The sequence below is a fragment of the Bacillus sp. CGMCC 1.16541 genome (assembly GCF_003184905.1).
Taxonomy (GTDB): Bacteria; Bacillota; Bacilli; order Bacillales; family Bacillaceae_H; genus Priestia.
The window spans coordinates 1-57,671 of sequence record NZ_KZ821206.1 but is presented as its reverse complement, the minus strand read 5'-3'; the positions used below and the strand labels follow the sequence as shown (position 1 = coordinate 57,671).

Below are 57,671 nucleotides of genomic sequence, written 5' to 3'. Positions count from 1 at the left end.
CATATGAGGGCATTTTTTTGAAACCGCTTTACTCGCTAGAAGATATTCAATCTTTGGTACATGTTGAAGAATTGCCAGGAGCCCCATCTTATGTGCGAGGAACAAAAGCTTCAGGCTATTTACAAAAGGGATGGGAAATAGCTCAAGAGATGAATCTTCCAGACACAAAGCGCTGTAATGAATTGTTACGCTCTTCTTTAGATAGAGGACAAACGATGGTTGCTCTGCAGCTAGACACAGCAACTGCTAACTATATAGATGCAGACGTTGCGGATCATCAAGATATTGGGGATGGTGTTTCGATTAGTCACTTGCAAGATATCGAAGAATTATTTCAAGGGATATCACTAGAGGAGTATCCGCTATTTATCAATACACATTTTACTTCTCTTCCTTTTCTTTCTCTCTTAACAAGTTACTGTGAAAAGCATGACATTCAGGTAAGCTCCCTAACTGGAACAATCGGTATGGATCCATTAGGCTCTATGATTCAAGTTGGAACATCACCTATTAAACGTGAGAAGATGTATGACCACATGACAGATATGACGAAATGGGCATCCTCTGAAGAGAATAAATTAAGAACGATTTTAGTCAATAGTCATCCATACCATAATGGTGGAGCTAATGCTGTACAAGAGTTAGCTTATGTACTAGCTACCGTGGTGGAATATACGGATGAGTGTTTAAAGAGAGGACTACCTTTACAAACTGTATTAAATCATATGACAATTTCATTTTCGATTTCTTCCAATCTCTTTATGGAAGTCGCAAAGTTACGTGCGTTTAAAGTACTTTGGACCAATGCAGTGCGTGCGTTTCAAAAAGATGAGTGTGTCATACCTCCGTTTATTCATGCAAAGACAGCACTGACAACAAAAACAAAATATGATGCACACACAAATATTCTACGTGGAACCGTTGAAGCTTTTGCAGCTGTAGTAGGTGGAGTAGATGCTTTACATGTCTCACCTTATGATACATTATTACAACCTTGTTCAGAATTTTCAAATCGAATTGCTCGAAACACACAACTCATTTTACAAAAGGAAGTACATTTAACAAAGGTAATCGATCCGGTTGGAGGTTCTTGGTATGTAGAGTCTTTAACGCAAGAACTAGCAGAAAAGGCATGGGAGTTATTTTTGGATATTGAAAAACAAGGTGGTATGTATGCTAGCTTGAAAGAAGGATTTATTCAATCAAGTATTCAACAAACAGTAGAAAAGCGAAAGAAAAAAGTTTCAACGAGAACCGACCGAGTAGTAGGTGTGACTCATTACGCAAATCTTCAAGAAAAGCAAATGGACTATGAACAAGGCTTTTCTAGTCAACGAGCTGCAACATTAAGACAATACCACCAAGATCATGTTGTTCACATAAATGAAACGGATACGGCTACGTTAACGGCTTATAAAGAGCTCTTCCTCAAGGGTGCGACATTAGGGGATGTTATGAGTCATATTAAGCTTCATTCAGAACGAGAAGAAATTACTTCAATTGTGCCGTGGCGTAAGTCGGAATCATTTGAACAGTTAAGACATCGAGTTGAACAAGCAAACAATCACGTTGATACTCCATTAACAGTGGGCGTGGTTCTGTTATCAACTGAACGGTTAGCCAAACAAAGAGTAGAGTTTGTTCAGTCTTTCTTTCAATCTGGTAGCATTCAGACACAAGTCAGTCCACTCTTATATTCGGCACACGAAATTGTCAATTGGATAAAGCAGTGTAAATACGATGCTTATGTATTATGTGGAACCGCTGAGAACTATGAAGAAGTTGTATTAGATGCTTTACACTTTTTAAATCACAAAGAAGAGCTGGTGTATATAAGTGGAAATGTAACAGAAGGTGAAAAGCAACTCTATGTTCAAGCAGGTCTAAAGGATACAATGACTGAACAAGATGACGCAGTGCTGTTTATGCATACTTTATTAAATCAGTTGGGGGTGCAATAAATGTACCAAAAACCAGTATTCACTTCACTTTCTTTTGCTTCACAGAAAGAATCAAAAAAAGATGAATGGACGAAACAAGTACAAGTTGAAACAAACCGTTCTATTGAATCTCACTTCTTTCACACGAACGAACAAATTGCTGTAAAACCGATGTATACAAGTGAAGACATAAAAGATTTTGATTTTCTTAACTTCTTTCCAGGACTGCCACCATTTTTAAGAGGCCCGTACTCAACAATGTATGTAAACCGGCCGTGGACGATACGACAATATGCAGGCTATTCAACTGCTGAAGAAAGTAATGCGTTTTATCGTCGTAACCTTGCTGCTGGGCAAAAAGGATTGTCTGTTGCATTTGATTTAGCGACACATCGCGGGTATGACTCTGATCATCCTCGAGTTGTTGGGGATGTAGGGAAAGCGGGAGTAGCAATCGACTCAGTAGTCGATACCAATATCTTATTTGATGGTATTCCTCTTGATCAAATGTCTGTTTCGATGACAATGAATGGTGCAGTATTGCCTATTATGGCGTTTTACATTGTTAGTGCGGAAGAACAAGGGGTAAAGCAAGAACAACTTTCAGGAACAATTCAAAATGATATTTTAAAAGAATACATGGTTCGTAATACTTACATTTATCCACCTGAAATGTCAATGAAAATTATTGCTGACATCTTTGAATACACGTCAAAACACATGCCAAAGTTTAATAGTATTAGTATTTCAGGCTATCATATGCAAGAAGCTGGTGCTCCAGCAGACTTAGAACTCGCATATACGTTAGCAGATGGCCTTGAGTATGTTCGAACAGGCTTGCAAGCAGGAATCGACATTGATTCATTTGCTCCACGTTTATCTTTCTTTTGGGCAATTGGGATGAATTATTTTATGGAAGTCGCAAAGATGAGAGCAGCCCGTCTTTTGTGGGCAAAACTAATGAAGTCGTTTTACCCTAAAAATCCTAAATCATTGGCATTACGTACTCACTCTCAAACATCTGGATGGAGCTTAACAGAACAAGATCCTTACAACAATGTTGTTCGCACATGTGTAGAGGCCTTAGCTGCCACTCTTGGACATACCCAATCGCTCCATACAAATGCATTGGACGAAGCAATTGCGTTACCTACCGACTTCTCAGCTCGTATTGCTCGTAATACACAGTTATATTTGCAAGATGAAACTGAAATTTGTTCGGTCATCGATCCGTGGGGTGGGTCTTATTATGTAGAATCGCTGACAAACGACCTTGTCAATCGAGCGTGGGAACATCTTGAAGAAATTGAAGAACTAGGTGGTATGGCAAAAGCAATTGAAACCGGTATTCCTAAAATGAGAATTGAAGAAGCAGCTGCAAGAAGGCAAGCAAAAATTGATTCAGGGTCCGAAGTAATTATTGGTGTAAATCAATATCATGTACATGAAGAAGATCCCTTAGAGATATTAGCGATCGACAATACGGCTGTTCGTTTTAAACAAGTAGAGAGACTAGAGCAACTAAGAAAAACACGAGATAATCATAAAGTGCAAAGAGCGCTAGAGGCACTTACAGAATGTGCTCAAACAGGAAGGGGTAACTTACTTGCATTAGCTGTCGATGCAGCGCGTGTACGAGCGACATTAGGAGAAATCTCAGAAGCTATAGAGAAGGTGGCAAGTCGTCATAAAGCGGTTATTCGTTCCATAAGCGGTGTTTATAGTGCTGAATTTGCTAATCGTGAGCAAATTGACAAAGTAAGAGTACTAACAGATGAATTTCTTGAAGAAGAAGGAAGACGTCCACGTATCTTAATTGCGAAGATGGGGCAGGATGGCCATGATCGAGGAGCGAAAGTGATTTCGACGGCTTTTGCTGACTTAGGGTTTGACGTTGACATCGGACCACTGTTTCAAACACCTGAGGAAACAGCTTTACAAGCAGTAGAGAATGATGTACATGCGATTGGGATGAGCTCGTTAGCAGCAGGACATAAAACGTTATTACCACAATTAATAGCAGAACTCAAAAAGCACGGGCGTGAGGATATTGTTGTTGTGGTAGGTGGCGTTATTCCACAGCAAGATTATGAATTTTTATTAGCTAACGGTGCCTCTGCTATCTTTGGTCCAGGAACCGTCATACCACAAGCTGCTACTCAGGTTATTCAAGAAATTCGACAGCGCTTAAATAATGAAGAAGTGGAGTCTGCGGATGCGGAAATCGAAAACAACTGAACAATTTGTGGAAGCCATTTTACGACAAGATCGTGCCGCTTTAGCGCAAGGAATTACACTCATTGAAAGCAACGCAAAAAAACACTTTATGCAAGCGCAACAACTGGTAAAAGCGATTTATCCTTATTCGGGGAAATCAATTCGTATTGGTATTACGGGTGTGCCTGGAGCAGGGAAAAGTACATTTATTGAATCGTTAGGTATGTATTTATGTCGAAAGGGTCATAAGGTGGCCGTTTTGGCTATTGATCCTAGCAGCACACTATCAGGTGGAAGTATATTAGGTGACAAAACAAGAATGGATGAATTATCAAAAGAAAAGAATGCCTTTATTCGTCCATCACCATCTCAAGGGAAGCTCGGAGGTGTTCATCGTAAAACGCGAGAAACCATCTTTCTTTGCGAAGCTGCTGGTTTTGATATTATTATTGTTGAAACAGTTGGTGTAGGACAAGGTGAAACAATTGTAAAAGATATGGTCGATGTCTTTTTACTTCTTGCTTTAACAGGTGCTGGAGATGACTTGCAAGGTATAAAAAAAGGAATTATTGAATTAGCTGATATTATTTGTATCAATAAAGCGGATGGCGAAAATCGAAAAAAAGCCGAAATGACGAAAGTAGAATATGAAGGATTTCTTCATTTTTTACAGCCGAATACAATAGGATGGAATCCTCGAGTCATAACTTGTTCAGCTCTCTACAATGAAAAGATTGATGAGTTGTGGCAATGTGTTAAGCAATACGAATTATTCTTTAAAAGCAATGGGGTATTTGGTACAAACCGCCAAAAACAAATGACAAAATGGTTAGAAGCGATGATTGCAGATTATTTACACGCATCCTTTTACGGAAATGAACAGATAAAAGAGTTAATGAATACGATAGAACTCGAAATAATTGAAGGTAATCAAACCGTTTCAGAAGCGGTGGAGCGTTTAATTAGCAGTTATGAAAAGAGTTTTATTAAAAATGGCTGACTCATTCATTGAGTCAGCCATCTTAGCTAGGGAGTTTAGGGGTATAGATCTAGATGTATCTATAGTATTACCGATATTATTTTTGTTAAACGTGATGAATCGGTCTTTTTTAGTTGAAATAAATCGTTTACAATTGCTATGATAAGAAAGAGTAACCAACAAGGAGGTTTTTACATGAATATCGATTTTAACTTATTTATGAATGATGTAGTACGACAAGCGCGTCAAGAAATTGTTGCCGCTGGATATACAGAATTAACGACACCAGAAGAAGTAGACGAAGCATTTAAAAAGCCAGGCACTACTCTTGTGATGGTGAATTCAGTTTGTGGATGTGCAGGAGGAATTGCAAGACCAGCAGCAGCTCACTCTGTACACTATGATAAGCGTCCTACACAATTAGTAACTGTATTTGCAGGTCAAGATAAAGAAGCAACTGCAAGAGCGCGTGACTATTTTGAAGGGTATCCACCATCTTCACCGTCGTTTGCATTATTGAAAGATGGGAAAATCATTACAATGGTAGAACGCCATGAAATCGAGGGACATGATCCAATGTCTGTTGTAGCAAAGCTACAAGAAAACTTTGAAAAGCATTGTGAAGAAATTTAAAAGAGGCTGACTCAAAAGGTTGAATAAATTCGATCTGAGAGTCGCCTCTTTTACTTTTCATCCAGTTTCTGGGTTTTGATTTGATGGATTGATAAGGGAAAGAGGGATATTCCTTCCCTTCATTACCCTAATTTTTGTTCGCTTTCTTTGTTGGCTGCCCGCTTCAGTAAATTGTGTGCAGCGCAAATAAGACCCCAATCCGTGGTATTTTGGATAGGCCTCTTAACCCAAATCTCTTAAACGCTCGATTGTGCTTAATCTGTCCAAACACAGGCTCTACATCTATTTTTCGCTGCCTGTATCTTTTGCTTTCTTCTTCCGTGGCCAAGCGTTCACGAACTTCTTTTCGTTGTTGGTGGTTTCTCACTGAGACCTGTACGATTTTTGTATCTTTGTCTTTGGCACAGGTTGTTTGGAACGGAAATCAACGGACTAATTTTAGAAGCTAACCTAAAAAGAGNTTTTTTCCTTTTTTGGACCCCCTTTTTTTTTTTTTTTTTTTTTTTTTATGCAATCATTCTGTATATGAATAAAAATAATAGTAAAAGAGAAACGAATTTTTATAACAATTTAGCAGGAAGGACGTGAGTGCATAAGTTGTTACACTCCTTTTTCAAATGTTATTCTACAAACATAATTTTTATATTTAAAAAAAATATTGCATAAATATAAAAACATGCTAAAATACATTTAGACGTATAAAAATTTATTTTTCGTAACTACTTGAAATAACACGAAACTTATTTCATAATATTATTAATTTTTAGAAAATAATAGATATATAGGGGGAGATTGTATGAAAAAGTTATTTTCGATCGGAATGGTGGCTGTTTTATCCACAAGTTTACTAGCAGCATGTGGAGCGGGCGGTAGCGAAGAAGCGGGTGGAGATGGAAAGAAAGTAATAAAAATGGGTACATCAGCTGATTATGCGCCGTTTGAGTATATTGATACAGCGGTGAGTGACGAGATTATTGGGTTTGATGTTGATTTAGCAAAAGCAATCGCTGATGAGCTTGGATATGAAGTGAAAATTGAGGACATGGACTTTAATGGTCTCATCCCAGCATTAGAATCAAAGAAAGTAGACTTTGTCTTAGCAGGTATGACTCCAACAGAAGAGCGTAAGAAAAATGTAGACTTTTCAGATGTGTATTACACAGCTAAACATATGATTGTAACGAAAAAAGGTAGCGACATTAAATCAGTTGAAGATTTAAAAGATAAAACAGTAGGTGTACAAGTTGCGTCAATTCAAGAAGGTAAAGCAGAAGAATTATCAGAAGAGTTAGGTTTTAAAGTAGAGAACCGTAACCGTATTCCAGAGTTAGTTCAAGAAATTAACTCAAATCGCTTTGATGCCATTATCATTGAAGATACCGTAGCAAAAGGATATTTGAAAAATAATGAGATTGAAGGCTTTGTTTTAGAAGAAGGTGAAGATGCAGATGCAGGATCGGCAATTGCGTTTCCAAAAGATAGCGAACTAACAGAAGACTTTAATCGTGAATTAAACGAAATGAAAGAAAACGGTGAATTAGAAGAGCTAATCGTTAAGTGGTTTGGTGGAGAGGAATAATAAAGTTGAAAAGACTCAATTAGGTGGCAAAACATCTGATTGAGTCAATTGCGTTCACTGAACAGTTAAAAAAACTAGATTGAGAGAGGACGGGCAACGGGCATGAATTTGGACTTCACGCAAATTGTGCCCTCAATCCCTTATATATTAAAAGGGATATGGGTAACATTACAAATTGTGCTAGCAGCGGCCGCTGTTGGTTTTACATTAGGGATTGTTTTAGCTTTATTTAAGATTGGAAGAGTAAAAGTATTAAGATGGTTTGCTGATGCGTATACCTCTGTATTTCGAGGTACGCCACTCATTTTGCAATTGTTAATTATTTATTATGGAGCGCCTCAAATTGTTGGGTTTGACATTGATGCCTATCCAGCGGCTGTATTAGCGTTTGGGTTAAACTCTGCTGCATACATCTCTGAAATTATTCGTGCAGGGATTTTGGCAGTAGATAAAGGGCAGAGAGAAGCTGCTATGGCTTTAGGAGTTCCTTATAAGAAAATGATGAGACACATTATTTTACCTCAAGGGTTAAAGAATATCTTACCTGCACTAATGAATGAGTTTATCACACTAACGAAAGAGTCAGCTGTTGTTACGGTTATCGGTGTGGCAGATATTATGCGTCGTTCGTATATTGTTGGTGGACAAACATACAAATACTTTGAGCCACTTATATTTGCAGGGTTTATTTATTACATTATGGTGATGGGCTTAACGCTCCTTGGAAAAGCGGTCGAGAGGAGAATGAGAAAAAGTGATTAAAATTGAGAAATTGCATAAATCATTTGGAAAAGTTGAAGTGTTAAAAGGAATCTCGACCACAATTAAAGAGGGAGAGGTTGTGGCGATTGTTGGTCCTTCAGGATCCGGAAAGTCTACATTCTTACGATGCATTAATATGCTTGAAGAACCCACTAGTGGGCAAATCGTTGTAAAAAACCAAGAGATAACAAATCCTAAAACGAACATCATGAAAGTTCGAGAAGATGTTGGAATGGTGTTTCAACACTTTCATCTTTTTCCTCATATGACGGTACTTGAGAATTTAATGTATGCACCTATTACTGTTAAAAAGGTTTCAAAAGCAGAGGCAGAAACAAAAGCACATGAATTATTAAAAAAAGTGGGCCTTGCAGAGAAAGTGGATCAATATCCAAATCGACTATCGGGTGGACAAAAACAACGTGTAGCCATTGCGCGTGCACTGGCGATGTCACCAGAGGTAATGTTGTTTGATGAGCCAACATCAGCTTTAGATCCAGAGATGGTTAAGGAAGTATTAGATGTTATGAAGTCACTTGCGCATACAGGGATGACAATGGCGATTGTGACACATGAAATGGGCTTTGCGAGAGAAGTAGCCGACCGAGTGTTGTTTCTTGACGACGGCTGTTTAGTCGAGGACACAAGTCCAGAAGCATTCTTTACTTCTCCAAAAAGTGAGCGTGCAAAAGCATTTTTACAAAAAGTTTTATAATGAAAAATAAGAGAGTGAGTAAGCCGGTTTCATTGGTTTGCTTGCTTTTTTTTATGGTTTTGTTTACATCTTGAATAGTGTACAGCCTTTACACATGAGATAATAAATATTATTATGTCTATTTATAATAAACATGTATTTGATTATGAATGTAGGGGTTTTGTAAATGATGAAGTTTAAGATTGGTTATCGAACATTAAAGACGGCAATTGGTACGTCCGTTGCTATTATCATTGCTCAATTTTTTGAGTTTAGTTATTTCTCTTCAGCAGGTATTATTACCATCCTTTGCATACAAAACTCCAAAAAGAAATCACTTCAAAGTGCCTCTCAGCGTTTTATTGCTTGTTCACTAGCTATTTTGTTTTCTTTTGTGTTTTTTGAAGGAATTACGTATCACCCAATTGTGATTGGTTTAATGCTTTTGTTTTTTATTCCAACCACGGTTATTACCAAAGCGAAAGAAGGAATTGTAACAAGTTCCGTTATTATTCTTCATATTTACTCTGAAGAAAACATGACATGGAATGTTGTATTCAATGAGTTTGGCTTAATTATTATTGGGATTGGTGTCGCGTTAATTGTGAACCTTTATATGCCTAGTCTCGATGATGAATTAAAGCAATATCAAAAGAAATTAGAGAATAATTTCCGAAGCATTTTAAAAGAAATTGCTGCTTACTTGCGTACAAATGAAACGAATTGGACTGGAAAAGAAATTACAGAAACAGCAAAATTATTAGAGGAAGCCAAGAGTTTAGCCTTTCGAGATGTTGAAAATCATTTTATGCGCTCGGATAATTATTACTATCACTACTTTAAGATTCGAGAAAAACAATTTGAAATTATTGAGCGAGCATTACCACTCGTTACTTCAATTGATCCCCTATTCGATCAGCGCTATATGATTGCGGATTTTCTTGAAGAGTTGAGTTTATCGGTGCATCCAGGGAATACAGCGAAGTTATTTTTAATTAAATTACGACATTTACGAGAAGAGTTTAGAGAAATGCCTCTGCCGCACACAAGAGAAGAGTTTGAAGCACGAGCCGACTTATTGCATTTTGTAAAAGAAATTGAGCAATATTTAGTGATAAAAACCTCTTTAAAATTAGATTAAGTTGTGGTGCATGGTCAATTGCCTTTTTACGAATGATAGAAATAAGAGATAAAAATAGAGAGCATAAACAAATGTTCTCTATTTTTATGACTAGTATCTCATTCATAAGGCGGGTGGACGCATGCAAATCTTTATGATTGTCTTTCTTACAATGATGTCACCAATCTGGCCTTTAGGAGACAATCCCCTCTCAGGAGACCCTTTTGTAGTTGTAAATAAACAAACAAACGAATTGGCGTATATCCAAGATGGAGAAGTTCAGTCTGTTTTGAAAGTGGCAACAGGAAAAACGGATGATTTAACACCAGAAGGAGAATTTACGATTGTAGTCAAAGCTAAAAATCCTTACTACCGACGAGGGAAAATAGAAGGTGGATCACCAGAGAATCCTTTGGGAACAAGGTGGATTGGCTTTGATGCCAGAGAGACGGATGGTCGAATCTATGGAATTCACGGCACCAATCAACCAGATTCAATTGGTAAGTTTATCTCAAATGGATGTATTCGAATGCAAAAAGAGCACGTGGAAGTTCTTTATGAAAAAGTCCCAATTGGAACAAGAGTTTTAATTGTAAATTCTCATTTATCATTCCAAGAAATTGTCAAAGAGAGAGGACTATAATGGGTAAGAGAAAAGGTGAAGGAAGTCACATTGTGATTATTCCTTCACCTTTTTTGTACACATATTGAAAATAAGTTGTTGTGTGAAGCAACAACTTATTTATTGATTATATTACATCCACATTGTTAGTCCTGCTAAAAGGGTTGTTAGCACCATGGTACCAAGCATCATAAAAACAATGATTTTTTGCACTTTTTTATTTGACATAAAAGCCTCCTTCAGCCTTTGTTTATTACATATTTTACACATATTTAGTGATTCGGACAAGTCGAGCATTAAGGAGAATTTTTAAGGGATACATCATGATTTTGAAGGATATTGTCGATTTGTCAAGAAGATATATAGTAGTTCTGTTGAGAAGGCAACAAGGGGGAGAAAAGATGGTAAATAAAGTTGATCACATAGGAGTGGCTGTTCAATCTATTCGTGAAGCACTGCCTTTTTATGAAAAAACATTAGGCCTTTCGTTTATTGGGGAGGAAGTTGTTGAAACGCAGCAAGTGAAAGTAGCTTTTTTACAGGCAGGAGAAACAAAAATTGAATTGTTAGAGCCGTTATCATCAGACAGCCCTATTCAAAAGTTTTTGGATAAAAAAGGAGAAGGTATCCATCACGTAGCTTTTGGTGTTACGAGTATCAAAGAGCGAATTGCTCAACTTAAAACGGAAGGAATTCGTATGATTGATGAACAACCTCGCAAAGGGGCAGCAGGAGCGAATATTGCGTTCATGCACCCTGCTTCTACAAAAGGGGTTTTATATGAGTTGTGTGAAAAGCAAACAAAGGGGGGACTAGCACGTGATTGATATTTATGAAAAGTTAAATGAATTATATGATTATCGTCGCCAAGTCGAATTAGGTGGTGGAGATGATAAAATCAATAAGCAACATGATAAAGGAAAGTTAACAGCTCGAGAGCGGATTGATTTATTGGTAGACTATGATAGCTTTGTAGAGCTAAATCCATTTATCGAGCATCGTTGTAATGACTTTGGCCTAAGTGATAAAAAGGGTCCAGGAGATGGAGTTGTGACTGGGTATGGAAAAGTTCATGGCCGTCCAATCTACTTATTTTCACAAGACTTTACTGTGTTTGGTGGAGCGCTTGGAGAGATGCATGCAAAAAAAATTGCGTATGTCATGGATTTAGCAGCAAAGACTGGCGTGCCATTCATCGGATTAAACGATTCAGGTGGAGCACGTATTCAAGAAGGAGTCATGTCTTTAGATGGATACGGTCAAATCTTTTATCGCAATTCCATCTATTCAGGTGTCATCCCACAAATCTCCGTCATCATGGGGCCTTGTGCAGGTGGGGCGGTTTATTCACCAGCGATTACTGATTTTGTCTTTATGGTTGAAAAAACGAGTCAGATGTTTATTACAGGACCGAAAGTTATTGAAACAGTAACTGGAGAAAAAATTACAGCAGAAGATCTAGGCGGAGCCAAAGTTCATAATGAAATTAGTGGCAATGCACACTTTTCTGCTGAAACAGAAGAAGAAGTATTAGCTGGTGTACGTTTATTATTAAGTTATTTGCCACAAAATAACGAAGAAAAGCCACCTGTACAACCTTGTGATATGGACTCAAACTATCGTCCTGATTTAATTGATGTTGTACCTTTTGATGCCATTCGTCCTTACGATGTAAGAAAAGTAATTGAACAAGTAGTAGATGAGCATTCATTTTTAGAAGTACAAAAAGATTTTGCTAAAAACATTGTTGTAGGATTAGCGCGAATCAATGGTCATGTAGTTGGGTTAGTATGCAATCAACCAAAAGTGATGGCTGGTGGACTAGATATTAATTCATCTGATAAAGCAGCTCGTTTTATTCGTTTCTGTGATTCATTCAACATCCCGCTTATTACATTTGAAGATGTTACTGGATTTTTCCCAGGTGTTAAACAGGAACATGGAGGGATTATTCGACACGGAGCGAAAATTTTGTATGCGTATTCAGAAGCGACTGTTCCAAAGATTACAGTTATCTTACGTAAAGCTTATGGTGGAGCTTACGTGGCATTAAATAGTAAATCAATTGGAGCAGATCTTGTTTATTCGTGGCCAAATGCAGAAATTGCGGTAATGGGCCCTCAAGGGGCAGCTAATATTATTTTTGCTCAAGAAATTAATAATAGTGAAAATCCAGAAGCAACAAGAGCGGAAAAAATTGAAGAGTATCGAGAAAAGTTTGCCAATCCATATGTAGCGGCTAAGCTAGGAATGGTAGACGATGTTATTGATCCTCGTGATACGAGAATTAAAATCATTCAAGCGCTTGATATGTTACAAAATAAAAAGGAAGAGCGTCCACGTAAAAAACATGGTAACATACCATTGTAATGTTAGTTTTTGGAGGGATACATATGGTAAACGAACAGCGTCTAGTTGACTTATTTTTAGAGTTAGTACAAGTAGACTCAGAAACAAAATATGAAACGGAAATTGCAAAATTATTAACAGAAAAGTTTACAGCTCTTGGTGTTGAGGTCGTAGAAGATGATACAACAAGTGTTACAGGTCACGGAGCAGGTAACTTAATTTGTACACTTAAAGGTACAAAAGAAGATGTAGATTCTATTTACTTTACATCTCATATGGATACAGTCGTACCAGGTAAAGGAGTTAAACCTTCCATTCAAGACGGCTACATTTTAACAGATGGGACAACCATTTTAGGTGCAGATGATAAAACAGGGCTAGCAGCAATGCTCGAAGCTATTCAAGTGTTAAAAGAGAATAGCATTGCGCATGGAACGATTCAATTTATTATTACAGTCGGTGAAGAATCAGGTTTAGTAGGAGCAAAAGCGTTAGATCCTGCTCTTGTAACAGCTAAATTTGGTTACGCCCTTGATAGTGATGGTAAAGTTGGAAACATCATTGTAGCAGCACCGACACAAGCAAAAGTGAAAGTTACAATTTTTGGAAAGACAGCTCATGCTGGTGTAGCGCCTGAAAAAGGAGTGTCCGCTATTACGTTAGCAGCAAAAGCAATCTCTAAAATGCCTTTAGGTCGTATCGATAGTGAAACGACAGCAAATATTGGCCGTTTTGAAGGTGGTACACAAACGAACATCGTCTGTGATCGTGTCGACATTTTAGCAGAAGCTCGCTCATTAGTTCCTGAGAAAATGGAAGCACAAGTGCAAAAGATGAAAGAAGCCTTTGAAGGAGCAGCTGCTGAATTTGGTGGGCGTGCAGAAGTAGAGATACATGTGATGTACCCAGGATTCAAGTTTGGTGAAGGAGACCATGTTGTTGAAGTTGCCAAGCAAGCAGTAGAGAAAATTGGTCGTTCACCTCAATTACTAACAAGTGGCGGTGGAAGTGATGCAAACGTCATTGCTGGCTTTGACATCCCAACTGTCAATTTAGCTGTAGGATATGAAGACATTCATACCACGAATGAAAAGATGCCAATTGAAGAGCTTGTAAAAACAACAGAATTAGTCGTTTCAATTATTCAACAGGTAGCAGGAAACGAATAAAAGGAGGAGAAGTGTATAGATGTACACTTCTCTTTTTGTTTTACACAATGAACAATCAATAGTCTGAATCTTTTTACAATATGTATAATGTTTCTTAAAGCTTGTTTAAGTAAAATGAGTGTAATGTATCATTATTTTTAAAGGAGGAGAGATATTTTCAAATAGGGAAAAGGTTGATGTTGATACAAAAAATATGTAAGCGTTTACAATAACTCCGTAAGACTGAATGTAGAGGTTTAGTCTATTACTTCAAATTCATGACAGCATGTCATATACACAATGAAAAGTGTCTCCAATGCGTTAGAGGTTATCACCTCTCTTCTGGTTTCTTAACCGTTTCTATGCACAATTATTTCACATATCCAACTTTTATATCAAAACAGTTTTATTTATGTATAAGGGTTAGAACATACAATTTTATAAAAGTTGGGGTGCTACTCAACATATTTAGGGGGATGGTTTAATGAGTTCATCTGTAAAAAATCAAGCCACATTGCAGGATGTAGTGAAAAATTTCGATGAAGTTCATAAAGGGCTTTCTAATCGAGATGCACTTGAAGAAGCAAATCGATGTTTGTACTGTTATGACGCTCCTTGTATAACTGCCTGTCCAACGAGTATCGATATTCCAAGCTTTATTAAAAAAATTGCTTCTGGCAATCTAAAAGGCTCTGCTAAAACCATTATGACTTCAAATCCTGTTGGAGCAAGTTGTGCGCGAGTTTGTCCAACTGAAGAGTTATGTGAAGGAGCATGTGTATTAAATCATTCTACAAAACCAATTATGATTGGTAATTTACAACGATATGCAACAGATTGGGCTATTAAAAATCAACAAGTTTTATTTGAAAAAGGAAAACCAAATGGTAAAAAAGTAGCCATTGTCGGCGGAGGACCCGCTGGTTTGTCAACTGCTAGAGAATTAGCGCTTCTTGGCTACAGTGTGACAATTTTTGAAGCTGAAAAAGAAGCTGGTGGCCTTAATACTTATGGCATTGTTTCGTTCCGCTTGCCAAAAGAAATCTCTTATTGGGAAGTCGAACAAGTTCGCAGCCTTGATGTTGAAATTAAAACGAATACAAGAGTAGGAAGAGATGTTTCACCGCAAGAGCTGCTAGAGGCCTATGATGCAGTCGTGTTAGCAATCGGAATGGCAAACGTACCGAACATTGGTATTGAAGGAGAAAATCTTGAAGGTGTTTATGATGCAATTGAGTTTGTAAAATCGACAAAAACAGACGAGTTAACGACTGAATTTGTTGGAAAACGCGTTGTGGTAATCGGTGCAGGTAATACAGCCATCGATGGGGCAACTTGTTCGGTTCGTTTAGGCGCAGAAAACGTTAAAATCCTTTATCGTCGAACAGTTGAAGAAATGACGGCTTATGACTTTGAGTATGAATTTGCTAAACAAGACGGAGTGGAATTTAGATGGTTAACAGCACCTAAGCGAATTATTGGTAATGAGAATGGGAAAGTGGTTCAAATTGAGTGTGTCAAAATGCAATTAGGTGAACCAGATGCAGATGGACGCCGTCGTCCTGTGGAAGTGAAAGGGTCTGAATTTGTACTTGAAGTTGATGCAGTCATTAAGGCGATCGGTCAAGAGCGTCATTTGCCATTAATCAATGATTTTAAATTAACTCATGATGGTGGCGTCATAAAAATTAATAAAGAAACCTATCAAACGTCTCATCCAAAAGTATTTTCATGTGGAGATGCAATTTTCGGAAAAGGTCAAGGAGAAGCGATGGTTGTAACAGCTGCACAGCAAGGTAAAGACACGGCTCGTGCAATTCATCAACAACTCACACAAGAAACTGTCAAGACGGTGTAATTATACAAAGGGGGAATTGTATCATGGCTGATTTACGTATCAATCTTGCAGGAATTCAATCACCTAATCCATTTTGGTTAGCATCTGCACCTCCAACCAACTCTGGTTATCAAGTGCAACGAGCATTTGAAGCTGGCTGGGGAGGGGCTGTCTGGAAAACTCTTGGTGATCCAATCTTAAATGTGTCTTCTCGATTTGCAGCGGTTAGCTTTAATGGTCAGCGTGTAGCAGGTTTTAATAACATTGAACTGATTACAGATCGACCGCTTGAAGTGAATTTGAAGGAAATTTATGAAACAAAGAAACGTTTTCCTGACCATGCAATCATTGCATCACTTATGGTAGAACCGAGACAAGAGAAGTGGCATGAAATTGTAAAGAGAGTAGAAGATGTAGGCGTAGATGGCCTAGAATTAAATTTTGGCTGTCCACATGGTATGGCTGAGCGGGGGATGGGGGCTGCCTCTGGCCAAGTACCTGATTTGGTTGAACGCCAAACTTATTGGGCAAAAGAAGTCGCTCAAACACCTGTGATTGTTAAGTTAACACCAAACATTACAGATATTACTGTAACAGCTGAAGCTGCTGTACAAGGTGGAGCCGATGCAGTGAGCATGATTAATACTATTAACAGTTTAGCGGGAGTAGATATTGACTCGTGGAATACGATTCCTCATGTTGGCGGTAAAGGTGCACATGGTGGTTATTGTGGTCCAGCCGTTAAACCAATTGCTTTAAACATGGTAGGAGAATGTGCACGCAATTCAAAAATTAACGTTCCGATTTCCGGTATGGGTGGAGTGTCAAATTGGAAAGATGCTGTTGAGTTCATGTTAATGGGAGCTACAGGTGTTCAAGTCTGTACCGCAGCCATGCACCATGGTTTCCGTATTGTAGAGGATATGATTGATGGATTAAACACGTACCTTGATGACCGAGGCATTCAAAGTGTAAGCGAAATTGTGGGAGGGGCTGTTCCGAAATACTCTGATTGGGGAGATTTAGATCTTAATTATAAAGTAGTGGCACAAATTAATACAGAAACCTGTATTAACTGCAACAAGTGTCATATTGCTTGTGAAGATACATCTCATCAATGTATTGATATGCTAAAAGATTCGAGTGGAAATAGCTACCTAAAAGTCAGAGAGGAAGACTGCGTAGGGTGCAATCTATGTTCAATCGTTTGTCCTGTCGATGACGCAATTTCAATGGTTGAAGTAGCAAGTGAACATCCACCAATGACGTGGAATCAACGTCAAGCTGTGTTAGCAAAAACTTCACAGTGTGAAATCGATGTACTAAAATAGGAGGCTTTCATATGAGAAAAATAATTAAAAATGGTGTGATTGTAACGGCTTCTGACACGTACCGTGGTGATTTATTAATTGAAAATGGAGTCATTAGTTCAATCGGTCAGCAATTTGATGAAACTAATTGCGAAGTCATTGATGCAAAAGGTAATTATATTTTCCCAGGAGGAATTGATCCTCACACGCATTTAGATATGCCATTTGGTGGGACAATCACAAAGGATGATTTTGAAACGGGTACCATTGCGGCTGCATTTGGTGGTACAACAACTGTTATTGATTTTTGTTTAACGAATAAAGGAGAACCTTTAAAAAAGGCTATTCAAACATGGCATGAAAAAGCAAAAGGGAAAGCGTCCATTGACTATAGTTTCCACCTGATGGTTGGAGAGATGACAGAGTCTGTTTTGCAGCAGTTACCAAGTGTAATTAATGAAGAAGGAATTACCTCTTTTAAAGTGTTTATGGCTTATAAAAATGTTCTTCAAGCAGATGATGAAACCTTGTTCCGTACACTTGTAGCTGCTAAAGATTTAGGTGCCCTTGTCATGGTCCATGCTGAAAATGGCGATGTTATTGATTATTTAACGAAGCAAGCATTAGAACAAGGAAACACAGATCCCATTTATCACGCGCTAACTCGTCCTCCTGAGATAGAAGGAGAAGCAACAGGAAGAGCATCGCAATTTACAGGTCTAGCAAACTCTCAATTATACGTTGTTCATGTGTCATGTGCTCAGGCAGTTGAACAGATTGCTAAAGCGAGAAAACAAGGGATTCAAGTGTGGGGCGAAACATGTCCGCAATATCTAGTTTTAGATCAAACTTATTTAGAGAAACCGAATTTTGAAGGAGCGAAGTATGTATGGTCGCCACCGCTTAGAGAAAAGTGGCATCAAGATGAGTTATGGGGTGCATTGCGAAATGGTGATTTGCAAACACTTGGTTCAGATCAATGTTCGTTTGATTTTGCAGGACAAAAAGAACTTGGGCGAGGGGACTTCACAAAAATTCCAAATGGTGGCCCCATTATCGAAGATCGCTTAACCATTCTTTTTTCAGAAGGAGTAAAAAAAGGAAGAATTACCTTAAATCAATTTGTTGATATTACGTCTACACGAATTGCAAAGCTGTTCGGCCTTCATCCTAAAAAAGGAACCATTTCTGTTGGGGCCGATGCAGATATTGTTATTTTTGACCCGAATGTAGAGCGAACCATTTCAGCTAAAACGCATCATATGGCTGTTGATTATAACGCATTCGAAGGAATGAATGTAACAGGGGAGCCAATTTCTGTTTTATGTCGTGGTGAGTTTGTTGTAAAGGATAAAAAATATGTAGGTAAACAAGGCTATGGTCAGTATTTAAAACGAGCAAAATATAATTCTACTCAAGAAAATGAGCGTAACGAGCAAGTAACCATCTAATGGATGAAGTTATATTCAAAGTATTCACCCCTTTTTCATGCATAAATAAATAGAGAACTGTTATGTATACGTTCATACATCATTGGTTTTACCAACTTTATATCAATTTCTAAGATTTAGATGTTGGCTTATCTGTTGATGGAAGAAAGAGTTCAATGAAGAATGTTTATTTAGAATGATAAGGGGTGTGTACAATGAAAAAACAAACAAGTTATTTAAAGTCACCAGATTTATTGCCAATTGCTCACAGTGATAAAAAAATTGGTACATTTGGTTTTGCGCTCATGTGGGTAAGTATGGCCGTTGTATTAGCAGCTTTTGCAATTGGGGGAGCTGGTGTTGGGAGTATATCGCTTGGATGGGTCGTCGTTGCTACAGTTATTGGTTCAGTTGCCATCGGGTTATTTATGACTATTATTGGAGATATAGGCATTGAACATGGTCTTTCGTTTCCTGTTTATATGAGAGCTCCTTTCGGGACGATTGGTACACACATTCCTTCACTAGTACGTGGAATAGCAGCTTCTTGTTGGTTTGGGATTAACACGTATTTTGGATCAACAGCGATGAATGGAATTTTAAATGTTTTGACAGGATTCGATAACTGGCTTCTTTGTTTCTTTCTTTTCGCTATCTTTCAACTTATTAATACAGCACTAGGCATTAAAGCGGTAGAGCGCTTTGCTGACTTAGCCGCTCCTATTATCATCATTATCTCAGCGTGGATGTATACAACACTATCAAATAAAGCATTAGAAGAAGGTAGAGAGGTATGGTCTTGGATTGAGAGTCCCGTTACAGGCGGTGCAGCTGTAACAGCATTTGTCATTGTTATCATGAGTAACATGGGCTTTTGGGCAACATTAGCAGCGGATATGCCATCTATATCTCGTTTTATTAAAGCACCAAAGTATGAGCGGAACTGGTTTAAGCGTAATAAATCATCGTTAGTAGGAAGTGTCATTGCATTACCACTTACACAAACGTTTATGGTAATAATTGGTGGGGTTTCGTATATTGCGGTGAAGAATTATGATCCAGTCGTTGCGTTACAACAAGCGGCAAGTGGACTCATTTTAGGCGTTTTGTTACTTATGATTGTTTTTGCACAATGGTCAACGAATATATCTGCTAACCTAATTCCTGCAGCAACCATCTTTTCGAATGTAGGTGGCCCGAAAGTGCCTTTCTGGGTGGGGGTCTTAATGGCAGGAATTATTGGTACAATCGTTCAGCCATGGAGTCTTTTTGGAATTATCATTCCTGCATTACTTGTCATAGGGGGTATATTATCAGCGATTGTTGGGATTTTATTTGCTGATTATTATTTACTACGCAAACGTCGAGTAAATGTGCAAGATTTATATGAAAGTGAAGGACAGTATAAGTATTTTAATGGAGTTAATGTGGCTGGATTTATTGCTTGGATTACAGGTGGGGTAGCAGCTTATTTCTTAGCAAACTACTCATTCATCGTCGGATTTGTTGTAGGAACTGCTTGCTATTATGTATTAGCAAAGTACTGGTGGTTTAAAAAATATGCACAAGCAGAGATTGACAATCCAGACGACGAACTGTATCTAGGTATTACAGTGGGAAGAGATTGGCTTATCGACGTAGATGAAACGTTAGAAGTGCAAAATAAACCAACGATTACAATGGAATGAGGTGAAAGGATGTCATCCTATCAAGAATTTCTAGCTGAGCGAGAAAAAATAGATTACCTTATCCAAAAAGGTTATAAAATTACAGGAGTAACAGAAAATTTAAGTGGTGCTTTTGTTCAGTTTGAAAAGCAAGATCCAGATCATACTGAGGAGTGTACCTTACAAATTCTAACAGCTGATGCGCGTAAGTATTTTTCATCAGTTATGATTCATCAACAGTGAATGGAAGTTATTGATATTATTAAGTACGGTGAAAATATCACCGCATCGAATTAACTATAATCAGTAGCTGTTTTTATATCATGTCTGTTCTTGAAACGGGCTCTATAAAAGGCGTTTGCCTTTATAGGGGCCGTTTTTAATTTCTTTTGTAACATAGACGTTACAATTAGGTTACAAGCCCCAAAAAAGGTTTCGCATCTTCGTATTTTGTAGTAAATAATAGTTAGGAAGGGATGTGCCATTTGTGGTAAATAGAAGTGAAATGATGACACAAGAAGAAATGAGATTAATTGATAAATTGAAAATGGAGATGCTAAATGCCGTCTCTTTACAAGATTTGCAGTTCTATAAGAAAGAAATAATAAAAATTAAAGAGCAAGCAGCAAAGAGACATATGTTTTTAAATAAATTAACGACCAGAGCACAACAGTTGTAATCATTTTTGAAGGTGATTACAACTTTTTTTTATGGAAATCACTTTATTTTCTGAAAATTTACGATAATATATAGTACATAGACGTATAACATCTTAAAAAGGTGGTGCCTGATTGAAGTCATATTTAACAGTTGAAGAAATATTGAATAGAAAACATTTTACTTGTAGTGAAGTAGTCGCAGGAGAAAAAGGACTCAATAATATGGTGAAATGGGTACATATTATGGAAGTAACCAATATCAAGAAGCTATTAAAAGGAAATGAACTTATTTTATCTACAGGGGTAGGATGGCAAGAAAATAAAGATGTTTTTCTTTCCTTTCTTCATCAACTTATTGAATGTGGTGCGTCTGGGTTATGTATCGAAATTGGGATATACACCTCTGAGATTCCTCAACAAGTCATCGACTTTGCAAATGAATTTGATTTTCCGATTATTCTTTTCCACGAAGAAGTGCCATTCGTTGAGATTACACAAGATATTCATTCTTTACTCATTAATCAACATTATCAAATGATATCAGACTTAGAGAACTACTCTCAACAGCTAAACAAGTTATTACTAGTCATTAATCATCCTCATGAAATTTTAACTTTCTTTCAGAAATATACAAACTTACAAGTTGTACTTCGTTTAAATGAATTAGTTACATTCATGCCACAAGTTTCGCCAATAAAAGAAAAGACAATCATAAACGTTATAAACGAGGCGCAAATTAACAAAGAGCGCTCTCATATTGGTATTCAGACCATTCAAGTATTAAACCAAGATTATGGAGAACTCTATCTTCTTTGCCATGAACGCAATTTAACTGAATTGGAGTTACTAGCGCTAGATCGAACAGCGACTGCTTTAGCTCAACACTTTCTAAGAGATCTATATGTAGAAGAGAAGCGAAGAATAGAAGAAACAGAGTGGATGACCAAGTGGTTAGCGGGTGAACTATCATATGAAGCACTTATGCGCCACTTAGAAGAAGGACTTTCTGATGTGAAAATTGATGGTGGTGTTGTTGCTGTATGTCGATGGAGTTCCACCCGTACCCACGGTTCGTTCGATTTAACATATTTTAAGCTGTTTATACGCAACTTGTTTGAACAAGAAGGGTTTCACCTTTTTATCATTGAGAAAAATAACTATATGGTGTTAATACTTTTAAATAAGAGATCCTATAAAACTTGGAAAAAAAGAGCTTCAGAAGGTATTTTAAGGTTAATGAATACCGACTATCAAAAAAAGAAAAACTTCCCTATTCAATTAATAGGAATAGGACCTTACTATCGGAACTTAAGTGATATGTATAAAAGTTATGAAAAGGGAATTGAAACAATCAAAATACAAGAAAAATTAAATCCTAATACAACCACTCACTTTTATGATGACCTTCACATGTTTCGAATTGTTTCTCTTGTTCAACAACATCAAGATCTTCGAGAAGTGGTCATGGAATATTTAGAACCAGTCATCGATTATGATAAGAAATATAACGCAAAGTTGATGGAGACGTTAAAGACATATCTAGCCTGTCAAGGTTCGAAACAAGAAACAGCAAAGAAATTATATATTGTTCGTCAAACGCTCTATCACCGTATTGAAAAATTGGAAAAATTACTAGGTTCAGACTTTATGCAACCTGAAAAGCGTATGGCAATTGAATTTACGTTAAAGACATATGAATATTTATTTAACGTAAGCTCATCAACTAAAAAATCATATCAATTATAAAAAATAAGGGGATAAATGAAGAGTTCTTCGGGACATTCATTTATCCCCTTATGCATTATGTGGAATAAATGACAATGCTTCTTTTACATTATGTCTAATGAAACAATCCCAAAGATGATAGATAATGAGATACAAAGAATCCAATTATTCTAAGGGGGTATCCGATATGTCAGTTGTGAATAAAGATACTGTCGTATTGAAGAACTATATTAATGGAGAATGGATTGAATCACAATCTACTGAGAAGTTAGAAGTCATCAACCCAGCTACAAGAGAATCATTGGCATTTGTACCCGTTTCAACAAAGGGAGATGTAGATAAAGCTGTTCAAGCAGCAAAGAAAGCGTTTAAAGCATGGAAAGACGTTCCTGTTCCGAAGCGAGCAAGAATCTTATTTAAATATCATTCTCTATTGGTCGATCAGCATGAAGAATTAGCAAAACTTGTTGTGCAAGAAAATGGCAAAGCATATAAAGAAGCTTACGGTGAAGTACAAAGAGGAATTGAGTGCGTAGAATTTGCTGCAGGAGGCCCTACATTATTAATGGGTGAAACGCTTGGAAACATTGCAGAAGAAATCGATTCTGAAATGTATCGTTATCCACTTGGCGTTGTGGGAGGTATTACTCCATTTAACTTCCCAATGATGGTTCCACTCTGGATGTTCCCACTTGCAGTTGTATGTGGCAATACATTCGTTTTAAAGCCTTCAGAGAGAACACCGTTACTTGCTAATCGATTAGTAGAATTATTTACACAAGCTGGTGCTCCTAAAGGAGTGTTAAATGTTGTGCATGGTGCACATGATGTTGTGAATGGATTAATTGAACATGAGGATGTTCGTGCGATTTCGTTTGTAGGATCTCAGCCGGTAGCAAAATATGTATATGAGCGTGCTGCGGCACAAGGAAAGAGAGTTCAAGCGCTATCTGGAGCTAAAAACCATCATATTGTGATGCCTGATTGTGATATCGAGAAAGCCGTACAGCATATTATTAGTTCTGCTTACGGAAGTGCAGGACAACGTTGTATGGCATGTAGTGCTGTTGTGTTAGTAGGGGATCAAGCAGACGCTTTCTCAGCGAAGTTACGTGAAAAAGCAGATGAGCTTATTATCGGAAATGGATTAGATGATGAAGTGCTGTTAACGCCAGTTATTCGTCAACAACATCGTGATACAGTGTTGAATTACATTGAAAAAGGATTAGAAGAAGGAGCCGATCTTGTTCGCGATGGACGTAAAGAAATGGATGAAATGCCAGAAGGAAACTTTTTAGGCCCAACGATCTTTGATCATGTTACACCGACCATGACAATTGCAAAAGAAGAAATTTTTGCTCCTGTTTTAAGTTTACTTCGTGCAGAGGATTTAGATGAGGCCCTAGAGTATATTCGAAAATCAAGATTCGGAAATGGGGCGACTATTTATACAAAAGATGCTAAAGCAATTCGTCAATTCCGTGAAGAGGCTGATGCAGGAATGTTAGGGGTAAACGTCGGAGTTCCAGCAACAATGGCCTTCTTCCCTTTCTCTGGTTGGAAAGATTCGTTTTACGGAGACTTGCATGTGAATGGTAAAGATGGGCTGAATTTTTATACGCGTAAAAAAATGATTACATCTCGCTTCGACTTTTAACATATGTATCATAGTGTAGGTTCATTTCAATAAATGTAGCTGTGTGTAGGAACGAGAAATGGAGAGGTGATCATCCATGCTCGTTCCTTTCTTTGAAATACGAGAGTGACTCATATGGTTAAGCTTCTTCAAAACAATGAGACGAGAAAGAAGTAATGGGAAGGAGAATGGATAAATGGTACAAGTAGGAAAAAGTCAAGAGGATTTGCTCAAAAAAGATGAAAAATATGTTTGGCACTCTATGAAACCATATACACCCCATGCCACAATGGTTGTTCAAGAAGCGAAAGGTGCTTGGGTAACAGATCAAGAAGGAAATCGTTTTTTAGATGGAATGGCAGGCCTTTGGTGTGTCAACGTAGGATATGGGCGTGAAGAATTAGCAGAAGCGGCGTACGAACAATTGAAAAAACTTGCATATTTTCCATTAACTCAAAGCCATACACCTGCTATCGACTTAGCAGAGAAGATAAATGAATTATTAGGTGATGATTATGTAATCTTCTTTTCAAATAGCGGATCAGAAGCCAATGAAACAGCATTTAAAATCGCTAGACAGTATCATCAACAAAAAGGAGATACTCATCGTTATAAATTTATTTCACGCTATCGTGGATACCATGGAAACTCGATGGGAGCACTTGCAGCTACTGGTCAAGCGCAACGAAAGTATAAGTATGAACCGTTAGCGCCAGGATTTATTCATGTATCACCTCCTGATTCTTATCGAGGAACAGACGCACCAGATTGTCCTCCTTTGCAGCTACAAGCTGTTCAGGAGATTGATCGTACAATGACATGGGAATTGAGTGAAACAATAGCAGGAGTAATCATGGAGCCAATTATTACGGGTGGGGGAATCTTAATTCCTCCAGATGGTTATATGAAAGCTGTGCAAGAAGTATGTAAAAAGCATGGTGCGTTATTAATGGTGGATGAAGTTATTTGTGGATTTGGGCGTACAGGTGAGCCATTCGGATTTATGAATTATGGTGTGAAACCCGATATTATTACAATGGCAAAAGGGATTACAAGTGCGTATTTACCGCTTTCTGCAACAGCTGTCAAAAGGGAGATTTATGAAGCGTTTAAAGGAAGCGATCAATATGATTATTTACGTCATGTCAATACGTTTGGAGGTAGTCCAGCTGCATGTGCATTAGCTTTGAAGAACATTGAAATTATGGAGAAGGAACAATTGTTCAACCGCTCTAAAGAATTGGGAGCATACTTACTAGGTGAGTTGCAGAGCCTTTTAAGAGATCATCCTTATGTAGGGGATGTTCGAGGTAAGGGGTTACTCGTTGGAATTGAGCTTGTGCAAGACAAACAGACAAAAGAGCCAATCGATGTTCAATATGTTAATCAAGTGATTGCTGAATGTAAGAAGGAAGGATTAATCATTGGTAAGAACGGAGCGACCGTAGCAGGGTACAACAATGTATTGACGCTCTCTCCTCCATTGTCCATTGAACAAGAGGACATTGACTTTATGATTAAAATCGTGACAAATGCGTTAACGCATGTAAAGTAATTGTTTTGTGAATGAGTAAAAAGCCTGTATAATGACATATACAGGCTTTTTTGTGTGCGGAGGTGTTTGTTTGGAGTTATTATTTTTAGGAACGGGTGCTGGTGTTCCCGCTAAGCATCGCAATGTGTCATCGGTTGCGTTGCAGTTACTTCAAGAACGAGGAACAACGTGGTTAATTGATTGTGGAGAAGCAACGCAACATCAAATTCTACATACATCTATTAAACCGAGACGAATTGAAAAAATTTTTATTACTCATCTACATGGTGATCATATCTTTGGCTTGCCAGGTTTACTTGGAAGTCGCTCTTTTCAAGATGGTCAATCAACGTTAACGGTTTATGGCCCACGTGGTATTAAAGAGTTTATTTCTGTTACATTATCTGTTAGTCAAACGCATTTACGCTACCCTTTAAAAGTAGTGGAAGTTGAGGAAGGTATTGTTTTTGAGGATGATACGTTTAAAGTAGAGTGTCAATTATTAGAGCATGGCATTCCTTCGTATGGATATCGAATAACCGAAAAAAGTTTGCCGGGTGTTTTGTTAGTTGAGAAGCTAAAAGAAATGGGGATTGAACCGGGGCCGATCTATCAAAAAATTAAACAAGGTGAACACATTGAATTGAAAGGCGGCGTACATATAAATGGAGCTGATTTTGTAGGTCCTGAGAAAAAAGGAAAAGTAGTTGTGATCTTAGGAGACACGCGAATATGTAAAAGGAGTATTGAGCTAGCGTCTAACGCTAATGTCCTCGTTCATGAGGCAACATTTGCTGGAAATGACGAACAATTGGCTTATGATTATTTTCATTCAACAGCAAAACAAGCAGCTAAAGTGGCAAAGTTAGCAAACGTGAAGCAACTGGTGCTTACGCATATTAGTTCTCGTTACCAAGCAGATGGTATTGAATCACTTTTAACAGAAGCGAAGGAAGTATTTGAACAGACAGACGTAGCAGACGACTTAAAGGTTATCTCGATAAAAAATTAAAAAGCAGAAAGGCCGGGCCAACAGGGGAATCTCCCCTGTTGGCCCGGCCTTTCTGCTTTTTGTATTACGACCAACCGCGTTCGTATTGAACAGGCGCTTGTATGTCTGTTCGTAATTCTTTTGCGGCTGTTCGAGCCCAATAAGGGTCACGTAATAATTCACGTCCAATAAAAATTAAATCGGCGCGCTCGTTACGTAAAATTTCTTCTGCTTGCAACCCACTTGTAATAAGTCCGACAGCTCCTGTTGGAATGTGTGCTTGTTGTTTAATTGTTTCAGCAAACTTTACTTGATAGCCAGGATATACAGGGATTTTAGAGGGAGCAACTGCCCCTGAGCTAACATCAATTAAATCTACGCCATCTTGTTTCATCCAACGAGCAAATGTGACATAGTCTTCTACATCTAATCCTTCTGGTAAATAATCAGAAGCTGATACACGAACGAGTAAAGGACCGTCCCATACTTGTTTCACTGCTGTGATAATCTTGTGTAAGAAACGATAGCGATTTTCGGCTGAGCCGCCATATTCATCTGTACGTTTGTTACTTACAGGAGAGAGAAATTCATTAATTAAATAGCCGTGAGCACCGTGAAGCTCAATGATATCAAAACCAGCTTTTTTAGCACGAATTGCACCTTCTTTAAAGGCACCGATGGTTGCTGTTATATCATCGACTGACATTTCTTTTGGACGCTTCATCTTTTCATCAAAGGCAAGTGCTGATGGAGCAAAAATATCACCATCAACCGTTGCTTTTCGACCAGCGTGGGCTAACTGAATAGCCGTTGTAGCACCGTGTTCTTTTAGTTGAGAAACCAAACTTTGTAACCCTTCAATGTGACGATCATCCCAAATTCCCAAATCTCGAGATGAAATACGTCCTTGAGGCTGAACAGCTGTTGCTTCAAGCATAATCATTCCTACTTGACCAACAGCTCTGCTTACATAGTGAGTAAAGTGCCAGTTTTGTACATAGCCATCTTCGTTATGAGAAGAATACATACACATAGGTGACATGACAATTCGATTTTTAACAGTTACGTTTTTAATTGTATACGGTGAAAACAATTGAGTAGACAATGTTTATACAGCCTCCAATTATTTCGATTTTCTAAACATATGAATTATAGCATTTTCCTCTTCTGCATTTCATCTTTAAAGCTTATGGATCATTGTTGCTTGATTAATTGATTCTCCAAGTTCTTTTGATCGTGCAGTAGCTTCTTTAATGCATTCAATCATGGCTTCTTGATAGCGATAAGTAGATAGTGTTTTTAATCCAGCTTCTGTTGTACCTCCAGGACTTGTTACTTCTTTACGAAGGGTAGAGGGTGATTTTGATGAATGTTTTAGCATCTCAGCAGAGCCAATTAATGTTTGAAGAATCAAGTCTTTTGCTGTTTCTTTTTCTAAGCCAATTTCACGTGCAGCAGCTTCCATCGCTTCAACTAAATAGTATACATAAGCAGGGCCACTGCCTGATAACCCTGTTACGGCATGCAAATCATCTTCTTCTACCGTTGTAACCGTGCCAATAGAACGAAATAGCGTTTCGCTTTGTTTCAGATGATTATCAGTTGCAAATTTGCCTTTTGCAATTGCTGTTGCTGATCGTCCAATGGAAGCAGATGTGTTAGGCATGGCACGCACAATTGCTACTTCCTTTCCAATTAAGGTTTGAATACTCTTTGTAGACACGCCAGCTAACAATGAAACAATAAATTGTTTATCGTTTATAAATGGCTGAATAGATTGTACACCTTCTACCACGTCTTTTGGCTTCATTGCTAATACGATCAAATCGCAATTTGCTACGATTGCCTGTTTATTACGCGTAACAGTGACACCATATGTTTCTTTAAAATAGTTTAACCGCTCATCGTTAGAATGATTAGTTAGATAAATATTTTGATTAGAGAGTTGTTGTCTCTCTAAAAGACCTGCAATCATCGCTTCAGCCATCGAGCCAGCACCAATAAAGCCAATGTTTAATATATCGTTCATAGTAGGATACCCTCCTGTTTTCAGTGAAATAAAACAACAAAAAGACCTTTCGTCGCAAAGGACGGAAAGGTCTTCGAATCCGCGGTACCACCTTCGTTAGTATGATCAATCATACTCAACTCTTATCCCATAACGTGGGCAGACGTTTAGGTTTCCCTAAAAGCTCATGGGTAGGTTCAATCAATAAGAGGATGACAAAGTTTTTCAGCCAATGAACTTTGCTCTCTACACATCATTATTCATTTACTAGTCCCAATCAACGCTAATTTTATTTCTTGTCATTATGCAATGAAATAACTTGCCCTGTCAATATTTACATGAAATTAATTTGAATAGCTTGAATGACAAGGCAAATCGTGTACACTAAAAGAAAGTGACTATGTTAACTAAAGGAGAATGAATGAATGACCACTCAAATTCATAAAATAGTGCTTCCAACTCCATTTGATGTTGGAGATGTAAATGTATATCTTTTGGAAGGAGATAGCCTTACACTAGTAGACGCTGGTGTTAAAACAGAAGAAGCATGGATAAAGTTTAACCAAGAGGTAGAACGACTTGGTTTTTCTGTATCACAAATCAATCAAGTTATTTTAACACACCACCATCCAGATCATGTAGGGTTACTCGATTACTTAGATAAAGATATTAAAGTGATTGGTCATCGAAACAATGAAGTATGGATTGCTCAAGATCGACAATTTTTACATCAGTATGAAGCATTTTTCCTTGAGTTTTTTACACAATCAGGAATCGATACTAAATTTTTACCGTTATTAACCAAGTTGAAAAGCACATTAAAGTATTCTTGCCATCGGTCATTAACGGATATCGTAAAAGAAGGAGATTTCATCTCCGGATTAGAAGGATGGCAAGTAATAGAGACACCTGGTCATGCACAAAGTCATATTGCTTTGTATCATGACGAACAACAGTTATTAATTGGAGGGGATGTTTTAATTGGGCATATTTCATCTAATCCACTTATTGAACCGCCACAATTGCAAGACGAAGAGCGAGCAAAGTCACAAATTCAATATAACGATACATTAAAGCGATTGCTTACATTTCCAATTAAAAGAGTTTATGCCGGTCATGGAGAAGAAGTAGAAGATGTGCATAACCTTATTCATGAGCGCTTGAATAAACAACATGAACGCGCATATAAAGTGTTAAAAATGATAAAAGAGCAACCAAGAACAGCTTTCGAAGTGTGTGTACAGTTGTTTCCAAAGGTATATCAGAAACAAATTGGTTTAACAATGTCAGAAACAGTTGGTCAATTAGATTATTTAGAATCGATAGGTGAAATAAAGGTAGATACAAGTCGACAGCAATGGGTTTACTACGTGTAGTCATGAAAGGTGTGAGTTATAAGTATGCAATCTTTAAAAAGGAAACATGTTGTCATTACAGGCGCATCTGGTGGACTCGGTGAAAAAATAGCATATGAAGTAGCAAAACGTGGTGGAACAGTTACCCTGATTGCTCGTACAGTAGAAAAGCTAAACGTAATCGCACAACAAATTAAAGATCAATACAAAGTAGAGTGTTATACATATGAGTTAGATGTTAGTCAAGTTGAGCGTGTTCAGCACACGTTCACCCAAATTACTCAAGAAGTGGGTTCAATTGATATACTAGTTAACAATGCTGGATTTGGCATTTTTGAATCTGTTGAAGAAGCCAAGCTAGAAGACATCGAAGCTATGTTTCAAGTAAATGTATTAGGTTTAATTGCATGTACGAAAATGGTGTTGCCACATATGATTAAACGAAATGAAGGGCATATTATAAACATTGCGTCTCAAGCAGGAAAGTTAGCCACTCCTAAATCAAGTGGTTATGCAGCTACAAAGCATGCTGTATTAGGTTTTACGAATAGCTTGAGAATGGAGCTTTCAAAAACAAACGTCTATGTCACAGCGGTTAATCCAGGACCTATTCAAACCAATTTCTTTACTATTGCCGACAGCTCTGGAAAATATGAAAAAAGTGTTGAAAAGTTCATGTTAGATCCGAATATGGTAGCGAAAAAAATAGTAAATGCCATGATGACAAAAAAGAGAGAAATTAATTTGCCTGGATGGATGGGTGTGGGTTCTACACTGTATCAGCTTGCACCAAAATTAGTTGAAAAGCTTGCGGGAAATGCATTCCATCGAAAATGAAAAAGGCCGTGTCAACAGGGGAAAGATACTCTGTTTTGACACGGCTTTCACCATCTATGAGACAGTTTCAATGTACGTTAATTTACTTACCAAGAGTTCCCGTTATCTGTGATGTGTGGTTACTCATCTAAAACTTGTTTCGCACGTACACAGGAATCGAATTTCCCTTTATGATTTCCATCGCAAAAAGGCATCTTTTTAGAAAGGCCACATCGACAGAGTGAAAAGGTTTGTTTGGTTTCAAATACATTACCATCTGCGTCAATTAACTCTACATCACCTGTTACACGAAGAGATCCGTTATCATTTACTTTAATTTGTACTTTAGACATAAATACTCCTCCTTTTATGGAAAATAATTGAATGTACCATTTATATTACGCATAGCGACGTCACTTTTCAACTTGTTTTAAATATTCGTCATCGAAAACGAAGTATATTATACTAAATATAAGAAGAAAGGAAGGGAAAGAATGAACATTACGTTTACAGAACAAGCGATTAAAAAGATCAATGAAAGATTTCCTGAAAAGAAAGATGAATTATTAAAACTTAAATATGACACAGATGGATGCGGCTGTGTAGTGAGTGGAATTACTGCATTGTGGGTTGTTAATGAAGCCGATGAAGGTGACGTTACAATTGAAACCAACTTTCGACCCGTATTGGTTGAAAAAAACAAGCAAGTCTTTTTAGATGAAAATATGACTGTAGATTATGTAGAATCCGTAAATGCATTTATGCTTAAATGTCCTAGTCAAATATTAAATCCGCGCATGGCGCTCATTAAACAAATAAGCTGAACTCCTAGGGGGTTCAGCTTATTTGTTCTAAAAAGGAATCAATGACTCTTTCGTACTCTTCTTGATTTTCTGCGTAAGAACGGGCATGAGTGCCAAGGGGAGCTAAATAGAGTTGTTTTGGTTCGCTTTTTTTATCATACAGTTCCTTTGTCATGTTCGGTAAAATGTATGAATCTTCTTCACTATGAATAAACAGGACAGGCTTGTGTATATTTTCCACAACTTGAACCGGTGAAACATCTTTAAATGAATACCCATCTCTTAGTTTTAAAAACACATTGGCAACAGGCATTATTAGTTGTTTCGGCAGATGGAAATCTTCTTTTAAACGGTATGATAATTGCTCTTCAAAATCAGAAAAAGGGCAATCTGCAATGTAGAATGTTGCCCCGTCCTCTACCATCCCTGCGTAGAGTAAAGTTGTCACAGCTCCCATTGACTCACCATGTATTCCAAGTATAATATCATTGCCAAACTGCTCTTTTGTCCAATTTACTACTGTTTGTAAGTCAAACTTTTCATAATGACCATAACTTGTTGTTTTTCCTTCCGAAAGACCATGACGACGATGGTCATATAAAATAACATTCCACCCACGCTTTAAAAATAAGTTCATATACTTTATGGAATTTATTGAGTGTACCGTTACTCCATGACAAAAAATGATGAATCGTTTATTCTCATTTTGTTTAATAACGGTACCAGATAGTTGATAACCAAATGGAGAAGAAAGTTTAAACAACTGCTTAGGCAAGCTATGATAAAGCTGTTCTTGATAAAAGCCCTCTGATGTTTCGCGCTCAATCAACTCTTCATCTGTTTTCTTTTTAATGTACATAAGTCGGTTGGTAAAAAAAATTCCAACTGTTACGACATAACCAATGATTACACCTATTACAATTAACCATTTTTTCATTATTTTAACTCCTTGTGAAAATTGTGACATGATGCATATGTATAGTGTAGCATTTTCACATGAAAGAAGGAACTGAATAGAGTGTTGAATCCTAATAAAAACAATGAATCGATAAAGGGTGTTTAATTAAATCACTTACGCATATGATCAAATATTTCTCGGAAAATTTATAGAGGTGTAGGCTGTTTCAGCGTAAAGTATTTACTGTCAATCTTACGAGATACATATGGTGCAATAAATGCGACTGCTTCTAATAGTTTTGAAGAATCAATGTTTGTTTCAATACCCATCTCATGTAGCATAAATACGACATCTTCAGTTGCAACATTACCTGTTGCTCCTTTTGCAAAAGGGCAGCCGCCAAGTCCACCTGCAGATGAATCAAATCGTGATACACCCGCTTGTAAAGCTGCGTAGATATTAGCAATAGCCATACCTCTTGTATCATGGAAATGAGCAGTTAATAACACGTCAGGGAACAACTGATTTAATTTAGAGAAAAGAGAGTAAACATCTTTTGGATTAGCCATACCGATTGTATCAGCTACACTGAGCTCATCCACACCAGCTTCTACAAACTGCTTACAAAGCGCAATGGTATCTTCTTCTTTCATTTTCCCTTCATATGGACAATAAAAAGAAGTCGAAATACATGCGCGCACAAATCGGTTTTCGTTTTTTAGCTGCTTGATAATAGGAGTTAGTTCTTGCATACTTTCGTCCGTTGTTTTATTAATATTTTTTTTATTAAATGTATTACTTACACCAACGAATACGGCAACTGCATCACACTGTAACTCTCTCGCTAATTCCACACCTTTTTGATTGGGAGTTAACACGATGTTTCGAAAAGAGTCTGAACAAGCAGATACAATGTCTTTAGCATCTTTCATTTGAGGCACCCACTTCGGCGATACAAAAGAAGTTAGTTCCATTTCGGTAAAACCTGCTTGCTTTAACAAGTTAATAAACGTAATTTTCGCTTCAGTTGGTACGAATTGATTTTCATTTTGTAACCCGTCACGTGGTCCTACTTCAATAATGGTTACAGCTTTCGGTAAAGTCATAAAAGAATCTCCTCCTCAAGATAATGATAGCGCTTACTTATTAATTAGTTTAATTTATAATTCTGAGAATTCAATAAAAAATATAAATTTTGACAAAATAAGAGGAATTTTTAATAATACGTCGAATTGCTAGATTGACAGTTATCAAACAGTAAGGAGTTGTTTTACGACATGAGTCAAACAGAGGTAGTTATTGTAAGTGCAGTAAGAACTGCAATCGGTAGTTTTGGGGGAAGTTTACAAAATGTGGCGGCAACAACTTTAGGAGGCACTGTTATTAAAGGTGCTTTAGACAAAGTTGGGTTAAAAGGAACTGATGTGGACGAAGTTATCATGGGAAATGTCTTACAAGCAGGCTTAGGACAAAATCCTGCTCGTCAAGCTGCACTTGCTGCGGGTGTACCTGAAACCGTTTCCTCATTAACGATTAATAAAGTATGTGGATCAGGCTTAAAAGCCGTTCACTTAGCAACACAAGCAATCCTTGCTGGAGATGCTGACGTTATTGTAGCAGGCGGAATGGAAAACATGAGTCAAGCACCTTATTTATTACAAGGGGCACGAAATGGCTATAAAATGGGAGATCAAAAAGTCGTTGATAGCATGATTAAAGATGGTTTATGGTGTGCATTTAACGATTATCATATGGGTGTTACAGCTGAAAATTTATGTGAAAAATATCGTATATCAAGAGAAGAGCAAGATGCGTTTTCTGCATCGAGCCAACAAAAGGCGGAAGCGGCAATTGAATCAAACCGCTTTGCAGATGAAATCGTACCAGTAGAAGTACCTGGTCGTAAGGGGCAGGTTACACTTTTTGAAAAAGACGAGTTTCCTCGTTATGGTACAACTGCTGAAGGATTAGCAAAGCTTCGTCCTGCATTTAAAAAAGATGGCTCTGTTACAGCGGGTAACGCTTCTGGTATTAATGATGGCGCTGCTGCTGTTGTGGTTATGAGTCGTAAAAAAGCAGATGAACTAGGATTACAACCACTTGTAACGATTAAAGCAAATGCAAGTGCAGGAGTAGATCCGAGCATTATGGGAATTGGACCTGTAAGTGCGGTGAAAAAAGCATTAGAAAAAGCAGCTGTTCAATTAACAGATGTTGATTTAGTAGAAGCCAATGAAGCATTTGCTGCTCAATCAATTGCTGTAGATCGCGAGCTACAGTTTGATAAAGAAACGTTAAATGTAAATGGTGGAGCAATTGCTTTAGGACATCCAATTGGAGCAAGTGGTACACGCGTATTAGTCACTCTTATCCATGAAATGCAAAAGCGTGATGTAAAATTAGGATTAGCAACGTTATGTATCGGTGGCGGACAAGGTGTTGCTACAATTGTAGAAAAAGCATAGTTATAAAATGAATGGTAATCCTCCGAGTAGAGAGGATTACCATTCATTTACGAATAAATTTAAAGATGATTAATAGTCTAAAAGAGTTAAGATTGTTTTTATCAGTTTTTAGAAAGCGTTTACAAAAGGAGTGGGAAATATGAAACAAGTACATACATCATTTATTGAAGCGGTAAAGGATATACACGATGGTTCAACAATTATGGTTGGAGGCTTCGGCTTATGTGGAATTCCTGAACATTTAATTTTAGCTCTTGTTGAAACTGGAGTAAAAGACTTGACTGTTATATCAAATAACTGTGGAGTAGATGATTGGGGATTGGGATTATTATTAAAGAATAAACAAATTAAAAAAATGATTGGCTCCTACGTGGGTGAGAACAAAGAGTTTGAGCGACAAGTTCTCTCAGGTGAAATTGAAGTGGAATTACTACCACAAGGAACGTTAGCCGAGAAAATTCGTGCAGGTGGAGCAGGGATACCTGCTTTTTATACACCAGCAGGAGTAGGAACTCCTGTGGAAATGGGGAAAGAAACCCGCGTATTTAATGGGAAAGAGTACCTTCTTGAAGAAGCATTAGTTGCAGACTTTAGTTTAGTAAGAGCTTGGAAAGCAGATCACATGGGGAATTTAATTTATAACAAAACCGCTAGAAATTTCAGTCCAATGATTGCTGCGGCTGGAAAAGTCACAATTGCAGAAGTAGAGGAATTATATGAAACAGGTGCACTAGATCCAAATATGATTCACACACCAAGTGTATATGTACAATCACTCATTATTGGAAAGCAAGAAAAACGGATTGAGCGTCTAACTGTACAACAGTAACAGAAAGGGGAAGGTGTAACAATGATTAAAGATGGTGTAAAAGTAAGAGAGAAGATTGCAAGACGTGCTGAAAAAGAAATTGAAAATGGTTTTTATGTTAACTTAGGTATTGGTATCCCAACTCTTGTGGCAAACTACATTTCTGAGAATAAAACGGTTGTTTTACAATCTGAGAATGGATTATTAGGGATTGGGCCATATCCAAAACAAGAACATGTTGATCCAGATTTAATTAATGCAGGAAAAGAAACCGTTACGGCCATTCCAGGTGCTGCTTACTTTGACAGTGCAGAGTCATTTGGAATGATTCGCGGTGGTCATATCGACATTGCGATTCTTGGAGGAATGGAAGTAGCTGAAAATGGCGACTTAGCTAACTGGATGATTCCAGGTAAAATGATTAAAGGAATGGGCGGGGCAATGGACCTTGTTCATGGTGCAAAGCGTATCATTGTTATCATGGAACATGTGAACAAAAAGGGTGAGTCCAAAATTTTAAAAGAATGTTCACTCCCATTAACAGGTCAAGGTGTGGTTCATCGTATTATTACAGACCGCGCTGTGATGGATGTGACACCACAAGGACTAAAGTTAGTAGAAGTTGCAAAAGGCTATACAGTTGAAGAAGTAGTAGCATCAACTGAACCAAGCCTAATTGTTGATGAAACGGTAAAAGTAGACGCTTATTAATTGTTGAACTATTTCTGATTTGTGACGCCATATGGTATACTATGTTCAACATCAACGATGTGAGTGAGGGGTTACAATGGCAAAACAAAAGAAGAAATCAGAAGATCAACTAAGCTTAAAGGATCAATTAGATACAAGTTTGCTAGAGCAGCTTAAGCAAAAAAAGAAAGCACTTGAAGCAAAGGAAGTAGTGAAGCAAGAAGAAGAGCGTAAAAAGCGTGAAGAAGCACGTAAGCAAGCGGAGAAAAACAAAACGTTTGAGCAACTTTTAGGTGAAAGTGACTTGAACTGGAAGCAGTTTAAATAATAACATCTGTTGTCTCATCTGTTTGTTGATTTGATAAAAGAGCCATGTGATAGGTTGTGTCAAAAGGCGATATATGTCCGCTTGTTGACACAACCTTTTTTGTTTTTAACGGTGACTATCGTACACAACCGATTTAGAAAGAGACTGAATGAGTTGATATTCTTCCATTGTTAGTTTCTTGTAACCTATTGCTTCAATGTTTTCTTGTACTTGTTGAATGCTACTTGCACCTGCAATCACAGAAGCGACAGTTGAAGAATGTAAGCAATATTGTAAAGCTGTTGCATTGAATGACTCATCTCCTCGGATTTCTCGAAGCTTTGGAAGGAGTTGTTCTAGCTCTTCACTCGTATAATCTAAGTAACCTTTTTCCGTTAGTTTCTCCATTGCTTTGTTTGTTAATAGTCCTTTAGCAACAGGACCACGTGCAACCACACTAATGTGGCGGTCCGCAAGTAGATGTAGAATGGTTTCTTCAGGACGACGGTCTAAGATGCTATATTGCATCATCACACTGACGATAGAAGATTTCTTCACATATTCACGAATGACGTTTGGCCGGATAGAGGAAATCCCATATTGACGAATAACTCCTTCTTGCTTTAAGTCTTCGAATGCTTCAATGGTTTCATCAATGTTATCTTCAATGGTGCCACCATGAAGCTGGTACAAATCGATGTAGTCTGTTTGAAGTCTTCTTAAACTATCTTTTACAGCTTTTTTTATGTACGCTTTTGATGGATCCCAACTCCAGCCCTCTTGCCCTTTTGTCCACTTGTTTCCGACTTTTGTTGCTAAAATGAGGTCATGACGCCTTTCTTTTATGGCTTTTCCAACAAACTCTTCATTCAATCCAAAATCGTATAAATCCGCTGTATCTAAATAATTAATACCACAATCGATAGCATAGTCAATGATGTTAATTGCTTGCTTTTCCTCTTTACCTAAAGACATACATCCTAACCCTAATGTACTTACAAATAAATCTGATGTACCTAGTTGGCGTTTCTCCACTAGATTCACTCCTCATGAATGATTTAAGTTACTCTCTCTCATTGTAGCTTGTGTGACAGTGAGAACTCAAATGTAGTGGTTAAACAAATGAAAAGAGCTAACAATAAATTGTCAGCTCTTTTCATTTTGATGGATATGTTCAATCCAGTCGTTCATATATTCAAAGTGATTACTATATTCTTTTAGTTTTTGACGAATCTCCCATGCTTTTCCTACTAAAATAATTTGCTTTTCTTGTACATAAACTTTCATTTTCCTACCCCCTAAGCATCGTATGATAGAATATATGTAGGAAAGAAAAAAATAGAACGAGGTGTATAAAATGAAACATTTAATCGAAAAAACAGTGTCGTCAGAAAAGCTTTTCGAAGGTCGTGTCATTGATTTGTATCATGAAGAAGTAGAGCTCCCTAATGGTAAAACAAGCAAACGTGAAATTGTGAAGCATCCTGGGGCAGTGGCGGTAATTGGTCTTACTCCTGATCATAAAATGGTCATGGTCAAACAATATCGAAAAGCAATGGATCGTATTCTTGTTGAAATCCCTGCTGGAAAGTTAGAAAAAGGGGAAGAACCTATCGTAACTGCCAAGCGAGAACTAGAAGAAGAAACAGGTTACACGTGTGAATCGTTACGTCACATCATTTCTTTCTATACATCGCCAGGATTCGCAGATGAGCTTGTTCATTTGTATATTACAGAAGACCTTAAAGAGATGGAGAACAAAGCAGAGCTAGATGAGGATGAATTCGTTGAAGTGTTGCATCTTACGTTAGAAGAAGCTTTAACATATGTTCAAAACCAACAAATTTACGATGCCAAAACAGCTTATGCAGTGCAGTACTTACAGTTAAGAAGCGTACTAGGAGAGTAAGCGTCATATCGATTTTTAGGGTGAAATTTTGAGATAGAATCATATATTATTCCCTCTATCATATACTCTACTAAGAGATTGATAGGAGGATACCGATGAAGAGAAGACCATTTCAAAAAGCATCTATTTCCCACTTTCGTGAAAATAGTTCCATTTATTTATTTGTCATTATCTTATTTCTGATGGGTGTCATATTCGGGGCAATTGTCGTAAATAGTTTGAGTCTAGAGCAGAAGCAGGACTTATATTTTTATTTAAATCGCTTCTTTGGACAAGTGTTAGAAGGTGAAGTAGCAAGTAGTTCTGAAATGTTTCAACAAAGTTTCTTTCACAACTTAAAATATTTAGGCTTCATTTGGATATTAGGTATCTCTATTATTGGTTTACCAATTGTACTGGTCTTATTGTTTTTAAAAGGAATGGTGATTGGCTTTACCGTAGGCTTTTTAGTGAATCAAATGGAGTTGCAAGGTTTTGCTGTTTCATTTGTATCCATCATGCCTCAAAATATGTTCTTAATACCCGCTTTTATTATTTTATCAACCGCTTCTGTCGCTTTTTCTTTAAAGTTAATTCGTCAGCAGTTCTTCAAAGGAATGAATGAGCCGGTTTCTGCTGCTTTTTTACGCTATAGCATCACAATGGTAGTGGCAGTCATTTTCATTACAGGTGCTGCAACAGTGGAAGGATATGTGTCACCACTATTAATGAAAACAGTTATGTCAGCGATCCAAAGATAATAATTATTATTAAATAATAGTGTTTATTTTTATTTATTTATAATGATTTTATTTTGACACTTCCCTTACATTTGATATAATAGACAAGTAGTGGCGAGGGAGGGAATGTTGATGGAAAGTAGAGTTGAAAGAATAAAACAACAGTTGCACTCAGCCAGTTATAAATTAACACCTCAACGTGAGGCGACTGTGAGAGTACTCCTTGAACATGAAGAGGACCATTTGAGTGCTGAAGATGTTTATCTCCTCGTCAAGGAAAAATCCCCAGAGATTGGGCTTGCAACTGTATATCGAACGCTGGAATTACTTACAGAATTAAAAGTTGTAGATAAAATAAACTTTGGTGATGGAGTGTCACGCTATGATCTTCGTAAAGAAGGAGCGGCTCATTTTCATCATCACTTAGTTTGCATTGAGTGTGGTTCGGTTGATGAAATTCAAGACGATTTACTTGAAGATGTAGAAGAAATTGTTGAAAATCAATGGAAGTTTAAAATTAAAGATCATCGCTTAACGTTCCACGGTATTTGCTATCGTTGTCAAGAGAAAGATAGTGAGAATAGTGATGAAGCCAATTAACATAAAACCTTTTCCATCTTGGAGAAGGTTTTATTTGTGTTTCTAATGAAAAATAATGAAAAGGAATGTGGATTCACTCTGACCCACTCAAACCAATTCGACCAATTTAATAGTATGTATAAAACATGTCCATCTTGGCATATCTTCTAATAACTAATAACAATGGAGGATATATGAATGAAATCATGGATGGAATTATTATATAATACTTGTAAAGTCTTTGTTTTGTTTACAGGGTTCACTGTGTTGTTTTACTATGGAATGATTTGGGTTCATAAAGAATATGAGAGTTATCAAAGATATGATGAGCCTAAAGGAGCTGCGATCAAAGTAATGAGTATGCATGTGGATGAGGAGCAAACATGGTTGCAACGATTATTAATGTTTTATCAAACTGGGGAGTAGAGTGTATTGAACGATCAAATTCAAGATTTTATTCATTACTTAGTAGTAGAGAGAGGATTAGCGAAAAATACAATTGATTCGTATGAACGAGATTTAAAAAAGTACGTGCAATTTCTTAAGAGCGTGGAGCAATTGCAATCTGTTAATGAGATATCACGTACACACATCATTGCTTTTTTACGTTATTTAAAAGAGGAGCAAAAATCGTCTAAAACGATTGCTAGACATATTGCTTCCATTCGTTCGTTTCATCAATTTTTATTGAGAGAGAAAGTGGCAGAGCAAGACCCTACAGTTCATATTGAAACGCCTCAATCAGAGCGGAAATTGCCCAAGGTATTAACAACAGAAGAAGTAGACGCGTTGCTGTTAGCTTCTGATACTCGTACTCCATTAGGGATAAGAGATAAAGCCATGCTTGAAGTGTTATATGCAACAGGGATTCGAGTATCTGAGTTAGTAAACCTTAATCTATCTGATATTCACCTTACAATGGGCTTTATTCGATGCTTAGGAAAAGGGAACAAAGAGAGAATCGTGCCAATTGGACGGATGGCGACAGAGATGATTACGACATACTTAAATCAAGCTCGGCCAACGTTAGCGAAACAGAAGAATACGGATGAATCGTTATTTTTAAATCATCATGGCAAGCGTTTAACAAGACAAGGTTTTTGGAAAATTTTAAAAAAGCTTGCAAGAGAAGCGAGGATTGAAAAAGAGTTAACGCCTCATACGTTGCGCCATTCTTTTGCTACACATTTATTAGAAAATGGCGCTGACTTAAGAGCTGTACAAGAGATGTTGGGACATGCTGATATTTCGACAACGCAAATTTATACGCATGTAACAAAAGCACGTTTAAAAGATGTATATAATCAATTCCACCCAAGAGCTTAATTAACGGTGAGCCTACTTTCATTTCATTCCGCCAAGGAAACAAACCAACATAAGTGGTGGATAACGATGGAATGAAAAGTGGGCTTTATTTATTTTTTGTAACCGCTTTTAAAATGATGTACAAACAGATTGAAAACATTTATACTTAGGTTGTCAGACTTCTGACGTGTTGGAGTTTTGGTTAAATGAATTTGTTGTGGGAAAGTTACAAGTAAAAGCTTTAAATAATGGAGGGATTCATATGTCTACTCATACATATAAACGTGTTTTTCTAATTGTAATGGATTCTGTTGGAATTGGAGAAGCACCTGATGCGGCACAATTTAATGATAAAGGTGCTGACACACTCGGTCATATTGCGGAACACAAAGGCGGTTTACACATGCCAAATATGGCAAAGTTAGGTTTAAGCAATATCCGTGAAATTAAAGGAATTGAAAAAGCTGATCAACCTTTAGGGTACTACACAAAAATGCAAGAAGTATCTGCTGGAAAAGATACAATGACAGGTCATTGGGAAATTATGGGGTTGCGTATTGATACGCCTTTTAATGTGTTTCCAGATGGCTTTCCTCAAGAACTTATTACACAACTAGAAGAAAAAACAGGGCGTAAAATTATTGGGAATAAGCCAGCTTCGGGAACTGAAATCTTAGATGAGTTAGGCGAACAGCACATGAAAACAGGAGACTTAATTGTTTATACGTCTGCAGACTCTGTGCTTCAAATTGCTGCTCATGAAGAGATTGTACCCATTGATGAACTGTATAAAATTTGCGAAATCGCACGTGAAATGACGTTGGATGACCCTTATATGATCGGACGAGTGATTGCACGACCATTCTTAGGTGAGCCAGGTAACTTCACACGTACATCTAACCGTCATGATTATGCACTGAAGCCATTCGGTCGCACAGTCATGAATGAATTAAAAGATAATCACATTGATGTAATTTCAATTGGTAAAATTGCAGATATTTACGATGGTGAAGGTGTGACGCAGTCGTTACGAACAAAATCAAACATGGATGGAATGGATAAGTTAATAGATACGTTAAACATGGACTTTACAGGGTTAAGCTTTGTCAACTTAGTCGATTTTGATGCACTATTTGGGCATCGTCGTGATCCAAAAGGGTATGGGGATGCATTAGAAGAATACGATGCAAGGCTGACAGAAGTATTAGAGTTACTAAAAGATGATGATTTATTACTGATTACAGCGGATCATGGAAATGACCCGGTTCACCATGGAACAGATCATACGAGAGAGTACGTGCCATTAGTCGTTTATAGCCCAAGTATGAAAGTAGGAAAAGAATTACCTATTCGTGAAACGTTTGCGGATGTAGGGGCTACAATAGCAGAAAACTTTAATGTGTCCTTACCAAAGCACGGAAAAAGCTTCTTAAAAGAATTAAATTAATGATTGAGGGAGAGATAAGAAATGAATCGTGAAGTAATGAAAAAATCAACTCAATTTATCCAAGAAAAATATGAAACAACACCTAAAGTGGGGCTTATTTTAGGATCAGGGTTAGGGGTACTAGCAGATGAAATCCAAGATGCTGTAAAAATTCCTTACAATGAAATTCCAGAATTCCCGGTTTCGACTGTAGAAGGACATGCTGGTCAACTTGTATTAGGAACGATTCATGACGTTCCTGTTGTGGCGATGCAAGGGCGCTTTCACTTCTACGAAGGATACGGATTAGATAAAGTAACGTTTCCTGTGCGAGTAATGAAAGAATTAGGTGTTGAAACGTTAATTGTAACAAATGCAGCAGGTGGAGTTAACGAGTCATTCCAACCAGGAGATTTAATGATTATTACTGATCATATTAACAACTTTGGTACAAACCCACTCATTGGACCAAATGACTCAGATTTAGGCGTTCGTTTCCCAGATATGTCTGAAGCGTATTGCAAAAATCTACGCGCCTTAGCGAAAGATGTAGCCAATAAATTAACCATTGACGTACAAGAAGGTGTATACGTAGGAAACACAGGTCCAACATACGAAACACCTGCTGAAGTGCGTATGTTACGTACTTTAGGTGGAGATGCAGTTGGGATGTCAACAGTACCTGAGGTTATTGTTGCTCGTCATGCAGGAATGAAAGTATTAGGTATCTCTTGTATTTCAAATATGGCAGCAGGAATTCTTGATCAGCCGTTACATCATGATGAGGTTATTGAGACAACAGAAAAAGTAAAACAACAATTCTTATTACTTGTAAAAGAGTTAGTAAGAGAAATTCCAAATCATTAATTTAAAGAGAAGAGGTTATGAATCATGAGAATGGTAGATTTAATTCAGAAAAAGCGTGATGGACAAGAGTTGTCTACAGAAGAAATTCAAATGATTATTCAAGGTTTTACAGATGGCTCGATTCCTGACTATCAAATGAGTGCATTTGCAATGGCTACTTATTTTAAAGGAATGTCAGAGCAAGAACGTGCTGATCTAACAATGGCAATGGTAGAATCAGGAGATGTAATTGATTTGTCTGAAATTGAAGGAATAAAAGTAGATAAACATAGTACAGGTGGTGTTGGAGATACAACAACATTAGTGCTAGCTCCTTTAGTAGCAGCGGTAGGGGTTCCGGTAGCGAAAATGTCAGGTCGTGGTCTAGGTCATACAGGTGGTACAATCGATAAATTAGAAGCTGTACCTGGGTTTCATGTAGAAATTGATAAGCAGCAGTTTATTGATTTAGTAAATAAAAACAAAGTGGCAGTAATCGGTCAAACAGGTAACTTAACACCAGCAGACAAAAAACTGTATGCACTGCGTGATGTAACGGCAACCGTTAACAGCATTCCTTTAATTGCGAGTTCGATTATGAGTAAGAAAATTGCAGCAGGTGCAGATGCAATTGTCTTAGACGTAAAAACAGGTGCAGGTGCATTCATGAAAGATTTAGATGATGCAAAAGAACTTGCACAAGCTATGGTGAACATTGGGAACAACGTTGGTCGTCAAACGATGGCTGTTATTTCAGATATGAGTCAACCATTAGGCTTTGCGATTGGAAATGCACTAGAAATTCAGGAAGCCATTGATACGTTAAAAGGGGAAGGGCCGAAAGATTTAGAAGAACTTTGTTTAGTATTAGGAAGTTATATGGTATACCTTGCGAAAAAAGCAAACAGTTTAGAGCAAGCTCGCCAAATGCTAGAAGAAGTGATTCAAAATGGTAAAGCACTAGAAGCATTAAAAGTATTCTTAAGTGCTCAAGGTGGAGATGGTTCAGTCGTAGATGATCCTTCTCAATTACCACAAGCAAAACACATTGTTGAATTAGAAGCAAAAGAAGACGGTTACGTATCTGAAATTATTGCCGACTCAATTGGAACAGCAGCGATGTTGTTAGGTGCTGGACGTGCAACAAAAGAATCAGAAATTGATTTAGCAGTAGGTCTTATGCTTCGTAAAAAAATCGGGGATGAAGTCAAAGTAGGCGAATCGCTTGTGACAATCTACAGCAATCAAGAAAACATCGATGAAGTAAAAGAGAAGATTTATAACAGCATTAAAGTAACTAAGGACAAGGTAGAAGCACCACCTCTTGTTTATGGTACAGTTGAAAAATAAATATGTATTTTTAGGCGTACAAAGTATTGATCACTTTGTATGCCTTTTTTGTTTTGACAACAAAGGTTGAACACGTCAATGTATGTCTATACTTTTAATCATAACTGCTATTGAAAAAGAAGGTGTTAGTATGAGTCAAAAATCTGTCACCATTTGGTTGAGTGTGGCCTTATGTTTACTATACGGCAGCTTATATATTTATCAATACACGGTTTTCTTTAAAGGAGAACATACATTTTATAATCACGTAAATCGAGTGATGAAGGCAGCTCAAAGCGAGGAGTGGGGCGAAGCGACTTTTGAACTTAATCAAGTGAATAACATGTGGGAACGTGGGCGAACCGTTATCGCGATAAAAAATTCAGGAACAAATCATGCTTTATTTGTTACAGCATTAAAGAGGCTAGAAGCTGCAGTTGAAGTGAAAGATGAGAAAGATGTTATAAAAGAAGGGAGAGAGGTAATTGTTTTGTTTAAAAACATTGCGTCTTTATCTCCGCGATTCTAGGAGGTAATTTTATGTTAGCTGATTTACTCATTTATTTTTTTAGAGCTATTATCGTCGTGTTAGGTACGTGGTTGGTTACAAACTTTATTGGTAAAAAGAGCATCGCTCAATTATCTCCCTACGAAGTCGCTATTTTATTTATTATCTCGAATGTTGCAGCTCAACCTCTCGTTTCAGCTGATACCTTTAAAACTGCTTTTGGCGTGATTGTTTTAGGTCTTATCCTTGTTTTTGTTACCAAACTATCAATGTGGAGTACATTTTATGGACTAAATGCACGGCCATCTATTCTTGTTCAACACGGACATATTGATATGAAACAGTTGAAACTAAATGGTATGACAGTTTACAGCTTGTTATCTATGCTTCGCGCACAAGGGTTCTTTAAGCTATCAGATGTTAACTATGCGATTTTAGAGCCTGGAGGTAGTTTATCTGTTTTACCGATGGTGGCTGTACGGCCAGTGACAACCGAAGACTTAAAACTCACAGTTGATGAAGATGAATTAATGTATGCAGTCATCATACAAGGACAAATTCTCGAAGAAGGGCTTCAGCAAGTTGGAAAGTCAAAGGAATGGCTGTTGGATCAACTGAAGAGTCAGTATGATGTTGAGTCTAAACAGGTTATTTATGCTGAGGCTCAGTCTGATGGAACACTCTATATAAATATTTAATAGAAAATAAAGATTTTGTAAGGTTCGAAGTGTATAAACGATTAGTAGATTGGAAAAAATAGGAGGTATAAAGAATGGAGGTTTGTGGAGATGAGGCAATTTTTAATAGTAACAGTACTGACAACTTTTTTGTTTCCACTTATATCACAACCTGTTTTAGCAAATGAACAATCTACTTCAGAGTTAGTTGATAAAGCGAAATCAGCAGTTTTAGTTGAGAGAGATACAGGAGAGATACTATACGATAAAAATAGTAAGCAACAACTTCCTCCTGCTAGCATGACCAAAATTATGACGATGATCTTAATCATGGAAGCGCTTGATACTGGAAAAATCACATTAACTGATAAAGTTCGAACGAGTGAGTATGCAGCGTCTATGGGTGGATCACAAATCTTCCTAGAACCAGGTGAAGAAATGACTGTCAATGAAATGCTTAAAGGAATTGCAATTGGATCAGGAAACGATGCGTCTGTTGCAATGGCCGAGCATATTGCTGGTTCAGAAGAACAGTTTGTAAAAATGATGAACGATAAAGTAAATGAGCTAGGATTGAAGAATACAAAGTTTCAAAACCCAACAGGATTACCAACGAGTAATCATTACAGTACAGCTTACGATATGGCAATGATGGCAAAAGAGTTATTAAAGTATGAAGATATTACAAACTATACGGGTAAATATGAAGATTATTTGCGAGAAAATACAGATAAGAAATTTTGGCTTGTTAACACAAATCGTCTTGTGAAATTTTATGATGGAGTAGACGGCGTGAAAACAGGGTATACGTCAGAAGCGAAATATTGTTTAACGGCTACTGCTAAAAAAGGAAATATGCGTGTGATTGCGGTTGTATTTGGAGCTGACACACCAAAAGACAGAAACAATCAAGTTACAAAAATGCTTGATTACGCATTTAGTCAATATGAGACATCACCTGTTTATGAACGAGATGCGGTTATTACAAAAGCAGAAGTAAATAAAGGCCACAAAAAAGATGTCAATGTTGTTACTTCTGAACCTATTTCTATCTTATTGAAAAAGGGAGCTTCAGCAAAAGACGTGAAAACGGAAGTGAAGTTAAATAAAAACATTAATGCTCCAGTAGAAAAAGGCGATGAGCTTGGCACAATTATGATTAAAAAGAAAAACGAAGTACTAAGTACGTCTCCACTTGTAGCAGGTGAAGAAGTTAAAGAAGCATCATGGTGGCAATTGTTTAAACGAACATTCTCTATGTTTACACAATCTTCTTAATAGAACGGCTAAAATTGACGAAATTATACTAGTTTTGTCATCTAGAAGGAATCTAACTTTTAAATAGCGAAAGACTGACTATACGATTTCGAGGAGGGTTTGTACAGTGAGTCTTTCTGTTGAGTTAGAACTAAAGCAAGACGTATTACTTGTTCGTTTAGGTGGAGAGTTAGACCATCATACAGCGGATCACTTAAGACAAAAAATCACAAATGTTTTAGAGCAAGGAAACGTTCATCATATTTTATTGAATTTAGAAAACCTTACATTCATGGATAGCTCAGGCTTAGGTGTAATTTTAGGACGTTATAAACAAATTAGAAATAACGGAGGAGAAATGGTTGTATGCTCAATCTCTCCATCTGTTGAGCGTTTGTTTGATATGTCTGGTTTATTTAAAATAATTAAATTAGAGCTAGATGAACAACATGCATTGCAGAAATTGGGGGTGGCATGATGAAAAACGAAATGCACCTTCAGTTTTCTGCGTTAAGTCAAAATGAATCGTTTGCGCGTGTCACAGTAGCAGCTTTTGTTACACAACTTGATCCGACAATGGACGAGATTACAGAAATTAAAACTGTTGTATCAGAAGCAGTAACAAATGCCATCATTCATGGTTATGAAAGTAATCCAGCTGGGATTGTGTATATTTCAGTGTTATTACATGATGAAGGTATGGTCGAAATTACTATTAAAGATGAAGGTATTGGCATTGATGATGTCGATGAAGCAACGCAACCATTATTTACAACAAAACCGGACTTGGAAAGGTCTGGAATGGGCTTTACCATCATGGAGAATTTTATGGATGAAATTAACGTGGAATCTAGTTTGTTAAATGGAACAACGGTTTATTTAAAAAAGCATCTAACAAAAAGCAAAGCGCTTTGTAATTAAGGGAGACTTGCCTATGGATGTGGAGGTCAAACATGATAAGAGCGAAAGTTATTTAAAAGATAGTGAAGTAAAAGAGTTAATTAAGCGTAGTCAACAAGGTGATCAACAGGCAAGAGATACGATTGTTCAAAAAAATATGCGATTAGTCTGGTCAGTGGTTCAGCGATTTATTAACCGAGGGTATGAGCCAGATGATCTGTTTCAAATCGGGTCAATTGGTTTGTTGAAGTCTGTTGATAAATTTGACCTTTCCTATGATGTTAAATTTTCAACTTATGCGGTACCGATGATCATTGGTGAAATTCAACGCTTTATCCGCGACGATGGCACAGTGAAAGTTAGTCGTTCATTAAAGGAAATGAGTAATAAAATTCGAAAGGCGAAAGATGAACTTTCGAAAAGTTTAGGAAGAGTACCTACTGTTGCTGAAGTCGCAGAATACTTAGATTTATCACCTGAAGAAGTGGTATTAGCACAAGAGGCGAATCGTGCACCATCTTCAATTCATGAAACGGTTTATGAAAATGATGGAGACCCTATTACTTTATTAGACCAAATTGCGGATCATCAAGAAACAAGGTGGTTTGATAAAATTGCGTTGAAAGAAGCAATAGAAGGATTAGATGATCGTGAACGTTTAATTGTCTACTTACGATACTATAAAGATCAAACTCAATCAGAAGTCGCATCCCGGTTAGGCATCTCACAAGTACAAGTATCAAGGCTCGAAAAGAAAATTCTTAAACAAATGAAAGCCCGCATGGAAGGGTAAAAAGTGTCACAAAAAACAATTTTGTTTTTTGTGACACTTTTTTTTTAGGTTTTTATGGTAATTAATGGATGATCAACTGTTGCATTAGATACTGGAAGGAAATACATACTACACATACAAGGGTGATAACGATTTTTGAGGTGTGATGATTGTGGAACAAACCGTTTATTTGCGCATGAGGCATCGTGTGCAAGTTCATCCGAATGAAACTGTTTTAGTAGGTCAAATTGCAATGATTATCGCTGACGAAAAGATTAAGCAAGAAATTGAAAACACAGTCATTCATCGCATAAATATGAGTGACAAAAACATTGTCATTATCGACATAATGAAGGTGATACAACGTTTAAATCATCAAATTGACAATCTTACAATTCAAACAGTGGGCCCGTCTCAAACAATTGTAGAAGTCGTCTATAAAAAGACAAGTTATTCTTTTCCTCTTTTTGTGGCCGTTTGGCTTCTATTATTCATAGGTGCTTCACTAGCTATTATGAATTTTCATGAAGATGTTAGCATGCGAGAAGTTCATCAAAAAATCTTTTATATGCTCACAGGAATAAGAGATGAAAAGCCACTACTATTGCAAATACCGTATTCTATAGGGTTAGGGTTGGGGATGGTTTTATTCTTTAACCATTTGTTTCGAAAAAGAATTAATGAAGAACCAAGCCCTCTTGAAGTAGAAATGTTTAATTACCAACAAGACTTAGATCAATATGTCATCATGAATGAAAATAAAGAAAGTATGATGCATATCGATGATCGCTAACATACTGCTAACCATTTTAATAGGATTTGCAGGAGGTCTTGCAGTAGGTGGTGGTTTCGTCGCTTTTTTAACAGTATTAGGTATCATTCCAAGACTCATGCAGCTGACGAAAACAATGAAATATATCCAAGCGTATGAGTGGGCGGTGATTAGTGGTGCAGTATTAGGTGGATGGGCTGCTCTTCATGATTATAAATGGGGATTGCCTGTCATTATTATTATGTTTGTTGGATTAGCAAGTGGAACATTTATTGGAATGCTAGCAGCGGCTTTAACAGAAGTGTTAAATGTTTTGCCTATTTTGGCAAAGAGAATTGGTATTGCCGATAAGATTGTCATCTTGTTGATGGCTATTGTATTAGGAAAAGTATTTGGGTCTTTGTTTCACTGGATCTATTTTGTTGATCAATGAGAAGGAGGTAAACATCCATGGCAAAGCAGCAAAAATTAAAAGATAATTACAAGGAAAATATTAAACCCTTTCAACCAAAGCCACCTTATGTATCAAACTGTATAAAGGCATTTATAGTAGGAGGAATCATTTGTACCATTGGCGAGGCAATTCAAAATTTTTATATTGCATTCTTTGATTTTAGTGAAAAAAATGCCGGTAACCCAACCGTCGCTACGCTTATTTTAATCTCAGCTATTTTAACGGGAATAGGAGTATACGATAAGATTGGTCAATTTGCAGGTGCTGGTTCTGCTGTTCCTGTTACAGGGTTTGCTAACTCGATGACAAGTGCTGCGTTAGAACACAAAAGTGAAGGAATTGTACTTGGGGTAGCAACTAATATGTTTAAACTAGCTGGTAACGTTATCGTGTTTGGAGTAGTTGCAGCATACGTTGTAGGAATTGTTCGCTATACATTGCATTTACTTTGGTGATGAAAGGAAGGGTATAAATGCGAAAAGTTGGAAAGCAAACATGGGTATATGAACATGACATTTTCATTGCGTCAACAGGTACAGCTGTAGGACCAAAAGAAGCGGACGGTCCACTTGGTCATACATATGATATTACTCATAAGGATCTTCATTGTGATGCGGATAATTGGGAGCTTGCAGAAAGAAAATTAATGAAGGAATCCATTGATACTTGTATAAACAAGGTCAACTTGACGTATGAAGACGTTGATTTATTTTTAGCTGGTGATTTGTTAAATCAAAATGTCACAGCTAATTTTGTTGCACGGCATCATCAAATTCCCTTTTTAGGTATGTTTGGTGCGTGCTCGACATCGATGGAAACATTAGCAACAGGTGCTGCTCTTGTCGATGCTGGATTTGCTAATCACGTCTTAGCATCTGCTAGTAGTCATAATGCTACCGCTGAACGACAATTTCGTTATCCAACAGAGTATGGAGGACAAAAACCCGATACAGCTACTTCTACCATTACTGGAGCGGGAACAGCTTTAATTTCTAAAAATAAAGGATTAGTAAAGTTGACAGCTGCAACCATTGGGAAGGTTGCTGATTATGGAATTAAAGATCCATTTGATATGGGGTCAGCGATGGCACCAGCAGCAGCTGATACCATTCAACAACATTTCATTGACTTAAATAGACAACCATCAGATTATGATTTGATTTTAACAGGAGACTTATCGGGAGTGGGTAGTCCTATCTTAAAGCAATTGTTAAAAGATGAAGGATATGATGTATCAAACAATCATAATGATTGTGGACTAATGGTGTATCGTCCAGATCAACATGTGTTTGCAGGGGGAAGTGGATGTGGGTGTTCAGCAGTTGTTACGTATGGACACATTATAAATGAATTAATAAAAGGGAAATTAAAAAAGATTTTTGTTGTAGCGACAGGGGCGCTTTTAAATCCCACAATGGTTCAACAAAAAGAATCCATTCCAACAATCGCTCACGGAGTTGTTATGGAGCACGTAGGAGGAGGAATGTAAGTGGATTACGTCATTGCTTTTGTTGTGGGAGGAGCAATCTGTATTATTGGTCAGCTTCTATTAGATTTCGCAAAGTTAACACCGGCACATGTAATGAGTTCATTTGTGGTGACAGGAGCCGTTCTTGATGGATTTGGAATTTATGACAAATTTATTGAATTTGCAGGAGCAGGTGCTACTGTTCCGATTACAAGTTTTGGTCATTCTTTATTACACGGAGCGATGGCGCAATCGGAAGAGCACGGATTTATTGGAATTGCAATGGGGATTTTTGAATTAACATCTGCTGGGATTTCATCAGCTATTTTATTTGCATTCATTATTGCACTTATTTTTAAGCCGAAGGGATAAGTGAATGAAAATGGAAAAAAAGCGGGTCATTTTAGTAACAGATGGTGATGAATATGCAAGAAAAGCAGTTGAATATGTTGCTAAAAAAGTGGGGGGACGCTGTATCTCAAAATCACAAGGTAATCCAACAAGATTAACAGGAGAGCAAATTGTGAAGTTTATTTTCCAAACCCCACATGATCCAGTATTTGTAATGTTTGATGATAGTGGTTTTTTGGGTGAAGGACCTGGAGAGCAGGCGTTAATGCATGTGGCAAATCATAAGCACATATCTGTGTTAGGTGTCATTGCTGTTGCTTCCAAAACTCATCAAAATGAGTGGACAAGAGTAGATGTGAGTGTGGATCGATTTGGAGAATTAACAGAGCACGGTGTAGATAAAAGTGGTATTCAAGAGTTGGAAATTGGAAGAATAAATGGTGATACCGTTTACTGTTTAGATGAATTAGATGTTCCTATCATTGTAGGTGTAGGAGATATTGGAAAAATGGCAAGAATGGATCACCCGAAATATGGTTGCCCCATTACAGAAAAAGCAACACAGATTATTTTAGAAAGGAGTGGGTTTTATGGCACAAGAGACGGAGCAAAAGACAAAGATTTATCCAAAGATTAGACAAAATGATGAGTGGTTTAAAAAAAATGCAAGTATGATTACAAGCTTTGATGTTGGTGCAAGAAAATTAATGATTTTAGATCGTGAAGTACATATGTACTACGTAACGGGCCTTTGTGATAGTGCATATATTATTGAGATCGCAAAAGTACTTGTTCAAATTAATGATAATGAAGTAGAAAAAGCGAAGTTAAAAAGCATTGTCGAAAATCGATTGATTCACCAACAAGTCAAACCACTTAAAACACTTGAAGAGGGAATGGATACAGTCTTATCTGGTCTCATTTTTGTGATTATCGATGGAGAAGAAGAAGGATTTGAAGTCGATGTTCGTATGTATCCAGGAAGACAGCCGCAGGAAGCAGACACAGAAAAAGTAATTCGTGGAGCGCGTGATGGATACACGGAAAATATCATTATTAATACAGCTTTAACACGTCGACGCATTCGTGATGGTCGACTACGCTTTGAAATTCATAAAGTAGGTGAACGATCAAAAATGGATGTTGCGATTGGCTACATTGATGGTATCGCAGATCCAGGTCTCGTTGAACTCGTGACAAATGAAATTACCTCTATTAAAATCGATGGTTTACCCATGGCAGATAAATCAGTCGAAGAGTTTATGCTTAAGCAAGGGTTTAACCCTTTTCCGTTAGTCCGATACACAGAACGCCCGGATACGGCGGCAACTCATTTGTTAGAAGGACACGTAATTGTCATTACGGATACTTCACCAAGTGTCATCATTACACCTACAACTTTTTTTCATCATGTTCAGCATGCTGAAGAATATCGTCAAGCACCAGCTGTAGGGACCTTTATTAGATGGGTACGTTTTCTGGGGATTATGGCATCGGTGTTTTTGTTACCACTATGGTTGTTGTTTGTATTAGAACCACAATTATTACCACCGAATCTACAATTTATTGGACCCAATGAACAAACGAATATTCCAACAGTTGTTCAAATCTTTTTAGCGGATATAGGGATTGAATTTCTGAGGATGGCCGCCATTCATACTCCAACACCGTTGGCAACCGCAATGGGTCTTATCGCCGCAGCCTTAATTGGTCAAATCGCCATTGATGTAGGACTTTTTGTTCCTGAAGTGATCTTATATGTAGCAATTGCTGCAATTGGATCGTTTGCAACACCAAGCTATGAATTGGCTATTGCACATAAAATGGTACGATTGGCGTTACTTATTGGTGTCGCTTTATTCCATACGCCAGGTTTTGTGATTGTTGTTACGCTATATATTTTATTTTTAGCGAAAACAAAATCATTAAACACACCTTATTTATGGCCGTTTATTCCATTCAATCCGAAAGCGATGTGGCAGATCTTTATTCGCACATCTGTTCCTGGAGCAACAGCTCGTCCAAGCATTATACATCCGCAAAATAAAGATCGTCAGCCTGCTAAACAATAATGTAAGAATGTGGTTGCAACAGGCTAAGAGTTATGATAGATTTGTTTTAATTAAGTAAAGTGATAAATTATAGACAGTTATCAGCGATGAGCTGCTAGCTGTCTTTTTTACAAGATTAAATAAAGGGAACGAGGTAGGACAATGTTTTTGCATGGAACCAGTAAAGTAAATGACAAAGGACATCTCGAAATCGGTGGAGTGGATACAGTCGATCTAGCGAATGAATTTGGTACACCTTTGTATGTCTATGACGTAGAATTAATTCGTCAACGAGCACGTGAATTTAAAGAAGTATTTGATAAGCAAAACGTGAAAGCACAAGTGGCTTATGCAAGTAAAGCTTTTTCTACAATTGCAATGGTTCAACTTGTTCAGGATGAAGGATTGTCATTAGATGTTGTATCAGGTGGGGAACTATATACAGCGTTAGCAGCAGATTTTCCAGTAGAACGTATTCATTTTCATGGAAATAATAAAAGTCGTCAGGAACTTGAGATGGCAATTGAAGCGAATATTGGCTGTATTGTTGTTGATAACTTTTATGAATTAGACTTATTGAATGAAATTAGTCAACGTTATCAAAAAACAACGCCAATTTTACTACGATTAACACCAGGAATTGAAGCGCACACTCATAATTATATTTTAACAGGTCAAGAAGACTCAAAATTTGGGTTTGATTTACAAAATGGGCAGGCAGACAAAGCGGTTCAACAAGCATTAGCATTTGAAGGGCTTCATTTACTAGGAATTCACTGTCATATTGGTTCTCAAATTTTTGAGACGACGGGTTTTGTCATGGCTACTCAAAAATTATTTACGAAAATGAGTGAGTGGAAGCAACAATTAAATTATACGCCAGAGGTATTAAACCTAGGTGGAGGGTTTGGAATTCGCTATACGAGTGAAGACACACCAATTCCAGTGGGACAATATGTAGAAGTCATTATTGATGAAGTGAAAAAGCAAGTGGTAGAACTAGACGTACCGATGCCAGAAATCTGGATCGAGCCAGGTCGTTCACTAGTTGGAGATGCTGGTACGACTCTTTATTCAATCGGTTCTCGAAAGCATGTTCCAAACATACGTGAATATGTAGCGATTGATGGAGGAATGAATGATAATATTCGTCCAGCTTTATATCAAGCGAAATATGAAGCAGCTCTAGCTAATCGTCTAAACGAAGCTGCTGATGAAGTTGTGTCAATCGCTGGGAAATGCTGTGAATCAGGAGACATGTTGATTTGGGACTTATCATTACCAACTGCACAACCTGGTGACTTATTAGCTGTTTTCTGTACAGGCGCTTACGGATATTCAATGGCCAGTCATTATAATCGTTTAACAAAACCAGCCGTTGTATTTGTAGAAGATGGAGAAGCTCAGTTAGTCGTAAAGCGTGAGACATATGAAGATATTATAAAAAATGATTTACGTTATCAAATCTCAATCAAGAAATAAAAAAGCTGACCTCGGTCAGCTTTTTTTATTAAGCTCCAAAGATAGCTCGAATTGCATCGAGTAAACTTTGAAGGAAATCTTTTAATTTTTGAAGGAATGATTGACCTTCTTCAGATTGCAGATAGGTTGTCACTTTCTCTTTTGTGACGGCTAATTGATCTTTTACTTGATTCCAATCAATATTCATTGATTTTAATTTATTAAAGAAATCAACAAGAGCATCTAATTCTGCATCTGTTAATGTAATTCCAAGTTCTGATGCAATTCGCTCAATTAATGCACGTAAATCTTCTTCTGTTTGTGGCTCGTTTTTCGCGATTTCTTCTTTTACACGAGTCATTAGTTCAGTTGCTTTTTCAGCTCCGACTTTATCACTAAGTTTAGCCGTTTGAACCATTTCTTCGTTTGCTACTTTTTTTACATCTTCTGGAATCACTTGATCCGTTTGAATTTCGTACGCTTTAATAATACCAGTTAAAGCTGCTGTTCCGGATACCGGGACAGGAGAGGTAATTTCAATCTCTGCGTCTTTCACACCAGCAGTCATCAATGCATTAATGTACATATCATCTGTAACCCATTGAATGTTGTTCGTTGATACACTGATACCAGAATCTTTTGCACCTAGTGTGATGCTAGATGATGAGATTGCTTTTGAACCAATTTGAGCCTTTGGAATATAATCCCCTAAATAATCATGTTCTTCTTTATTTGAAACGGTGATAATCTGTGCTTCCTCAGGAGCATTCAAATTATTTAATACAGTTTCTTTTTGCTCAGCTGTTAAATTTTCTCCTAGTGTAATGATGACATCTCCCTCAGCAGCATCTGCTAAACTCTTCATTGGAGAGATAAGAAGAGCGGTCATACTTATTGCGAGAATAATAGATTTAAATTTCAACTTCATTGATGTAACCTCCTTTTACATGGACATCACACGTATTATAGTACAAAATTTCTTTTTAGCATAGGTGAATGTTGTCCATACTTTATTAGACGAATAAGTAAAGGAAAAGTTTCATAAAAAATTGTCACATTGAATTTACTGTGTCATTTATAGTAGAATAAATGAAGTATTTTGTATTTAAGTACATACACTGGAGGGTTAATAAAATGAAAAAAGCAAGCATTTTAATGGAAAATGGCGAAAAGATTTCAATTGAATTATATCAAAACGAAGCACCTGGAACAGTTGAAAACTTCGAAAAATTAGCAAACGAAGGTTTCTATAATGGTTTAACATTCCATCGTGTGATTCCTGGATTTGTATCTCAAGGTGGTTGTCCAACAGGTACAGGTACAGGTGGACCAGGTTACTCAATTAAATGTGAAACAGAAGGTAATCCTCATAAGCATGTTGCAGGTTCTTTATCAATGGCACATGCTGGAAAAGATACAGGAGGTAGTCAGTTCTTTATCGTTCATGAGCCTCAGCCACACTTAAATGGTGTTCACACTGTGTTTGGTCAAGTAACAGAAGGTATGGATACGGTCTTAAAGATGAAAAATGGCGATGTAATGAAAGAAGTTAAAGTTTGGGAAGAATAATGATTTGTTAAAAATGTGAATGCGTTAAGGTTAACACCTATCGTGTTGTTCACATGATAGAAGAGGCCCCTGCCATGGTTATTCAGTAAAGAAGTGAATGAAATGGACGGGGCCTTTCATGAAATATTCATCTTAAATCGGCAAGGATACCCCTACTTCAATCGTGTGAAGGGCGTAGCCCAACGATAAGTGGGGGAGGAATTGCCGTCAGATACGGTATGGTACACTTGAAATCGTAAGATTTTGTACCATATCAAGTATCTGAAACTTCCACCTTGTCCCTCCTTTCTCTATTTCAATTATTTAACTTTCACTAAAAGTTTGATATAATATAGT

The 57,671-nt window shown here is 37.3% G+C and carries 61 protein-coding genes, 1 pseudogene and 1 other annotated feature (1 of these 63 running past the window's edge); of the genes and pseudogenes, 52 read left to right on the top strand and 10 right to left on the bottom strand.

The window, feature by feature from the left end; all coding sequences use genetic code 11:
* The 4 genes from DIS06_RS00305 to DIS06_RS00290 all read left to right on the top strand — a co-directional run.
* On the top strand, positions 1 to 1,961 hold the 3' portion of the coding sequence (locus tag DIS06_RS00305) for a methylmalonyl-CoA mutase family protein (protein WP_110111258.1). It extends 115 nt beyond the left edge of the window; the window shows 1,961 of its 2,076 coding nt (coding positions 116-2,076); its start codon lies off the left edge, out of view; the stop codon is at positions 1,959 to 1,961.
* A complete protein-coding gene (gene scpA, locus DIS06_RS00300) occupies positions 1,962 to 4,178 on the top strand; it encodes a methylmalonyl-CoA mutase (RefSeq protein WP_110111257.1) in 2,217 nt (738 codons plus the stop codon). It abuts the gene before it with no gap.
* Positions 4,156 to 5,157: a methylmalonyl Co-A mutase-associated GTPase MeaB gene (meaB, locus tag DIS06_RS00295; RefSeq protein ID WP_239421742.1), complete on the top strand. Its 1,002-nt coding sequence runs from the start codon at positions 4,156 to 4,158 to the stop codon at positions 5,155 to 5,157. Before scpA ends, meaB begins: the two co-directional genes overlap by 23 nt.
* Before the next feature lie 174 nt (positions 5,158 to 5,331).
* Entirely contained in the window at positions 5,332 to 5,769 is a 438-nt protein-coding gene (locus tag DIS06_RS00290) for a BrxA/BrxB family bacilliredoxin (protein WP_110111255.1), read from the top strand.
* A 122-nt stretch (positions 5,770 to 5,891) separates the two neighbouring features.
* On the opposite strand, the pseudogene DIS06_RS00285 reads toward DIS06_RS00290, so the two are convergent.
* A pseudogene (locus tag DIS06_RS00285) lies at positions 5,892 to 6,190 on the bottom strand (transposase); the annotation flags it as partial.
* Positions 6,191 to 6,565: 375 nt separating this feature from the next.
* On the opposite strand from DIS06_RS00285, the gene DIS06_RS00280 reads away from it, so the two are divergent.
* The 5 genes from DIS06_RS00280 (at position 6,566) to DIS06_RS00260 (ending at position 10,567) form a co-directional block, all read left to right on the top strand.
* On the top strand, positions 6,566 to 7,348 hold the full coding sequence (locus tag DIS06_RS00280) for a transporter substrate-binding domain-containing protein (protein ID WP_110111253.1): 783 nt from the start codon (positions 6,566 to 6,568) through the stop codon (positions 7,346 to 7,348).
* Between the two features lie 102 nt (positions 7,349 to 7,450).
* On the top strand, positions 7,451 to 8,110 hold the full coding sequence (locus DIS06_RS00275; protein ID WP_110111252.1) for an amino acid ABC transporter permease: 660 nt from the start codon (positions 7,451 to 7,453) through the stop codon (positions 8,108 to 8,110).
* Entirely contained in the window at positions 8,103 to 8,825 is a 723-nt protein-coding gene (locus DIS06_RS00270) for an amino acid ABC transporter ATP-binding protein (RefSeq protein WP_110111251.1), read from the top strand. The genes DIS06_RS00275 and DIS06_RS00270 overlap by 8 nt, the downstream gene beginning before the upstream one ends.
* 169 nt (positions 8,826 to 8,994) lie before the next feature.
* Positions 8,995 to 9,945: an aromatic acid exporter family protein gene (locus DIS06_RS00265; RefSeq protein ID WP_110111552.1), complete on the top strand. Its 951-nt coding sequence runs from the start codon at positions 8,995 to 8,997 to the stop codon at positions 9,943 to 9,945.
* Positions 9,946 to 10,066: 121 nt separating this feature from the next.
* Positions 10,067 to 10,567: a L,D-transpeptidase gene (locus DIS06_RS00260; RefSeq protein WP_110111250.1), complete on the top strand. Its 501-nt coding sequence runs from the start codon at positions 10,067 to 10,069 to the stop codon at positions 10,565 to 10,567.
* 111 nt (positions 10,568 to 10,678) lie between these two features.
* Here the strand turns inward: DIS06_RS00260 and prli42 are convergent, their stop codons facing one another.
* On the bottom strand, positions 10,679 to 10,774 hold the full coding sequence (gene prli42, locus DIS06_RS19990; protein WP_162595821.1) for a stressosome-associated protein Prli42: 96 nt from the start codon (positions 10,772 to 10,774) through the stop codon (positions 10,679 to 10,681).
* 173 nt (positions 10,775 to 10,947) lie between these two features.
* Here prli42 and mce point away from each other — a divergent pair, with 173 nt between their 5' ends.
* The 13 genes from mce to rnz all read left to right on the top strand — a co-directional run bounded on the left by mce (position 10,948) and on the right by rnz (position 26,853).
* Positions 10,948 to 11,373, top strand: coding sequence for a methylmalonyl-CoA epimerase (gene mce / locus DIS06_RS00255; RefSeq protein ID WP_110111249.1), 426 nt, complete (start codon positions 10,948 to 10,950; stop codon positions 11,371 to 11,373).
* The gene (locus DIS06_RS00250) at positions 11,366 to 12,916 is read left to right on the top strand and encodes an acyl-CoA carboxylase subunit beta (protein WP_110111248.1); all 1,551 of its coding nucleotides are present in this window, start codon (positions 11,366 to 11,368) and stop codon (positions 12,914 to 12,916) included. Before mce ends, DIS06_RS00250 begins: the two co-directional genes overlap by 8 nt.
* 23 nt (positions 12,917 to 12,939) lie before the next feature.
* Entirely contained in the window at positions 12,940 to 14,064 is a 1,125-nt protein-coding gene (locus DIS06_RS00245; protein ID WP_110111247.1) for a tripeptidase T, read from the top strand.
* Between the two features lie 463 nt (positions 14,065 to 14,527).
* The gene (locus tag DIS06_RS00240; protein ID WP_110111246.1) at positions 14,528 to 15,901 is read left to right on the top strand and encodes an NAD(P)-dependent oxidoreductase; all 1,374 of its coding nucleotides are present in this window, start codon (positions 14,528 to 14,530) and stop codon (positions 15,899 to 15,901) included.
* Positions 15,902 to 15,924: 23 nt separating this feature from the next.
* Positions 15,925 to 17,211: an NAD-dependent dihydropyrimidine dehydrogenase subunit PreA gene (preA, locus tag DIS06_RS00235; protein WP_110111245.1), complete on the top strand. Its 1,287-nt coding sequence runs from the start codon at positions 15,925 to 15,927 to the stop codon at positions 17,209 to 17,211.
* 11 nt (positions 17,212 to 17,222) lie between these two features.
* Positions 17,223 to 18,641: a dihydropyrimidinase gene (gene hydA / locus DIS06_RS00230; RefSeq protein WP_110111244.1), complete on the top strand. Its 1,419-nt coding sequence runs from the start codon at positions 17,223 to 17,225 to the stop codon at positions 18,639 to 18,641.
* 194 nt (positions 18,642 to 18,835) lie between these two features.
* The gene (locus DIS06_RS00225) at positions 18,836 to 20,308 is read left to right on the top strand and encodes an NCS1 family transporter (RefSeq protein WP_110111243.1); all 1,473 of its coding nucleotides are present in this window, start codon (positions 18,836 to 18,838) and stop codon (positions 20,306 to 20,308) included.
* 9 nt (positions 20,309 to 20,317) lie between these two features.
* Entirely contained in the window at positions 20,318 to 20,530 is a 213-nt protein-coding gene (locus tag DIS06_RS00220) for a hypothetical protein (protein ID WP_110111242.1), read from the top strand.
* A 244-nt stretch (positions 20,531 to 20,774) separates the two neighbouring features.
* Positions 20,775 to 20,966, top strand: a complete 192-nt coding sequence (locus DIS06_RS00215) for a hypothetical protein (RefSeq protein ID WP_162595819.1) — start codon at positions 20,775 to 20,777, stop codon at positions 20,964 to 20,966.
* A gap of 112 nt (positions 20,967 to 21,078) precedes the next feature.
* Positions 21,079 to 22,692: a PucR family transcriptional regulator gene (locus DIS06_RS00210; protein WP_110111240.1), complete on the top strand. Its 1,614-nt coding sequence runs from the start codon at positions 21,079 to 21,081 to the stop codon at positions 22,690 to 22,692.
* 166 nt (positions 22,693 to 22,858) lie between these two features.
* Positions 22,859 to 24,328 (top strand): CoA-acylating methylmalonate-semialdehyde dehydrogenase, encoded by a 1,470-nt coding sequence (locus tag DIS06_RS00205; RefSeq protein ID WP_110111239.1) that lies wholly within the window; start codon positions 22,859 to 22,861, stop codon positions 24,326 to 24,328.
* Positions 24,329 to 24,503: 175 nt separating this feature from the next.
* Positions 24,504 to 25,862, top strand: coding sequence for an aspartate aminotransferase family protein (locus DIS06_RS00200; RefSeq protein ID WP_110111238.1), 1,359 nt, complete (start codon positions 24,504 to 24,506; stop codon positions 25,860 to 25,862).
* A 70-nt stretch (positions 25,863 to 25,932) separates the two neighbouring features.
* Entirely contained in the window at positions 25,933 to 26,853 is a 921-nt protein-coding gene (gene rnz, locus DIS06_RS00195) for a ribonuclease Z (RefSeq protein ID WP_110111237.1), read from the top strand.
* A 64-nt stretch (positions 26,854 to 26,917) separates the two neighbouring features.
* Here the strand turns inward: rnz and namA are convergent, their stop codons facing one another.
* Entirely contained in the window at positions 26,918 to 27,937 is a 1,020-nt protein-coding gene (gene namA / locus DIS06_RS00190) for an NADPH dehydrogenase NamA (RefSeq protein WP_110111236.1), read from the bottom strand.
* Positions 27,938 to 28,012: 75 nt separating this feature from the next.
* Complete coding sequence (gene proI / locus DIS06_RS00185; protein WP_110111235.1) at positions 28,013 to 28,861, bottom strand: pyrroline-5-carboxylate reductase ProI; 849 nt, start codon at positions 28,859 to 28,861, stop codon at positions 28,013 to 28,015.
* A 54-nt stretch (positions 28,862 to 28,915) separates the two neighbouring features.
* Positions 28,916 to 29,130 (bottom strand) — a binding site (T-box leader).
* A gap of 135 nt (positions 29,131 to 29,265) precedes the next feature.
* Here proI and DIS06_RS00180 point away from each other — a divergent pair.
* On the top strand, positions 29,266 to 30,216 hold the full coding sequence (locus DIS06_RS00180) for an MBL fold metallo-hydrolase (protein WP_110111234.1): 951 nt from the start codon (positions 29,266 to 29,268) through the stop codon (positions 30,214 to 30,216).
* 24 nt (positions 30,217 to 30,240) lie between these two features.
* Positions 30,241 to 31,032 carry an SDR family NAD(P)-dependent oxidoreductase gene (locus tag DIS06_RS00175; protein ID WP_110111233.1) on the top strand — a complete coding sequence of 264 codons (792 nt, stop codon included), beginning with the start codon at positions 30,241 to 30,243 and terminating at the stop codon, positions 31,030 to 31,032.
* Positions 31,033 to 31,151: 119 nt separating this feature from the next.
* Here DIS06_RS00175 and DIS06_RS00170 read toward each other — a convergent pair whose 3' ends face one another.
* Entirely contained in the window at positions 31,152 to 31,364 is a 213-nt protein-coding gene (locus DIS06_RS00170; RefSeq protein WP_110111232.1) for a CDGSH iron-sulfur domain-containing protein, read from the bottom strand.
* A 141-nt stretch (positions 31,365 to 31,505) separates the two neighbouring features.
* On the opposite strand from DIS06_RS00170, the gene DIS06_RS00165 reads away from it, so the two are divergent.
* Positions 31,506 to 31,835 (top strand): iron-sulfur cluster biosynthesis family protein, encoded by a 330-nt coding sequence (locus DIS06_RS00165; RefSeq protein WP_110111231.1) that lies wholly within the window; start codon positions 31,506 to 31,508, stop codon positions 31,833 to 31,835.
* Between the two features lie 13 nt (positions 31,836 to 31,848).
* Here DIS06_RS00165 and DIS06_RS00160 read toward each other — a convergent pair whose 3' ends face one another.
* Both DIS06_RS00160 and DIS06_RS00155 read right to left on the bottom strand, forming a co-directional pair.
* Entirely contained in the window at positions 31,849 to 32,751 is a 903-nt protein-coding gene (locus tag DIS06_RS00160; protein ID WP_110111230.1) for an alpha/beta hydrolase, read from the bottom strand.
* Positions 32,752 to 32,918: 167 nt separating this feature from the next.
* Positions 32,919 to 33,818, bottom strand: a complete 900-nt coding sequence (locus DIS06_RS00155) for a hydroxymethylglutaryl-CoA lyase (protein ID WP_110111229.1) — start codon at positions 33,816 to 33,818, stop codon at positions 32,919 to 32,921.
* A 171-nt stretch (positions 33,819 to 33,989) separates the two neighbouring features.
* Between DIS06_RS00155 and DIS06_RS00150 the strand changes: the two genes are divergently transcribed.
* From DIS06_RS00150 to DIS06_RS00135, 4 genes are all read left to right on the top strand, one after another.
* Positions 33,990 to 35,177 (top strand): acetyl-CoA C-acetyltransferase, encoded by a 1,188-nt coding sequence (locus DIS06_RS00150; protein ID WP_110111228.1) that lies wholly within the window; start codon positions 33,990 to 33,992, stop codon positions 35,175 to 35,177.
* A gap of 139 nt (positions 35,178 to 35,316) precedes the next feature.
* Positions 35,317 to 36,006 carry a CoA transferase subunit A gene (locus DIS06_RS00145; RefSeq protein WP_110111227.1) on the top strand — a complete coding sequence of 230 codons (690 nt, stop codon included), beginning with the start codon at positions 35,317 to 35,319 and terminating at the stop codon, positions 36,004 to 36,006.
* Between the two features lie 21 nt (positions 36,007 to 36,027).
* The gene (locus DIS06_RS00140) at positions 36,028 to 36,696 is read left to right on the top strand and encodes a CoA transferase subunit B (RefSeq protein WP_110111226.1); all 669 of its coding nucleotides are present in this window, start codon (positions 36,028 to 36,030) and stop codon (positions 36,694 to 36,696) included.
* A gap of 76 nt (positions 36,697 to 36,772) precedes the next feature.
* On the top strand, positions 36,773 to 37,003 hold the full coding sequence (locus DIS06_RS00135; RefSeq protein WP_110111225.1) for a YqkE family protein: 231 nt from the start codon (positions 36,773 to 36,775) through the stop codon (positions 37,001 to 37,003).
* Between the two features lie 105 nt (positions 37,004 to 37,108).
* Here DIS06_RS00135 and DIS06_RS00130 read toward each other — a convergent pair whose 3' ends face one another.
* Both DIS06_RS00130 and mciZ read right to left on the bottom strand, forming a co-directional pair.
* Positions 37,109 to 38,017 carry an aldo/keto reductase gene (locus DIS06_RS00130; protein ID WP_110111224.1) on the bottom strand — a complete coding sequence of 303 codons (909 nt, stop codon included), beginning with the start codon at positions 38,015 to 38,017 and terminating at the stop codon, positions 37,109 to 37,111.
* Positions 38,018 to 38,128: 111 nt separating this feature from the next.
* A complete protein-coding gene (mciZ, locus tag DIS06_RS00125) occupies positions 38,129 to 38,269 on the bottom strand; it encodes a Z-ring formation inhibitor MciZ (RefSeq protein WP_110111223.1) in 141 nt (46 codons plus the stop codon).
* 70 nt (positions 38,270 to 38,339) lie between these two features.
* Between mciZ and DIS06_RS00120 the strand changes: the two genes are divergently transcribed.
* The 22 genes from DIS06_RS00120 to lysA all read left to right on the top strand — a co-directional run bounded on the left by DIS06_RS00120 (position 38,340) and on the right by lysA (position 55,787).
* Positions 38,340 to 38,891, top strand: coding sequence for an NUDIX hydrolase (locus DIS06_RS00120; protein WP_110111222.1), 552 nt, complete (start codon positions 38,340 to 38,342; stop codon positions 38,889 to 38,891).
* 95 nt (positions 38,892 to 38,986) lie between these two features.
* Positions 38,987 to 39,631, top strand: a complete 645-nt coding sequence (gene spoIIM / locus DIS06_RS00115; RefSeq protein WP_110111221.1) for a stage II sporulation protein M — start codon at positions 38,987 to 38,989, stop codon at positions 39,629 to 39,631.
* Between the two features lie 111 nt (positions 39,632 to 39,742).
* Complete coding sequence (gene fur, locus DIS06_RS00110; RefSeq protein WP_110111220.1) at positions 39,743 to 40,210, top strand: ferric iron uptake transcriptional regulator; 468 nt, start codon at positions 39,743 to 39,745, stop codon at positions 40,208 to 40,210.
* A gap of 177 nt (positions 40,211 to 40,387) precedes the next feature.
* Positions 40,388 to 40,615 (top strand): YqzK family protein, encoded by a 228-nt coding sequence (locus tag DIS06_RS00105; protein ID WP_110111219.1) that lies wholly within the window; start codon positions 40,388 to 40,390, stop codon positions 40,613 to 40,615.
* 6 nt (positions 40,616 to 40,621) lie between these two features.
* Positions 40,622 to 41,515, top strand: a complete 894-nt coding sequence (gene xerD, locus DIS06_RS00100) for a site-specific tyrosine recombinase XerD (protein WP_110111218.1) — start codon at positions 40,622 to 40,624, stop codon at positions 41,513 to 41,515.
* A gap of 241 nt (positions 41,516 to 41,756) precedes the next feature.
* Entirely contained in the window at positions 41,757 to 42,941 is a 1,185-nt protein-coding gene (deoB, locus tag DIS06_RS00095; protein WP_110111551.1) for a phosphopentomutase, read from the top strand.
* 21 nt (positions 42,942 to 42,962) lie between these two features.
* A complete protein-coding gene (locus DIS06_RS00090; protein ID WP_110111217.1) occupies positions 42,963 to 43,787 on the top strand; it encodes a purine-nucleoside phosphorylase in 825 nt (274 codons plus the stop codon).
* 24 nt (positions 43,788 to 43,811) lie between these two features.
* Complete coding sequence (locus tag DIS06_RS00085) at positions 43,812 to 45,116, top strand: pyrimidine-nucleoside phosphorylase (protein WP_110111216.1); 1,305 nt, start codon at positions 43,812 to 43,814, stop codon at positions 45,114 to 45,116.
* A gap of 130 nt (positions 45,117 to 45,246) precedes the next feature.
* A complete protein-coding gene (locus DIS06_RS00080; protein ID WP_162595820.1) occupies positions 45,247 to 45,624 on the top strand; it encodes a DUF4363 family protein in 378 nt (125 codons plus the stop codon).
* Between the two features lie 11 nt (positions 45,625 to 45,635).
* The gene (locus tag DIS06_RS00075) at positions 45,636 to 46,301 is read left to right on the top strand and encodes a DUF421 domain-containing protein (protein ID WP_110111214.1); all 666 of its coding nucleotides are present in this window, start codon (positions 45,636 to 45,638) and stop codon (positions 46,299 to 46,301) included.
* Between the two features lie 90 nt (positions 46,302 to 46,391).
* Positions 46,392 to 47,558: a D-alanyl-D-alanine carboxypeptidase family protein gene (locus DIS06_RS00070; protein ID WP_110111213.1), complete on the top strand. Its 1,167-nt coding sequence runs from the start codon at positions 46,392 to 46,394 to the stop codon at positions 47,556 to 47,558.
* A gap of 106 nt (positions 47,559 to 47,664) precedes the next feature.
* Entirely contained in the window at positions 47,665 to 48,015 is a 351-nt protein-coding gene (spoIIAA, locus tag DIS06_RS00065; RefSeq protein ID WP_110111212.1) for an anti-sigma F factor antagonist, read from the top strand.
* The gene (gene spoIIAB / locus DIS06_RS00060) at positions 48,015 to 48,458 is read left to right on the top strand and encodes an anti-sigma F factor (RefSeq protein ID WP_110111211.1); all 444 of its coding nucleotides are present in this window, start codon (positions 48,015 to 48,017) and stop codon (positions 48,456 to 48,458) included. Before spoIIAA ends, spoIIAB begins: the two co-directional genes overlap by 1 nt.
* Positions 48,459 to 48,471: 13 nt before the next feature.
* Positions 48,472 to 49,230 (top strand): RNA polymerase sporulation sigma factor SigF, encoded by a 759-nt coding sequence (sigF, locus tag DIS06_RS00055; RefSeq protein WP_110111210.1) that lies wholly within the window; start codon positions 48,472 to 48,474, stop codon positions 49,228 to 49,230.
* Between the two features lie 151 nt (positions 49,231 to 49,381).
* The gene (locus DIS06_RS00050) at positions 49,382 to 50,002 is read left to right on the top strand and encodes a stage V sporulation protein AA (protein WP_110111209.1); all 621 of its coding nucleotides are present in this window, start codon (positions 49,382 to 49,384) and stop codon (positions 50,000 to 50,002) included.
* Positions 49,992 to 50,414: a stage V sporulation protein AB gene (locus DIS06_RS00045; RefSeq protein ID WP_110111208.1), complete on the top strand. Its 423-nt coding sequence runs from the start codon at positions 49,992 to 49,994 to the stop codon at positions 50,412 to 50,414. The genes DIS06_RS00050 and DIS06_RS00045 overlap by 11 nt, the downstream gene beginning before the upstream one ends.
* Before the next feature lie 17 nt (positions 50,415 to 50,431).
* Entirely contained in the window at positions 50,432 to 50,890 is a 459-nt protein-coding gene (spoVAC, locus tag DIS06_RS00040) for a stage V sporulation protein AC (RefSeq protein WP_110111207.1), read from the top strand.
* Between the two features lie 17 nt (positions 50,891 to 50,907).
* On the top strand, positions 50,908 to 51,924 hold the full coding sequence (gene spoVAD, locus DIS06_RS00035; RefSeq protein ID WP_110111206.1) for a stage V sporulation protein AD: 1,017 nt from the start codon (positions 50,908 to 50,910) through the stop codon (positions 51,922 to 51,924).
* Complete coding sequence (gene spoVAE, locus DIS06_RS00030; protein ID WP_110111205.1) at positions 51,925 to 52,275, top strand: stage V sporulation protein AE; 351 nt, start codon at positions 51,925 to 51,927, stop codon at positions 52,273 to 52,275. It begins immediately after the preceding gene.
* 10 nt (positions 52,276 to 52,285) lie between these two features.
* On the top strand, positions 52,286 to 52,891 hold the full coding sequence (gene spoVAEA / locus DIS06_RS00025) for a stage V sporulation protein SpoVABEA (RefSeq protein ID WP_110111550.1): 606 nt from the start codon (positions 52,286 to 52,288) through the stop codon (positions 52,889 to 52,891).
* Positions 52,845 to 54,326 carry a spore germination protein gene (locus DIS06_RS00020; RefSeq protein WP_110111204.1) on the top strand — a complete coding sequence of 494 codons (1,482 nt, stop codon included), beginning with the start codon at positions 52,845 to 52,847 and terminating at the stop codon, positions 54,324 to 54,326. The genes spoVAEA and DIS06_RS00020 overlap by 47 nt, the downstream gene beginning before the upstream one ends.
* A 141-nt stretch (positions 54,327 to 54,467) precedes the next feature.
* Positions 54,468 to 55,787, top strand: coding sequence for a diaminopimelate decarboxylase (lysA, locus tag DIS06_RS00015; protein ID WP_110111203.1), 1,320 nt, complete (start codon positions 54,468 to 54,470; stop codon positions 55,785 to 55,787).
* A gap of 28 nt (positions 55,788 to 55,815) precedes the next feature.
* Here lysA and DIS06_RS00010 read toward each other — a convergent pair whose 3' ends face one another.
* Positions 55,816 to 56,694 (bottom strand): DUF1002 domain-containing protein, encoded by an 879-nt coding sequence (locus DIS06_RS00010; RefSeq protein WP_110111202.1) that lies wholly within the window; start codon positions 56,692 to 56,694, stop codon positions 55,816 to 55,818.
* Between the two features lie 206 nt (positions 56,695 to 56,900).
* Here DIS06_RS00010 and DIS06_RS00005 point away from each other — a divergent pair, with 206 nt between their 5' ends.
* On the top strand, positions 56,901 to 57,335 hold the full coding sequence (locus DIS06_RS00005) for a peptidylprolyl isomerase (RefSeq protein ID WP_110111201.1): 435 nt from the start codon (positions 56,901 to 56,903) through the stop codon (positions 57,333 to 57,335).
* Positions 57,336 to 57,671 lie beyond the last annotated feature (336 nt).

Excerpts from the sequence above, each read along its gene's own strand:
- DIS06_RS00245 (WP_110111247.1), top strand. The coding sequence starts at position 12,940 with ATGGTAAACGAACAGCGTCTAGTTGACTTATTTTTAGAGTTAGTACAA.
- mce (WP_110111249.1), top strand. The coding sequence starts at position 10,948 with ATGGTAAATAAAGTTGATCACATAGGAGTGGCTGTTCAATCTATTCGT.
- scpA (WP_110111257.1), top strand. The coding sequence starts at position 1,962 with ATGTACCAAAAACCAGTATTCACTTCACTTTCTTTTGCTTCACAGAAA.
- DIS06_RS00240 (WP_110111246.1), top strand. The coding sequence starts at position 14,528 with ATGAGTTCATCTGTAAAAAATCAAGCCACATTGCAGGATGTAGTGAAA.
- preA (WP_110111245.1), top strand. The coding sequence starts at position 15,925 with ATGGCTGATTTACGTATCAATCTTGCAGGAATTCAATCACCTAATCCA.
- DIS06_RS00220 (WP_110111242.1), top strand. The coding sequence starts at position 20,318 with ATGTCATCCTATCAAGAATTTCTAGCTGAGCGAGAAAAAATAGATTAC.
- fur (WP_110111220.1), top strand. The coding sequence starts at position 39,743 with ATGGAAAGTAGAGTTGAAAGAATAAAACAACAGTTGCACTCAGCCAGT.
- spoIIM (WP_110111221.1), top strand. The coding sequence starts at position 38,987 with ATGAAGAGAAGACCATTTCAAAAAGCATCTATTTCCCACTTTCGTGAA.
- sigF (WP_110111210.1), top strand. The coding sequence starts at position 48,472 with ATGGATGTGGAGGTCAAACATGATAAGAGCGAAAGTTATTTAAAAGAT.
- DIS06_RS00290 (WP_110111255.1), top strand. The coding sequence starts at position 5,332 with ATGAATATCGATTTTAACTTATTTATGAATGATGTAGTACGACAAGCG.
- DIS06_RS00170 (WP_110111232.1), bottom strand. The coding sequence starts at position 31,364 with ATGTCTAAAGTACAAATTAAAGTAAATGATAACGGATCTCTTCGTGTA.
- DIS06_RS00265 (WP_110111552.1), top strand. The coding sequence starts at position 8,995 with ATGAAGTTTAAGATTGGTTATCGAACATTAAAGACGGCAATTGGTACG.
- DIS06_RS00135 (WP_110111225.1), top strand. The coding sequence starts at position 36,773 with ATGGCAAAACAAAAGAAGAAATCAGAAGATCAACTAAGCTTAAAGGAT.
- DIS06_RS00200 (WP_110111238.1), top strand. The coding sequence starts at position 24,504 with ATGGTACAAGTAGGAAAAAGTCAAGAGGATTTGCTCAAAAAAGATGAA.
- DIS06_RS00260 (WP_110111250.1), top strand. The coding sequence starts at position 10,067 with ATGCAAATCTTTATGATTGTCTTTCTTACAATGATGTCACCAATCTGG.
- proI (WP_110111235.1), bottom strand. The coding sequence starts at position 28,861 with ATGAACGATATATTAAACATTGGCTTTATTGGTGCTGGCTCGATGGCT.
- DIS06_RS00140 (WP_110111226.1), top strand. The coding sequence starts at position 36,028 with ATGATTAAAGATGGTGTAAAAGTAAGAGAGAAGATTGCAAGACGTGCT.
- lysA (WP_110111203.1), top strand. The coding sequence starts at position 54,468 with ATGTTTTTGCATGGAACCAGTAAAGTAAATGACAAAGGACATCTCGAA.
- DIS06_RS00275 (WP_110111252.1), top strand. The coding sequence starts at position 7,451 with ATGAATTTGGACTTCACGCAAATTGTGCCCTCAATCCCTTATATATTA.
- DIS06_RS00075 (WP_110111214.1), top strand. The coding sequence starts at position 45,636 with ATGTTAGCTGATTTACTCATTTATTTTTTTAGAGCTATTATCGTCGTG.
- meaB (WP_239421742.1), top strand. The coding sequence starts at position 4,156 with ATGCGGAAATCGAAAACAACTGAACAATTTGTGGAAGCCATTTTACGA.
- DIS06_RS00005 (WP_110111201.1), top strand. The coding sequence starts at position 56,901 with ATGAAAAAAGCAAGCATTTTAATGGAAAATGGCGAAAAGATTTCAATT.
- spoVAEA (WP_110111550.1), top strand. The coding sequence starts at position 52,286 with ATGGAAAAAAAGCGGGTCATTTTAGTAACAGATGGTGATGAATATGCA.
- DIS06_RS00085 (WP_110111216.1), top strand. The coding sequence starts at position 43,812 with ATGAGAATGGTAGATTTAATTCAGAAAAAGCGTGATGGACAAGAGTTG.
- DIS06_RS00165 (WP_110111231.1), top strand. The coding sequence starts at position 31,506 with ATGAACATTACGTTTACAGAACAAGCGATTAAAAAGATCAATGAAAGA.
- DIS06_RS00175 (WP_110111233.1), top strand. The coding sequence starts at position 30,241 with ATGCAATCTTTAAAAAGGAAACATGTTGTCATTACAGGCGCATCTGGT.
- DIS06_RS00020 (WP_110111204.1), top strand. The coding sequence starts at position 52,845 with ATGGCACAAGAGACGGAGCAAAAGACAAAGATTTATCCAAAGATTAGA.
- DIS06_RS00105 (WP_110111219.1), top strand. The coding sequence starts at position 40,388 with ATGAAATCATGGATGGAATTATTATATAATACTTGTAAAGTCTTTGTT.
- spoVAD (WP_110111206.1), top strand. The coding sequence starts at position 50,908 with ATGCGAAAAGTTGGAAAGCAAACATGGGTATATGAACATGACATTTTC.
- DIS06_RS00145 (WP_110111227.1), top strand. The coding sequence starts at position 35,317 with ATGAAACAAGTACATACATCATTTATTGAAGCGGTAAAGGATATACAC.
- DIS06_RS00120 (WP_110111222.1), top strand. The coding sequence starts at position 38,340 with ATGAAACATTTAATCGAAAAAACAGTGTCGTCAGAAAAGCTTTTCGAA.
- DIS06_RS00090 (WP_110111217.1), top strand. The coding sequence starts at position 42,963 with ATGAATCGTGAAGTAATGAAAAAATCAACTCAATTTATCCAAGAAAAA.
- DIS06_RS00160 (WP_110111230.1), bottom strand. The coding sequence starts at position 32,751 with ATGAAAAAATGGTTAATTGTAATAGGTGTAATCATTGGTTATGTCGTA.
- DIS06_RS00180 (WP_110111234.1), top strand. The coding sequence starts at position 29,266 with ATGACCACTCAAATTCATAAAATAGTGCTTCCAACTCCATTTGATGTT.
- hydA (WP_110111244.1), top strand. The coding sequence starts at position 17,223 with ATGAGAAAAATAATTAAAAATGGTGTGATTGTAACGGCTTCTGACACG.
- spoVAC (WP_110111207.1), top strand. The coding sequence starts at position 50,432 with ATGGCAAAGCAGCAAAAATTAAAAGATAATTACAAGGAAAATATTAAA.
- DIS06_RS00070 (WP_110111213.1), top strand. The coding sequence starts at position 46,392 with ATGAGGCAATTTTTAATAGTAACAGTACTGACAACTTTTTTGTTTCCA.
- deoB (WP_110111551.1), top strand. The coding sequence starts at position 41,757 with ATGTCTACTCATACATATAAACGTGTTTTTCTAATTGTAATGGATTCT.
- DIS06_RS00155 (WP_110111229.1), bottom strand. The coding sequence starts at position 33,818 with ATGACTTTACCGAAAGCTGTAACCATTATTGAAGTAGGACCACGTGAC.
- spoIIAB (WP_110111211.1), top strand. The coding sequence starts at position 48,015 with ATGAAAAACGAAATGCACCTTCAGTTTTCTGCGTTAAGTCAAAATGAA.
- DIS06_RS00150 (WP_110111228.1), top strand. The coding sequence starts at position 33,990 with ATGAGTCAAACAGAGGTAGTTATTGTAAGTGCAGTAAGAACTGCAATC.
- DIS06_RS00205 (WP_110111239.1), top strand. The coding sequence starts at position 22,859 with ATGTCAGTTGTGAATAAAGATACTGTCGTATTGAAGAACTATATTAAT.
- DIS06_RS00280 (WP_110111253.1), top strand. The coding sequence starts at position 6,566 with ATGAAAAAGTTATTTTCGATCGGAATGGTGGCTGTTTTATCCACAAGT.
- DIS06_RS00010 (WP_110111202.1), bottom strand. The coding sequence starts at position 56,694 with ATGAAGTTGAAATTTAAATCTATTATTCTCGCAATAAGTATGACCGCT.
- DIS06_RS00045 (WP_110111208.1), top strand. The coding sequence starts at position 49,992 with ATGATCGCTAACATACTGCTAACCATTTTAATAGGATTTGCAGGAGGT.
- DIS06_RS00225 (WP_110111243.1), top strand. The coding sequence starts at position 18,836 with ATGAAAAAACAAACAAGTTATTTAAAGTCACCAGATTTATTGCCAATT.
- DIS06_RS00080 (WP_162595820.1), top strand. The coding sequence starts at position 45,247 with ATGAGTCAAAAATCTGTCACCATTTGGTTGAGTGTGGCCTTATGTTTA.
- mciZ (WP_110111223.1), bottom strand. The coding sequence starts at position 38,269 with ATGAAAGTTTATGTACAAGAAAAGCAAATTATTTTAGTAGGAAAAGCA.
- prli42 (WP_162595821.1), bottom strand. The coding sequence starts at position 10,774 with ATGTCAAATAAAAAAGTGCAAAAAATCATTGTTTTTATGATGCTTGGT.